This is a genomic window from Streptomyces lincolnensis (genome assembly GCF_021173675.1).
Taxonomy (GTDB): Bacteria; Actinomycetota; Actinomycetes; order Streptomycetales; family Streptomycetaceae; genus Streptomyces; species Streptomyces lincolnensis_B.
Genome location: NZ_JAIHON010000004.1, coordinates 283,889 through 338,926 on the forward strand (window position 1 = coordinate 283,889; position 55,038 = coordinate 338,926).

Annotated in this window: 67 protein-coding genes (2 of these 67 only partly in view); 22 read left to right on the forward strand and 45 right to left on the reverse strand. The window is 67.6% G+C overall.

The window, feature by feature from the left end; genetic code table 11:
- On the forward strand, positions 1 to 2,455 hold the 3' portion of the coding sequence (locus tag K4B79_RS12005; RefSeq protein ID WP_232026498.1) for a sensor histidine kinase. The gene continues 89 nt to the left of window position 1, outside the view; the window shows 2,455 of its 2,544 coding nt (coding positions 90-2,544); its start codon lies beyond the left edge, outside the window; it ends in the stop codon at positions 2,453 to 2,455.
- 6 nt (positions 2,456 to 2,461) lie between these two features.
- On the opposite strand, the gene K4B79_RS12010 is transcribed toward K4B79_RS12005, so the two are convergent.
- On the reverse strand, positions 2,462 to 3,028 hold the full coding sequence (locus K4B79_RS12010) for a universal stress protein (protein ID WP_232026499.1): 567 nt from the start codon (positions 3,026 to 3,028) through the stop codon (positions 2,462 to 2,464).
- 274 nt (positions 3,029 to 3,302) lie between these two features.
- On the opposite strand from K4B79_RS12010, the gene K4B79_RS12015 reads away from it, so the two are divergent.
- From K4B79_RS12015 to K4B79_RS12035, 5 genes are all read left to right on the forward strand, one after another.
- Positions 3,303 to 3,638 carry an SAV_915 family protein gene (locus K4B79_RS12015; RefSeq protein WP_232026500.1) on the forward strand — a complete coding sequence of 112 codons (336 nt, stop codon included), beginning with the start codon at positions 3,303 to 3,305 and terminating at the stop codon, positions 3,636 to 3,638.
- Positions 3,639 to 3,652: 14 nt separating this feature from the next.
- Complete coding sequence (gene lysA / locus K4B79_RS12020) at positions 3,653 to 4,987, forward strand: diaminopimelate decarboxylase (RefSeq protein ID WP_232026501.1); 1,335 nt, start codon at positions 3,653 to 3,655, stop codon at positions 4,985 to 4,987.
- A gap of 281 nt (positions 4,988 to 5,268) precedes the next feature.
- Complete coding sequence (locus K4B79_RS12025) at positions 5,269 to 7,023, forward strand: ABC transporter permease (protein ID WP_232026502.1); 1,755 nt, start codon at positions 5,269 to 5,271, stop codon at positions 7,021 to 7,023.
- 34 nt (positions 7,024 to 7,057) lie between these two features.
- Positions 7,058 to 8,452 (forward strand): ABC transporter ATP-binding protein, encoded by a 1,395-nt coding sequence (locus K4B79_RS12030; RefSeq protein WP_232026503.1) that lies wholly within the window; start codon positions 7,058 to 7,060, stop codon positions 8,450 to 8,452.
- 4 nt (positions 8,453 to 8,456) lie between these two features.
- Positions 8,457 to 9,134, forward strand: a complete 678-nt coding sequence (locus K4B79_RS12035; protein ID WP_232026504.1) for an MgtC/SapB family protein — start codon at positions 8,457 to 8,459, stop codon at positions 9,132 to 9,134.
- Between the two features lie 11 nt (positions 9,135 to 9,145).
- On the opposite strand, the gene K4B79_RS12040 is transcribed toward K4B79_RS12035, so the two are convergent.
- Positions 9,146 to 9,562 carry an ArsR/SmtB family transcription factor gene (locus tag K4B79_RS12040; RefSeq protein ID WP_212671076.1) on the reverse strand — a complete coding sequence of 139 codons (417 nt, stop codon included), beginning with the start codon at positions 9,560 to 9,562 and terminating at the stop codon, positions 9,146 to 9,148.
- 56 nt (positions 9,563 to 9,618) lie between these two features.
- Between K4B79_RS12040 and K4B79_RS12045 the strand changes: the two genes are divergently transcribed.
- From K4B79_RS12045 to hemC, 6 genes are all read left to right on the forward strand, one after another.
- Positions 9,619 to 10,644: a magnesium and cobalt transport protein CorA gene (locus K4B79_RS12045; protein WP_232026505.1), complete on the forward strand. Its 1,026-nt coding sequence runs from the start codon at positions 9,619 to 9,621 to the stop codon at positions 10,642 to 10,644.
- A gap of 63 nt (positions 10,645 to 10,707) precedes the next feature.
- Complete coding sequence (locus tag K4B79_RS12050; protein WP_232026506.1) at positions 10,708 to 11,805, forward strand: magnesium and cobalt transport protein CorA; 1,098 nt, start codon at positions 10,708 to 10,710, stop codon at positions 11,803 to 11,805.
- Positions 11,806 to 11,871: 66 nt separating this feature from the next.
- The gene (locus tag K4B79_RS12055) at positions 11,872 to 12,210 is read left to right on the forward strand and encodes an ArsR/SmtB family transcription factor (RefSeq protein ID WP_232026507.1); all 339 of its coding nucleotides are present in this window, start codon (positions 11,872 to 11,874) and stop codon (positions 12,208 to 12,210) included.
- Positions 12,207 to 12,917, forward strand: a complete 711-nt coding sequence (locus tag K4B79_RS12060) for a cation transporter (RefSeq protein WP_232026508.1) — start codon at positions 12,207 to 12,209, stop codon at positions 12,915 to 12,917. The genes K4B79_RS12055 and K4B79_RS12060 overlap by 4 nt, the downstream gene beginning before the upstream one ends.
- A gap of 610 nt (positions 12,918 to 13,527) precedes the next feature.
- Positions 13,528 to 14,631 (forward strand): hypothetical protein, encoded by a 1,104-nt coding sequence (locus K4B79_RS12065; RefSeq protein WP_232026509.1) that lies wholly within the window; start codon positions 13,528 to 13,530, stop codon positions 14,629 to 14,631.
- Positions 14,632 to 14,750: 119 nt separating this feature from the next.
- Complete coding sequence (hemC, locus tag K4B79_RS12070; RefSeq protein WP_232026510.1) at positions 14,751 to 15,692, forward strand: hydroxymethylbilane synthase; 942 nt, start codon at positions 14,751 to 14,753, stop codon at positions 15,690 to 15,692.
- Here the strand turns inward: hemC and K4B79_RS12075 are convergent.
- The 4 genes from K4B79_RS12075 to K4B79_RS12090 form a co-directional block, all read right to left on the reverse strand.
- Entirely contained in the window at positions 15,682 to 16,545 is an 864-nt protein-coding gene (locus K4B79_RS12075) for a hypothetical protein (protein WP_232026511.1), read from the reverse strand. The two genes, hemC and K4B79_RS12075, sit on opposite strands and share 11 nt — an antisense overlap.
- A gap of 220 nt (positions 16,546 to 16,765) precedes the next feature.
- The gene (locus K4B79_RS12080) at positions 16,766 to 16,942 is read right to left on the reverse strand and encodes a hypothetical protein (protein ID WP_232026512.1); all 177 of its coding nucleotides are present in this window, start codon (positions 16,940 to 16,942) and stop codon (positions 16,766 to 16,768) included.
- Positions 16,943 to 17,046: 104 nt separating this feature from the next.
- The gene (locus K4B79_RS12085; protein WP_232026513.1) at positions 17,047 to 17,379 is read right to left on the reverse strand and encodes a hypothetical protein; all 333 of its coding nucleotides are present in this window, start codon (positions 17,377 to 17,379) and stop codon (positions 17,047 to 17,049) included.
- The gene (locus K4B79_RS12090; RefSeq protein WP_232026514.1) at positions 17,370 to 18,110 is read right to left on the reverse strand and encodes an ATP-binding protein; all 741 of its coding nucleotides are present in this window, start codon (positions 18,108 to 18,110) and stop codon (positions 17,370 to 17,372) included. Before K4B79_RS12090 ends, K4B79_RS12085 begins: the two co-directional genes overlap by 10 nt.
- A gap of 362 nt (positions 18,111 to 18,472) precedes the next feature.
- Here K4B79_RS12090 and K4B79_RS12095 point away from each other — a divergent pair, with 362 nt between their 5' ends.
- From K4B79_RS12095 to K4B79_RS12110, 4 genes are read left to right on the forward strand one after another with little or no spacing between them, the layout of a single operon-like run.
- The gene (locus tag K4B79_RS12095; protein ID WP_232026515.1) at positions 18,473 to 18,880 is read left to right on the forward strand and encodes a hypothetical protein; all 408 of its coding nucleotides are present in this window, start codon (positions 18,473 to 18,475) and stop codon (positions 18,878 to 18,880) included.
- Complete coding sequence (locus K4B79_RS12100; protein ID WP_232026516.1) at positions 18,852 to 19,376, forward strand: DUF6879 family protein; 525 nt, start codon at positions 18,852 to 18,854, stop codon at positions 19,374 to 19,376. The genes K4B79_RS12095 and K4B79_RS12100 overlap by 29 nt, the downstream gene beginning before the upstream one ends.
- 7 nt (positions 19,377 to 19,383) lie before the next feature.
- Complete coding sequence (locus K4B79_RS12105) at positions 19,384 to 20,238, forward strand: helix-turn-helix domain-containing protein (protein WP_232026517.1); 855 nt, start codon at positions 19,384 to 19,386, stop codon at positions 20,236 to 20,238.
- Positions 20,239 to 20,248: 10 nt separating this feature from the next.
- A complete protein-coding gene (locus tag K4B79_RS12110; RefSeq protein ID WP_232026518.1) occupies positions 20,249 to 20,443 on the forward strand; it encodes a DUF397 domain-containing protein in 195 nt (64 codons plus the stop codon).
- Here the strand turns inward: K4B79_RS12110 and K4B79_RS12115 are convergent.
- From K4B79_RS12115 to K4B79_RS12195, 18 genes are all read right to left on the reverse strand, one after another.
- Complete coding sequence (locus K4B79_RS12115; RefSeq protein ID WP_232026519.1) at positions 20,427 to 20,702, reverse strand: hypothetical protein; 276 nt, start codon at positions 20,700 to 20,702, stop codon at positions 20,427 to 20,429. The genes K4B79_RS12110 and K4B79_RS12115 overlap by 17 nt on opposite strands.
- 73 nt (positions 20,703 to 20,775) lie before the next feature.
- Positions 20,776 to 21,168, reverse strand: a complete 393-nt coding sequence (locus K4B79_RS12120; RefSeq protein WP_232026520.1) for a hypothetical protein — start codon at positions 21,166 to 21,168, stop codon at positions 20,776 to 20,778.
- A complete protein-coding gene (locus tag K4B79_RS12125; RefSeq protein ID WP_232026521.1) occupies positions 21,165 to 21,548 on the reverse strand; it encodes a hypothetical protein in 384 nt (127 codons plus the stop codon). The genes K4B79_RS12120 and K4B79_RS12125 overlap by 4 nt, the downstream gene beginning before the upstream one ends.
- Positions 21,545 to 21,868 (reverse strand): hypothetical protein, encoded by a 324-nt coding sequence (locus tag K4B79_RS12130; protein WP_232026522.1) that lies wholly within the window; start codon positions 21,866 to 21,868, stop codon positions 21,545 to 21,547. Before K4B79_RS12130 ends, K4B79_RS12125 begins: the two co-directional genes overlap by 4 nt.
- On the reverse strand, positions 21,865 to 23,064 hold the full coding sequence (locus K4B79_RS12135) for a hypothetical protein (protein WP_232026523.1): 1,200 nt from the start codon (positions 23,062 to 23,064) through the stop codon (positions 21,865 to 21,867). Before K4B79_RS12135 ends, K4B79_RS12130 begins: the two co-directional genes overlap by 4 nt.
- 3 nt (positions 23,065 to 23,067) lie before the next feature.
- Complete coding sequence (locus K4B79_RS12140) at positions 23,068 to 23,274, reverse strand: hypothetical protein (RefSeq protein WP_053196160.1); 207 nt, start codon at positions 23,272 to 23,274, stop codon at positions 23,068 to 23,070.
- On the reverse strand, positions 23,271 to 23,636 hold the full coding sequence (locus tag K4B79_RS12145) for a hypothetical protein (protein WP_232026524.1): 366 nt from the start codon (positions 23,634 to 23,636) through the stop codon (positions 23,271 to 23,273). The genes K4B79_RS12140 and K4B79_RS12145 overlap by 4 nt, the downstream gene beginning before the upstream one ends.
- Positions 23,633 to 24,238 (reverse strand): topoisomerase, encoded by a 606-nt coding sequence (locus tag K4B79_RS12150; protein WP_232026525.1) that lies wholly within the window; start codon positions 24,236 to 24,238, stop codon positions 23,633 to 23,635. Before K4B79_RS12150 ends, K4B79_RS12145 begins: the two co-directional genes overlap by 4 nt.
- Positions 24,132 to 24,500 carry a CHC2 zinc finger domain-containing protein gene (locus tag K4B79_RS12155; RefSeq protein WP_308280436.1) on the reverse strand — a complete coding sequence of 123 codons (369 nt, stop codon included), beginning with the start codon at positions 24,498 to 24,500 and terminating at the stop codon, positions 24,132 to 24,134. The genes K4B79_RS12150 and K4B79_RS12155 overlap by 107 nt, the downstream gene beginning before the upstream one ends.
- Before the next feature lie 62 nt (positions 24,501 to 24,562).
- Positions 24,563 to 24,715, reverse strand: a complete 153-nt coding sequence (locus K4B79_RS12160) for a hypothetical protein (RefSeq protein WP_232026526.1) — start codon at positions 24,713 to 24,715, stop codon at positions 24,563 to 24,565.
- A complete protein-coding gene (locus K4B79_RS12165) occupies positions 24,712 to 25,089 on the reverse strand; it encodes a hypothetical protein (protein ID WP_232026527.1) in 378 nt (125 codons plus the stop codon). The genes K4B79_RS12160 and K4B79_RS12165 overlap by 4 nt, the downstream gene beginning before the upstream one ends.
- A gap of 15 nt (positions 25,090 to 25,104) precedes the next feature.
- Positions 25,105 to 25,968, reverse strand: a complete 864-nt coding sequence (locus tag K4B79_RS12170) for an AAA family ATPase (protein WP_232026528.1) — start codon at positions 25,966 to 25,968, stop codon at positions 25,105 to 25,107.
- Positions 25,969 to 26,100: 132 nt separating this feature from the next.
- Positions 26,101 to 26,541, reverse strand: a complete 441-nt coding sequence (locus K4B79_RS12175; RefSeq protein ID WP_232026529.1) for a hypothetical protein — start codon at positions 26,539 to 26,541, stop codon at positions 26,101 to 26,103.
- Complete coding sequence (locus K4B79_RS47720; RefSeq protein ID WP_269463381.1) at positions 26,538 to 26,663, reverse strand: hypothetical protein; 126 nt, start codon at positions 26,661 to 26,663, stop codon at positions 26,538 to 26,540. The genes K4B79_RS12175 and K4B79_RS47720 overlap by 4 nt, the downstream gene beginning before the upstream one ends.
- Positions 26,664 to 26,667: 4 nt before the next feature.
- Positions 26,668 to 27,132: a hypothetical protein gene (locus tag K4B79_RS12180; protein WP_232026530.1), complete on the reverse strand. Its 465-nt coding sequence runs from the start codon at positions 27,130 to 27,132 to the stop codon at positions 26,668 to 26,670.
- A 69-nt stretch (positions 27,133 to 27,201) separates the two neighbouring features.
- Positions 27,202 to 28,134 carry a hypothetical protein gene (locus K4B79_RS12185; protein WP_232026531.1) on the reverse strand — a complete coding sequence of 311 codons (933 nt, stop codon included), beginning with the start codon at positions 28,132 to 28,134 and terminating at the stop codon, positions 27,202 to 27,204.
- Entirely contained in the window at positions 28,131 to 28,556 is a 426-nt protein-coding gene (locus K4B79_RS12190; RefSeq protein ID WP_232026532.1) for a hypothetical protein, read from the reverse strand. The genes K4B79_RS12185 and K4B79_RS12190 overlap by 4 nt, the downstream gene beginning before the upstream one ends.
- A gap of 239 nt (positions 28,557 to 28,795) precedes the next feature.
- Positions 28,796 to 29,245, reverse strand: coding sequence for a hypothetical protein (locus K4B79_RS12195; protein ID WP_232026533.1), 450 nt, complete (start codon positions 29,243 to 29,245; stop codon positions 28,796 to 28,798).
- Between the two features lie 205 nt (positions 29,246 to 29,450).
- Here K4B79_RS12195 and K4B79_RS12200 point away from each other — a divergent pair, with 205 nt between their 5' ends.
- From K4B79_RS12200 to K4B79_RS12210, 3 genes are all read left to right on the forward strand, one after another.
- On the forward strand, positions 29,451 to 30,416 hold the full coding sequence (locus tag K4B79_RS12200) for a helix-turn-helix domain-containing protein (RefSeq protein ID WP_232026534.1): 966 nt from the start codon (positions 29,451 to 29,453) through the stop codon (positions 30,414 to 30,416).
- Between the two features lie 44 nt (positions 30,417 to 30,460).
- A complete protein-coding gene (locus K4B79_RS12205) occupies positions 30,461 to 31,141 on the forward strand; it encodes a hypothetical protein (RefSeq protein ID WP_232026535.1) in 681 nt (226 codons plus the stop codon).
- Between the two features lie 172 nt (positions 31,142 to 31,313).
- Complete coding sequence (locus tag K4B79_RS12210; RefSeq protein WP_232026536.1) at positions 31,314 to 31,601, forward strand: hypothetical protein; 288 nt, start codon at positions 31,314 to 31,316, stop codon at positions 31,599 to 31,601.
- Positions 31,602 to 31,655: 54 nt separating this feature from the next.
- On the opposite strand, the gene K4B79_RS12215 is transcribed toward K4B79_RS12210, so the two are convergent.
- From K4B79_RS12215 to K4B79_RS12280, 14 genes are all read right to left on the reverse strand, one after another.
- Positions 31,656 to 31,865 (reverse strand): DUF7439 family protein, encoded by a 210-nt coding sequence (locus K4B79_RS12215; protein ID WP_232026537.1) that lies wholly within the window; start codon positions 31,863 to 31,865, stop codon positions 31,656 to 31,658.
- Positions 31,862 to 32,674 (reverse strand): peptidoglycan recognition protein family protein, encoded by an 813-nt coding sequence (locus K4B79_RS12220; protein ID WP_232026538.1) that lies wholly within the window; start codon positions 32,672 to 32,674, stop codon positions 31,862 to 31,864. The genes K4B79_RS12215 and K4B79_RS12220 overlap by 4 nt, the downstream gene beginning before the upstream one ends.
- Before the next feature lie 41 nt (positions 32,675 to 32,715).
- Positions 32,716 to 33,069: a DUF2746 domain-containing protein gene (locus tag K4B79_RS12225; protein ID WP_232026539.1), complete on the reverse strand. Its 354-nt coding sequence runs from the start codon at positions 33,067 to 33,069 to the stop codon at positions 32,716 to 32,718.
- A complete protein-coding gene (locus K4B79_RS12230; RefSeq protein ID WP_232026540.1) occupies positions 33,066 to 34,373 on the reverse strand; it encodes a tail fiber domain-containing protein in 1,308 nt (435 codons plus the stop codon). Before K4B79_RS12230 ends, K4B79_RS12225 begins: the two co-directional genes overlap by 4 nt.
- Before the next feature lie 12 nt (positions 34,374 to 34,385).
- The gene (locus tag K4B79_RS12235) at positions 34,386 to 36,857 is read right to left on the reverse strand and encodes a siphovirus ReqiPepy6 Gp37-like family protein (protein WP_445276258.1); all 2,472 of its coding nucleotides are present in this window, start codon (positions 36,855 to 36,857) and stop codon (positions 34,386 to 34,388) included.
- A complete protein-coding gene (locus tag K4B79_RS12240) occupies positions 36,842 to 37,690 on the reverse strand; it encodes a phage tail domain-containing protein (RefSeq protein WP_232026542.1) in 849 nt (282 codons plus the stop codon). Before K4B79_RS12240 ends, K4B79_RS12235 begins: the two co-directional genes overlap by 16 nt.
- Positions 37,687 to 42,462: a hypothetical protein gene (locus K4B79_RS12245; protein ID WP_232026543.1), complete on the reverse strand. Its 4,776-nt coding sequence runs from the start codon at positions 42,460 to 42,462 to the stop codon at positions 37,687 to 37,689. The genes K4B79_RS12240 and K4B79_RS12245 overlap by 4 nt, the downstream gene beginning before the upstream one ends.
- 4 nt (positions 42,463 to 42,466) lie before the next feature.
- Positions 42,467 to 42,775 carry a hypothetical protein gene (locus K4B79_RS12250; RefSeq protein WP_232026544.1) on the reverse strand — a complete coding sequence of 103 codons (309 nt, stop codon included), beginning with the start codon at positions 42,773 to 42,775 and terminating at the stop codon, positions 42,467 to 42,469.
- A gap of 65 nt (positions 42,776 to 42,840) precedes the next feature.
- Entirely contained in the window at positions 42,841 to 43,179 is a 339-nt protein-coding gene (locus K4B79_RS12255) for a phage tail assembly protein (protein WP_232026545.1), read from the reverse strand.
- 107 nt (positions 43,180 to 43,286) lie between these two features.
- Positions 43,287 to 44,027, reverse strand: coding sequence for a phage tail tube protein (locus K4B79_RS12260; RefSeq protein WP_232026546.1), 741 nt, complete (start codon positions 44,025 to 44,027; stop codon positions 43,287 to 43,289).
- 75 nt (positions 44,028 to 44,102) lie between these two features.
- On the reverse strand, positions 44,103 to 44,600 hold the full coding sequence (locus K4B79_RS12265) for a hypothetical protein (protein WP_232026547.1): 498 nt from the start codon (positions 44,598 to 44,600) through the stop codon (positions 44,103 to 44,105).
- Positions 44,600 to 44,983: a DUF5403 family protein gene (locus tag K4B79_RS12270; RefSeq protein WP_232026548.1), complete on the reverse strand. Its 384-nt coding sequence runs from the start codon at positions 44,981 to 44,983 to the stop codon at positions 44,600 to 44,602. Before K4B79_RS12270 ends, K4B79_RS12265 begins: the two co-directional genes overlap by 1 nt.
- Positions 44,983 to 45,318 carry a phage head completion protein gene (locus tag K4B79_RS12275; protein ID WP_053196111.1) on the reverse strand — a complete coding sequence of 112 codons (336 nt, stop codon included), beginning with the start codon at positions 45,316 to 45,318 and terminating at the stop codon, positions 44,983 to 44,985. The genes K4B79_RS12270 and K4B79_RS12275 overlap by 1 nt, the downstream gene beginning before the upstream one ends.
- On the reverse strand, positions 45,315 to 45,758 hold the full coding sequence (locus K4B79_RS12280; protein ID WP_232026549.1) for a hypothetical protein: 444 nt from the start codon (positions 45,756 to 45,758) through the stop codon (positions 45,315 to 45,317). Before K4B79_RS12280 ends, K4B79_RS12275 begins: the two co-directional genes overlap by 4 nt.
- A gap of 52 nt (positions 45,759 to 45,810) precedes the next feature.
- Here K4B79_RS12280 and K4B79_RS12285 point away from each other — a divergent pair, with 52 nt between their 5' ends.
- A complete protein-coding gene (locus tag K4B79_RS12285; protein WP_232026550.1) occupies positions 45,811 to 46,938 on the forward strand; it encodes an ATP-binding protein in 1,128 nt (375 codons plus the stop codon).
- Between the two features lie 21 nt (positions 46,939 to 46,959).
- Here the strand turns inward: K4B79_RS12285 and K4B79_RS12290 are convergent, their stop codons facing one another.
- The 6 genes from K4B79_RS12290 to K4B79_RS12315 form a co-directional block, all read right to left on the reverse strand.
- A complete protein-coding gene (locus K4B79_RS12290) occupies positions 46,960 to 48,021 on the reverse strand; it encodes a hypothetical protein (RefSeq protein WP_232026551.1) in 1,062 nt (353 codons plus the stop codon).
- 71 nt (positions 48,022 to 48,092) lie between these two features.
- Positions 48,093 to 48,695, reverse strand: a complete 603-nt coding sequence (locus K4B79_RS12295) for a hypothetical protein (protein ID WP_232026552.1) — start codon at positions 48,693 to 48,695, stop codon at positions 48,093 to 48,095.
- A gap of 35 nt (positions 48,696 to 48,730) precedes the next feature.
- Positions 48,731 to 49,258 (reverse strand): hypothetical protein, encoded by a 528-nt coding sequence (locus K4B79_RS12300; protein WP_232026553.1) that lies wholly within the window; start codon positions 49,256 to 49,258, stop codon positions 48,731 to 48,733.
- A gap of 1 nt (position 49,259) precedes the next feature.
- A complete protein-coding gene (locus tag K4B79_RS12305) occupies positions 49,260 to 50,414 on the reverse strand; it encodes a VG15 protein (protein ID WP_232026554.1) in 1,155 nt (384 codons plus the stop codon).
- A complete protein-coding gene (locus K4B79_RS12310; protein WP_232026555.1) occupies positions 50,411 to 51,838 on the reverse strand; it encodes a phage portal protein in 1,428 nt (475 codons plus the stop codon). Before K4B79_RS12310 ends, K4B79_RS12305 begins: the two co-directional genes overlap by 4 nt.
- A gap of 32 nt (positions 51,839 to 51,870) precedes the next feature.
- The gene (locus K4B79_RS12315; RefSeq protein ID WP_232026556.1) at positions 51,871 to 53,514 is read right to left on the reverse strand and encodes a terminase; all 1,644 of its coding nucleotides are present in this window, start codon (positions 53,512 to 53,514) and stop codon (positions 51,871 to 51,873) included.
- Between the two features lie 267 nt (positions 53,515 to 53,781).
- Here K4B79_RS12315 and K4B79_RS12320 point away from each other — a divergent pair, with 267 nt between their 5' ends.
- Complete coding sequence (locus K4B79_RS12320) at positions 53,782 to 53,991, forward strand: hypothetical protein (RefSeq protein WP_232026557.1); 210 nt, start codon at positions 53,782 to 53,784, stop codon at positions 53,989 to 53,991.
- Positions 53,992 to 54,032: 41 nt separating this feature from the next.
- Here the strand turns inward: K4B79_RS12320 and K4B79_RS12325 are convergent, their stop codons facing one another.
- Positions 54,033 to 54,449 carry a phage terminase small subunit gene (locus tag K4B79_RS12325; RefSeq protein ID WP_232026558.1) on the reverse strand — a complete coding sequence of 139 codons (417 nt, stop codon included), beginning with the start codon at positions 54,447 to 54,449 and terminating at the stop codon, positions 54,033 to 54,035.
- Positions 54,450 to 54,534: 85 nt separating this feature from the next.
- On the opposite strand from K4B79_RS12325, the gene K4B79_RS12330 reads away from it, so the two are divergent.
- Positions 54,535 to 55,038: the 5' portion of an HNH endonuclease gene (locus K4B79_RS12330; protein WP_232026559.1), read on the forward strand. 30 nt of this gene lie beyond the right edge of the window; only the first 504 of its 534 coding nucleotides appear in the window; it begins with the start codon at positions 54,535 to 54,537; its stop codon lies beyond the right edge, outside the window.

The window sequence follows — 55,038 nt, forward strand, 5'->3', positions numbered from 1 at the left end:
CGAGCGCGGTACGGACTGTGTGGTCGCCTTCGTGGAACACCACCACCGGCCGCGCACCGAGGTGATGCTGCACGGCCTGGAACAGGTTCCGCGCAAGGAACTCGCGTACCGCGACAGTGTCTTCACCGAGATGGACGTCGACGCCGTCCTGGCCCGCCGTCCCCAGGTCGCCCTGGTCGACGAACTGGCCCACACCAACATCCCCGGCTCCCGCAACACCAAGCGCTGGCAGGACGTCGAGGAACTGCTGGCCGCCGGGATCGACGTGATCTCGACCGTCAACATCCAGCACCTGGAGTCACTGGGCGACGTCGTCGAGTCGATCACCGGGGTGCGGCAGCGGGAGACCGTGCCGGACGAGGTGGTGCGCCGGGCCGACCAGATCGAGCTGGTCGACATGTCCCCGCAGGCCCTGCGCCGCCGTATGGCACACGGGAACATCTACAGGTCGGACAAGGTCGACGCGGCGCTGTCGAACTACTTCCGCCCCGGAAACCTCACCGCGCTGAGGGAGCTGGCACTGCTGTGGGTGGCCGACCGCGTCGACGCCTATCTCACCGAGTACCGCAGCGAGCACCAGGTCTCGACGATCTGGGGCTCGCGCGAGCGGATCGTGGTCGGACTGACCGGCGGACCCGAGGGCCGGACACTGATCCGGCGGGCCGCGCGCCTCGCCGAGAAGGGCGCCGGCGGCGAGGTCATGGCCGTCTACATCTCCCGCAGCGACGGCCTGACCTCGGCATCCCCGAAGGAACTCGCCGACCAGCGCACCCTGGTCGAGGATCTCGGCGGCACCTTCCACCAGGTCGTCGGCGACGACATCCCCGTGGCCCTGCTGGACTTCGCACGCGGGGTCAACGCCACCCAGATCGTCCTCGGCGTGTCCCGGCGCAGGAGCTGGCAGAGCATCTTCGGGCCGGGCGTCGGTGCCACGGTCGCCCGGGACTCGGGCCCCGACCTCGACGTCCACCTCATCACCCATGACGAGGTGGGCAAGGGCCGCGGACTGCCGGTGGCGCGCGGAGCACGCCTGGGACGCTCCCGGGTCATCCGGGGCTGGCTCGTCGGCGTACTCGGCCCGGTCCTGCTCACCTGGCTGCTCACCAGCGCCACCCCGGACGTCGGCCTCGCCAACGACATGCTGCTGTTCCTGACCCTGACGGTCGCGGCGGCCCTGCTGGGCGGGCTCTACCCGGCGCTGGGCTCCGCCGTGGTGGGCTCCCTCCTGCTCAACTGGTACTTCACCCCGCCCATCCACACCCTGACGATCGCCGACCCCAAGAACATCGTCGCCATCGCCATCTTCGTGGGCGTGGCCGTGTCCGTGGCCTCCGTCGTCGACCTCGCCGCCCGGCGCACGCACCAGGCGGCGCGGCTACGGGCCGAGTCGGAGATCCTCTCCTATCTCGCGGGCAGCGTCCTGCGCGGCGAGACCTCGCTGGAGGCGCTGCTGGAACGGGTCCGCGAGACCTTCGGCATGGAGTCGGTGGCCCTCCTGGAGCGGACCGGCGAGACGGAACCCTGGACCTGCGCCGGCAGCGTGGGACCCCGGCCCGCCGAGAACCCGGACGACGCGGACGTCGACGTACCCGTCAACGACGACATGGCCCTGTCCCTGCGCGGCCGCGTGCTGCCGGCCGCCGACCGCCGGGTGCTGGCCGCGTTCGCCGCCCAGGCCGCCGTCGTCCTGGACCGCCAGCGCCTGCGGCGCGAGGCCGACCGCGCCAAGGAACTGGCCGAGGGCAACCGCATCCGCACCGCGCTGCTCGCCGCCGTCAGCCACGACCTGCGCACCCCGCTCGCCGGCATCAAGGCATCCGTGACCTCGTTGCGCTCCGAGGACGTCGCCTGGTCCGAGGAGGACCAGGCAGAGTTGCTGAAGGCCATAGAGGAGGGCGCCGACCGGCTCGACCTCCTCGTCGGCAACCTGCTCGACATGTCCCGCCTCCAGACCGGGACCGTCACCCCCATCATCCGCGAGACCGATCTCGACGAGGTCGTGCCCATGGCGCTCGGCGGGGTGCCGGAGGACAGCGTGGAACTCGACATCCCGGAGACGCTGCCGATGGTGCACATCGACCGGGGACTGCTGGAGAGGGCGGTCGCCAACGTCGTCGAGAACGCCGTCAAGTACAGCCCCGCAGGGGAGAAGGTCCTGGTGTCGGCGAGTGCCATCGCCGACCGGGTCGAGGTACGCGTTGTCGACCGCGGCCCCGGAGTCCCGGACGAGGCCAAGGACCACATCTTCGAACCCTTCCAGCGGTACGGCGACTCACCTCGCGGCGCCGGCGTGGGCCTCGGACTCGCGGTCGCGCGCGGCTTCACCGAGGCGATCGGCGGCACGATCCACGCCGAGGACACGCCCGGGGGCGGCCTCACCATGGTGCTCGCCGTACCGACGGCCCCCGAGCGGCTGCCGGAGCGGCCGGACCTGCCGGCCGCGACCACGTCCTGACCGCGTTCAGGCGCCGGGCGGCGCGGTGTCGAACTCACGCTGAAGCCGCCCGGTGTCCAGCCGCAGCCGGAGCATGTTCCGGCGGTGCGCGGCCTCCAGCGCGGCCTGCAGCGGGGAGGGCGGCACCGCGAGAACGGGGCAGGCGGCGTGGGCGAGGCAGTAGCGGCTGACGGACGGCCAGAACGCGCGGCGCAGCCGGCTCTGCCGCCCGGTGCCGACCACGATCACATCGCGCTCCCGATCTGCGATCTGCACCAGCGCCCGCCCCGGGGCGCCCCGCGCCACCAAGGCATGCCCGGGCAGCCCGGAGCCCGTGGCGCCGAACACGTCACGCAGCGCCGTGAGCAGAGTCTCCCGCGCCATCCGCTCCCACTCCGGGACCAGGACGGCCGAGGCCGGGGATCTGCGGGCGGCGAGGTCTCCGCCGGGCGGCTCCCAGGCCAGCACGGGCCAGAGCTCGGCGCCACGGCTCCGGGCCTCGTCGGCGGCCCGGACAAGAGCGGTGAGACTGCCCGGCGAACCGCTCACGCCCACCACGAGGCGGGCGGTCGAGGACAGGGGGGACTCGGACATCTGATCCTCCTCGGAACGCTTCCATCTCACCTCCGTAACGAGGCTTCGGACCACCCCTCCGGCCAGTTCCTGACGCCCTTCTGACGGCCCTTCGGTGCCTTCTCACCAGCTGCGTCAGCGCTCCGTCAAGGTCGGTGGGATCACCGTCAGCGTCCCGTCAGGGCACGTCCGGAAGCCGGGGGCACCGGGCATAACGTCGAATGCGAGCCCCGGTCCGCCTCCCCGCGTCCGGGGCTCCAAGACCACTCGTTCCCCGCTCCTGTGGAGGCACTCCATGACAGAGCAGCTCTACGACGACGACCCCGAGCCCGCCGATCGATTCCCGGTCGGACCCCTGTACGTCCCGGTCCGGCCGGGCCCCTCCGGGTGTGCGGCCCGGCTCTTCCGCACCCCGCTCGGCGGCCGTACGGCCGTCGGCTTCACCTCCGCACGGCGACTGACCGCCACGCTCGGCCCCGGCCAGGCGTGGATCCGCCTCGCCGAGCCCGCCCTGCGCGCGCTGACCGCGCCGCTCGGCATCACCACCGTCACGGTGGACCCGCAGTTCTCGGCACCGGCTCCGGCACCGATCGAGGCCGCGACTCCCGTTCCCGCACTGCGGATCGCCTGAGAGGGGCACAATCGATGACCACAGTCCACGAACCCACCGCGACGGTCGCGTCCGCCGAACTGTCGGTGTGGCCCGCCTCCACCACCGAGCACCGGCACGGCGACCTCACCGTGGGCGGTGTATCGCTCGCGGAGATCGCCGACCGCTTCGGCACCCCCGTCTACGTCCTCGACGAGACCGAGGTCCGCGACCGCTGCCGCACCTACCGGGACGCCTTCCCCGACGCCGAAGTCCTCTACGCGGCCAAGGCGTTCCTGTGCCGGGCCATGGCCCACTGGGTCGAGGAGGAGGGCCTCGGCCTGGACGTCTGCTCGGCCGGAGAGCTCGAACTCGCCGTCACCACCGGCTTCCCGCCGGAGCGGATCACCCTGCACGGCAACGCCAAGTCCCCCCGAGACCTGGACACCGCGTTGCGCCTCGGTGTCGGCCGGATCGTCATCGACAGCCCCTCCGAGATCGCCCGGCTGGCCGCGGCGGTCGGGCCCGACGGCCACCAGAAGGTGATGGTGAGGGTCGTGCCCGGCATCAGCGCCGGCGGCCACGAGAAGATCCGCACCGGCACCGACGACCAGAAGTTCGGCCTGTCCATCGCCGACGGCTACGCCCAGCACGCCATCGCCCGCATACTCGACCAGCCACAGCTCCAACTCACCGGCCTGCACTGCCACCTGGGCTCGCAGATCACCAGCGTCAAGCCCTACCTCGCCGCCGTACGCCGCACGGTGGGCCTCATGGCGCGGCTGCACGAACAGCACGGCCTGGTGCTGCCCGAACTCGACCTCGGCGGCGGCCACGGCATCGCCTACCGCCCCGGCGAGGAGGCCCTGGACCTGACGTCACTGGCCCGCAGGGTCCGCACCGAGCTCTCCGACGCCTGCGCCGCGAACGGACTCCCCGTCCCGCGCCTGATCATCGAGCCCGGGCGGGCGATCGTGGGGCCTGCGGGTGTCGCGGTCTACCACGTGCTGGCCGTCAAGCGCACCGGCTCGCACACCTACGTCGCCGTGGACGGCGGCATGAGCGACAACCCGCGCCCGGCCCTGTACGGCGTCCGGTACGCCCCTCGCCTGGTGGGCAGGCACAGCACCGCGGCCCTTGCCCGGGTCACCGTGGTCGGGCGTCACTGCGAGGCGGGCGACGTCGTCGCCGCCGACGTGGAGCTCCCGGACGACATCCGCCCCGGCGACCTGCTCGCCGTCCCCGTCGCCGGCGCCTACCACCTGTCCATGGCCTCCGGCTACAACCTCGTCGGCCGCCCGCCGGTGGCCGCGGTGCACGACGGTCTGGCCCGCCTGCTGGTCCGCCGCGAGTCGCTGGAGGACATCCGCAGCCGGGACGTAGGGCTGTAGTCCCCACCTTATTTGCGTATTGACGCAACAAGAGGCACACTCTTGGAGTCGGGTCCCGTGCGCGCGTCGAGCGTACGCACGGGGCACAGTCACATCACGGATCGGAGGCAGCCATGGGTGCCGACCCTCCCAGTCCGCGCTGCCTCCCGGGCACTCGCTGACTCCCCTTCCCTGCCTTTCACTTTCCCGCGCTGCGTGGGTGAGCCCTGCCCTGCCGTCGGCGCGTCCGCCGCGGCCGGGCCGTGTGGGTGTGCCCAGAGTGCGGGCGGAGGTCCTCCGTGATGTCGTTCCGTACCGACACCCGATCCCCCGAGAAGGCGGCGCGCACGCCCCTGGCGGGTCGCCTGTCGCAGTTCTCCTGGGTGGACGCGGCCGTCGCCGCCGCCGTCCTCGTCCTTCTCTACGTCGTCCTGCGCGTCGGCCAGGGCACCACCGTCGCCTTCAGCACCCATCAGAACGTCGACGTGGACACCGATCCCGCTCAGCTGCCGTACGACGCGGCCCGCTCGCTGCTGCGGATGTTCGCGGCGCTGGCCGCCTCGGTCGTGTTCACCTTCGGCTACGCCTACGCCGCCGCGAAGAGCAGAAGGCTGGAGCGGATCCTCGTCCCGGCCCTCGACATCCTCCAGTCGGTGCCGGTGCTCGGCTTCCTCACCGTGGCCGTGACCGGGTTCATCGCCCTGTTCCCCGGTTCGATGCTGGGCCTGGAGTGCGCGGCGATCTTCGCGATCTTCACCTCACAGGCGTGGAACATGACGTTCGGCTTCTACTACTCCCTCACCTCTCTCCCGCGTGAACTCGACGAGCTGTCACGGTCGTTCGGCTTCACCCGCTGGATGCGGTTCTGGAAGGTGGAGGTCCCGGCCGGGATGATCGGCCTGGTCTGGAACGGCATGATGAGCTTTGGCGGCGGCTGGTTCTTCCTGGTCGCCTCGGAGGCCATCAGCGTCAACAACCAGCGGTACGCGCTGCCCGGCGTCGGTTCCTACGCCGGCGCCGCGATCGCCGACGGCGACCTGGGCAAGGTCGGCTGGGCGATCCTCACCATGGCGGTCATGGTGATCGGCGTGAACTTCCTGTTCTGGCGGCCGTTGACGGCGTGGGCGGAGAAGTTCAAGAACGAGCAGTCCGAGGCCAGTGAGGTCCAGCGGTCGTACGTCCTGGACTTCCTGCGCCGCTCGCACTGGCCGCGGCTGCTCGGCCGGGTGCTGCGTCCGGTGGGGCGTGGGCTGGGCCGGGCCGGGCGACTGCTGGGCACCGACGACCGGCCGCTGTCCGTCGACCCGGTGCGGCGGCGCAGGGGAGACGTGGCCTTCACGCTCGTCGCGGGCGGGCTGATCGTGTGGGGTCTGGCCGACCTCGGCCACTACCTCTACGACCGCACCGGCTTCGGTGTCTTCGGCGAACCGCTGCTGCTGGGTCTGGCCACCCTGGTCCGGGTCGTCGTCCTGGTCGCGCTGGCGACCGTGATCTGGGTGCCGATCGGCGTGAAGATCGGCTTCTCGCCCCGGCTCACCCGCATCGCCCAGCCCGTCGTCCAGGTCCTGGCGTCCTTCCCCGCCAACTTCATGTTCCCGCTGGCGGTCTGGTTCTTCCTGAAGACGGGCCTGTCGATCAATATCGGCGGCACGCTGCTGATGGCGCTGGGCGCCCAGTGGTACATCCTCTTCAACACCATCGCCGGCGCCATGGCCATCCCGACGGATCTGCGCGAGGCCATGGACGACCTCGGCATCACCGGATGGCAGCGGTGGCGGCGGCTGATCATCCCGGGGATCTTCCCGTCGTACGTCACCGGCGGCATCACCGCGTCCGGCGGTGCCTGGAACGCCTCGATCGTCTCCGAGGTCGTCACCTTCGGCGGGACCACGCTCACCGCGACCGGCCTGGGCGCCTACATCGCCAAGGCCACCGAGAGCGGCGACTACCCGCACCTGATCGCGGGGGTGGCGGTGATGAGCCTGTACGTCGTCGCACTGAACCGGCTGCTGTGGCGCCGCCTGTACCGGCTGGCCGAGACCCGCTACTCCCTCTGAACTGCCCCCTTTTACGAAAGATGTGGAGCACGTCATGGTGCTGAACACTCTGCGCGGCCGACGCGCCACCCCGGCCATCGGCCACACCCGCCCCGCCGACGGCGACGTCCTGCTGGAGACCGTCGGCCTGACCAAGTCCTACGCCGGCGCAGACGGCGAACTGCCCGTCCTGTCCGGCATCGACCTCCAGGTCCGCGCCGGTGAGGTCGTCGCCCTGCTGGGCAAGTCCGGCTCGGGCAAGTCGACGCTGTTGCGCTGCCTGGCCGGACTCGTCCCCACCAGCTCAGGCACCGTCACCTACAAGGGCACCCCGCTGACCGGCGCCAACCCGGGCACGGCGATGGTGTTCCAGACCTTCGCCCTGCTGCCCTGGCTGACCGTGCAGCAGAACGTCGAACTCGGTCTGGAGGCAAAGGGAGTCGGCGCCGCCGAGCGCGCCGAGGCCGCCCGCCAGGCCATCGACCTGATCGGTCTGGACGGCTTCGAGTCGGCGTACCCCAAGGAGCTGTCCGGCGGCATGCGCCAGCGCGTCGGCTTCGCACGGGCGTTGGTCGTCGAGCCGGACGTCCTGATGATGGACGAGCCGTTCTCCGCCCTCGACGTGCTCACGGCCGAGAACCTGCGCGGCGAGCTGATGGAGCTGTGGGAGTCGGGCCAGTTCCCGACCCGGGCGATCGTGCTGGTCACCCACAACATCGAGGAGGCCGTGCTGATGGCCGACCGGATCGTCGTCCTCGGCGCCCGGCCCTACGGCACGATCCGCGAGGTCTTCGAGGTCGGCCTGGACCGCCCCCGCGACCGCAACGCGCCCGCCTTCGAGGACCTCATCGACCGCGTCTACCGCACCATGACCGGACGGCACAAGGAGGGGCGCACCCCCGGCCGGGCGGAGGCCGTGGAGACCGTCGAGCTGGAGAGGCGCACCCCCTCCAACACCCCCCTGCCCACCGCGAGTGTGGACGGACTGTCCGGCCTGGCCGAGATGATCGCTCACCGCGACGGCCGCGCCGACCTCGCCGACCTGGTCGACGACCTCGGCCTGGAGGTCGACGACGTCCTGCCCCTCGTCGACGCCCTCGACCTGCTCGGCTTCGCCGTCGTGCACGGCGACGACCTGCTGCTCACCGACACCGGCGGCGAGTTCGCCGGGGCCGACGTGCAGAAGTCCAAGACCATCTTCGCCGAGGCCGCCCTGCGCGCCCCGCTGGTCAGACTGATCACCAGCAGCCTGCGCCAGAACCCCGACGGCGCCCTGCGCGCCGGGTTCTTCCGGGACGTGCTGGCCCACCACTTCACCAGCGAACAGGTCGCCCGCCAGCTGGAGACGGCCACCGACTGGGGCCGCTACGCCGAGCTGTACTCCTACGACGCCGAGCCGCAGGAGTACCGCCTCGACGACGGCGACACCGACGCCGTACGCAAGGGGTAGACCGGTGAACTCGCTCCACTTCGCCACCGGCCTCGGTGCGGGCCTGGGCGCCGGCGCGCTGATCGGCATCGAGCGGCAGTGGCGTCAGCGGATGGCCGGGCTGCGCACCAACACCCTGGTGGCCACCGGCTCGGCCCTGTTCGTGCTGCTGTCCAGTTCCTTCGGCTCGGGCGATCCCAGCCGGGTGGCCGCCCAGGTGGTCTCCGGCATCGGCTTCCTCGGCGCCGGCGTCATCATGCGCGACGGCCTGAACGTCTCCGGCATCAACACCGCGGCCACGCTGTGGTGTTCGGCCGCTGTCGGTTCCCTCGCCGGAGCCGGCCTCACCGGCTACGCGCTCACCGGAGCGGCGGCGATCGTCGCCGTCAACACCGCCGTCCGCGGACTCGCCCAGCGCCTGGACCGCCAGCCCGGCTCGGGCGACGAGGTTCCGACCCCGTACCACGTGGAGGCCGTGGTCGCCGCCCGCGACGAGGCCCATGTCCGCACCCTGCTGGTGCAGTCCCTGTCCGGCTCCGACAGCCGCCTCCACGCGGTCACCTCCACCGGCCAGGGCGAGAGCCGGGTGCGGATACGCGCGGAGATCACGTCCGACGGCGCCGACAGCACACCGGTGGAGAGCGCGGTCGCCCGCATCAGCATGGAACCGGCCGTCGTCTCCGCCGCCTGGCGGACCGTATGACCGCCAACGCCTCAGTGATCGGTGACCGGGCGGCGCCGTGCTCGCGCGGCGGCCGGGCGCTCCCGCGGGACGGCGACGGCCGCCGCCGACGTCCCGCCCGCTTCGGCCGCGTCCTCGGGAGCGTCCGCCGCGTCACCCGCGAGCACCGCGCTCTCCAGCAACGCCCGCACCTGCCGCCCCGCGGCCCGGTAGTAGATCCGTGTCCCCTCCCGCCGGGAGGCGACCAGTCCCGCCGCCCGCAGTCTCGCCAGATGCTGGGAGGTGGCCGCGACATGCGCCCCGATCAGCTCCGCCAGCCCACTGACCGGCAGCTCCCGCTCACTGAGCGCCCACAGCAGCCGGTAGCGCGAGGGGTCGGCTACCGCCTTGAGCACCGCCACCGACCGTTCGGCCCGTTCCTCGTCCCATGACGCTACTTGCGCTTCCATGCAAATATGCTAACCGGTGGTCCGGACGACATCCGCGCCCCGCAAGGAGGTGAGCCATGACGGCCCACGACAACGCTTCCCGGCAGGTCCCCGTCGTCGACTGCGCCCTGTATGAGTACGGCCGCCGCCGACCGGGCCGTCTGCCACTGGACGCGGCCATGGAAGCCGCCCGCACCACCCCCGGCGCCTTCGTCTGGATCGGCCTGCACGCCCCCACCGCCGACCAGCTCCAGGCCGTCGCCCGCGCGTTCGCCCTCCACCCGCTGGCAGTAGAGGACGCCCTCAACGCCCACCAGCGCCCCAAACTGGAGCGGTACGACGACACCCTCTTCCTCGTCCTGCGCACCGCCGTCTACCTCGAACACGAGCAGCTGACCCCCACCACCGACATCGTCGGCACCGGCGAGATCATGGCCTTCGCAGGCCGCGACTTCATCGTCGTCGTCCGCCACGACCCCTCCGAGCCCCTCACCGGCGTCCGCAGCCGTCTGGAGGCCGACCCCGAGCGCCTCGCCCACGGCCCGGCCGCCGTCCTGCACGCCATCGCCGACTCCGTCGTCGACCAGTACCTCGACGTCGTCACCGCCCTGGAGGCCGACGCCGAAGTGATCGAGAACGACGCCTTCTCCCCGGACGCCGGCCATGACATCGGCCGCATCTACCAGCTCAAGCGCGAGCTCGTCGAACTCCGCCGCGTCATTGCACCGCTCGCCCAGCCGCTGCGCGACCTCGCCGAGCGCCGTGTCCCCGGAGTCGACAAGGAACTGGCCGCCTACTTCCGTGACGTCGCCGACCACCGCGCCCAGGCCGCCGACCGGGTCACCGCCCTGACCGAGCTCGTGGACAACGCCCTGTCCATGGCTCTGGCGCAGACGAGTGTCCAGCAGAACCACGACATGCGGCGCATCAGCGCCGCCGCCGCGCTGATCGCCATCCCCGTGGCCGTCGCGGGCGTCTACGGCATGAACTTCGAGCACATGCCCGAACTGCGCTGGCTCTTCGGCTACCCGGCGATGCTCATCGCCACGGTCACGCTGGTCACCGTCGTCTACCGGGTGTTCCGCAGGAAGCGGTGGCTCTGACATCCGCCTTGTCGCCTTTTGGCACACTGTCCGGACCCGAACGCCCGGTGAAGGAGAACCCGCATGTCGATGGTCGGCAACCTGCGCAAAGTCGCGGACCTGGCACGGCGCACCCGCCGTCGCGTGGACCTCAGCCACCCGGCCCGCTCGCCGCTCGGCTCGAGCGTGGTCAACTGTGTCGTCTACCACGACGGCGTCCGCCGCCCCGGAAGGGACTCCGTGGAGGAGGCGGTCCGCCTGGCCCGCAAGCGCCGGGGCGGCTTCGTCTGGCTGGGCCTGCACGAACCCGGCGAGGAGGAGTTCGCCGGAGTCGCGGAACTGTTCGGCCTGCACCCCCTCGCCGTCGAGGACGCCGTCCACGCCCACCAGCGCCCCAAGATCGAGCAGTACGGCGAGGTCCTGTTCTCCGTCTTCAAGACCGTCACCTACGTCGAGCACGCCGAACTGACCGCGAACAGCGAGGTCGTCGACACCGGCGAGATCATGGTGTTCACCGGCCCCGACTTCGTCGTCACCGTCCGCCACGGCCGCCACGGCTCCCTCGGCCCCCTGCGCGAGGACCTCGAAGCCCACCCGGACCTGCTGGCCAAGGGCCCCTCCGCCGTACTGCACGCCATCGCCGACCACGTCGTCGACGACTACGTCACGGTCGCCGACGCCGTCCAGAACGACCTCGACCAGGTCGAGACCGACGTCTTCTCCCCGCACAGCCCACGGAACGCCGACGCCGGCCGCATTTACCAGCTCAAGCGTGAACTGCTGGAGCTGAGGCGGGCCGTGGCCCCGCTCGCCGGCCCCCTCGACCGGATCGCCACCGAGCCCCGCGCCTGCGTGGACAAGGAGATACAGACGTACTTCCGGGACGTCTTCGACCACCTCACCCGTGTCACCGAGCAGATCAACGCCTTCGACGCCTTGCTCGACTCCATCCTCCAGGCCCACCTCGCGCAGGTCACCGTCGCCCAGAACGAGGACATGCGCAAGATCACCGCGTGGGCGGCGATCATCGCCGTACCCACCATGATCTGCGGCGTGTACGGCATGAACTTCGACCACATGCCCGAACTCCGCTGGACCTTCGGCTATCCCATGGTCCTGACCGTCATCGCCACCGCCTGCCTCCTCCTCCACCGCAACTTCAAACGCAACGGCTGGTTGTGACGCCGACAACGGCACCACCGGAGTACACCTCTTCCTGAATTCAGGAGTTCATGTACTCTCGTGATTGTGCTGACTGCTGCCTCCGACATCGACGTCCTGGCCCGGTTCGGTCGCGCTCTCGCCGACCCCATCCGCTGCCGCGTCCTGCTTGCCCTGCGCGAGGCCCCGGCCTACCCCGCCGACCTCGCCGACGCGCTCGGCGTCTCCCGTACCCGGCTGTCGAACCACCTCGCCTGCCTGCGTGACTGCGGCCTCGTCGTCACCGTCCCCGACGGCCGCCGCACCCGCTACGAACTGGCCGACCCGCGCCTGGGTCGCGCGCTGGACGACCTGCGCGGCGTAGTCCTGGCCGTCGAGGCCGACCGGACCTGCGCGGACGCCGACGAGCAGGGGTGCTGCGGATGACCGCGATATCCCTCGGGCCGAGCCCGGCCCGCCACGACGCGCTCGCCCGCCGGATACGCCTGCTCGTCACGGCGACCATCACCTACAACGTGATCGAGGCGATCGTCGCCCTCACCGCCGGCACCCTCGCCTCCTCCACGGCCCTGGTCGGCTTCGGCCTGGACTCGGTCATCGAGGTGTCCTCGGCCGCCGCGGTCGCCTGGCAGTTCTCCGCCCGGGAGCATGCCGTACGCGAGGCGAGGGAGAAGACCACTCTGCGGATCATCGCGCTGTCGTTCTTCGTGCTCGCCGCCTACGTGACGGTTGACGCCGTACGCGCCCTGACCGGCACCGGCGAGGCCGAACGCTCCCTGCCCGGGATCGTGCTCGCGGGCCTCTCCCTCGCGGTGATGCCGTTCCTGTCCGCCGCCCAGCGCCGCGCGGGTCGTGAACTGGGCTCCGCCAGTGCGGTCGCCGACTCGAAGCAGACTCTGCTGTGCACCTACCTCTCGGCCGTACTCCTGGTCGGGCTGGTCCTCAACGCCACCCTCGGCTGGTCCTGGGCCGACCCCGTCGCCGCGCTCGCCATCGCCGCCGTCGCCGTCAAGGAGGGCCGCGACGCCTGGCAGGGCAAGGGCTGTTGCGTGGCCCCTGCGCAGGCCCCGGTCGCCGGCGCCGGGGGAGGCGATGCGTGCGGCTGCCGCAGCGGCTGCGACTGCTGCGGCTGATCATCGGTCGAGCACGGGCGTCGATCGCGGTGCACGGCGAAGCCCCAGAACGCCGGACACCCGCGGCCGCTGCCGGGTAGCGTCGGAAACCTTGGCTCCTCTTGTACTTCCTCGCGTTGCCCGTGCTGGGACGGTGCTGGGATGACGTCGCGTTTTCGCAGGTCACAGGCTTGTGGCAGAGTTCCGGTTCAATGTGTAGCGGGTGGCATAGCACGGCGACCTTGATCTAGCAAACATGCAGGTCAGAGGGGGTCCGATCCTTCGGGATTGGGCCCCCTTTTCGTTCCCGTGCTGACTTGGTGCTGACCTGTGGGCACCCCTGATCACCCCTCGGAACCTGCTCCGTGCTGACTTGGTGCTGACTCTCCGGTGCGCGGTTCTGACGCACGAGGCGCTGCCAAGGTTGCCCGCTACCCGCCAGTGCAAAGTGTGAGCCTCGCGGGTGTGGAATGCGCTTGCTTTCGAACGCGCGTCCGTTTTGGATAACTGGAAGCACTTGTTCCGAACCGGGGGGTTCTCTGTGGCTGCACGTCGTCTGTCCGTTTCCCGTGTCCTCGCGCTGCCGGCGAAGGGGGAACCGCAGAGAAGAACGGCCCTCGCGAGCTGGGGCATGCTCGCAACCGCTCTCGTCTATGGCGGGTCGCTCGCGGTGGTGCAGTCAGGCGGCGACACAGGGGCCGCGCAGCGCACGGAGGCGGGCCGCAGCGCCCCCGACGCGGGGGCCGGGGAGAGCGAGGCGAGCCCGGCTGAAACGGCTCCGGACGACTATGTGCCGACCTTCTTCGACGGCAGGGGCGGCATCGCCGGGGTGGAGTTCACCGCCGCGCAGCGTGAGGCCATCATCCGCGAGGCACTGAGTCGAGGGCTGACCCTCAAAGAGGCCCGTGAACTCGCCTACGGCGAGGAGCAAGGTGAGGACGACGCGCGGACGTACGTAGTTGCGGGTGGGGACGTGTACCGGCAGGTCGCGCCAGCGGAGGAGGTTTCGTACGACGAAGCTTCCAGCAAGAGCGGCAAGGCGGATGCCCCGGAGGCTGGTAGCCGAGAAGCTCCGAGCGACAACGGCAAGGCCAACAAGGAGAGGGGCAACAAGCCCGGTGCGAAGGAGGGCAAGGGGGACGGCAAGGCTACGGGGAAGGCCGACAACGAGGAGGACAAGGGGCTTGTCGACGTGCTCGGCGACACCGTCAAGGACGTTGTGCCGGACCCGATCGAGGATGTGGTCGAGTCCCTCCCTGACGAGCTGACCCCGTTCCGCACCTTCATGGCCGACATCAGCCAGCCGGGCACGGCTCCCGTCTTTGAGGTGCAGGAGATCGACACGGACGGAGAGAAGGGCGCCGATGCGTTCTACGTCGAGGCGACCGCCCAGGTGTCGGAGTCTGTGTCCGTCACGGCGCAGGTCGTGACGCCTATTGAGGGGGCGCCCGATGCCCACCCGTGCGTCGTCGCCATCACGCTGACCGATCCGGCGACAAGCGAAGTCCTCGCCGCCCCAGAACCGGTGGTCGTGGACGACCCGCAGGCAGTCTCTCAGGCCGCGATCGGGGCCGTGGTCGACACGGTGATCGAGACAGTCGCAAGCGACAGCTCCTCAGCCGAGAATGATGCAGCGGCGGACGAGGTGGCCGACAGCGCAGAGGAGATTCTCGAAACGCTGCCGAGCGCCGAGGAGCCCCAAAGGACCGAAGAGGAATTCGCCTTGGCGCGCTAAGCTGAATTCGCAGGCCATGACGGGTGGATGAGCCTTTCCCGACAATGGGTCGGGAAAAGCTCAACTCAGTCGAGAGTACGATGACTTGACAGTCTATCGCCTGTCGGGAGTTGATCGCCGTGACAACGTACCTGGTCGGTTCGCGAGCAAGTAATCTGGCAAAAGCCCAGGTTCGGGAATACCTTGCTCCGCTGCGCGAGCGATTTCCGGGAGTCACGTTTACACATCGAGTGATTCTTGAAGGTGGCGATAAGGACCGCAAGTCTCGGCTCTCCGCCGTCTCGGCAGTCAGCGGGGGCAGCGCATTCAGCTCCGAACAGGAAGCGTCGCTGAGCAGGGGGGACGTGGATGTCGTGATCCACTCCTTGAAAGACCTGCCAACCGCGAACCCGCCCGGCCTGACCCTTCTCCCACCGCCCGGCCGTGAGGATGTGAGGGACGCGCTATGCGGGTCCACGCTCTCCGGCCTGCGAAAGGGTGCTCGTGTTGGAACCGGTGCCGCTCGGCGAATTGCTCAGCTTCTTGCGGTCCGCCCAGACCTCGAAATTGTTCCGATCCGAGGGAATGTGCCGCCCCGACTCAAGAAGATCGAGACGATGGGCCTCGACGCCGTGGTCCTGGCCGCCGCAGGGCTTCGCCGCCTAGGGCTCGACCACGCGATCGGTGAACTTCTGCCCCTCGACCTCTTCCCGCCTTCGCCCGGACAGGGCGCCCTCGGTATTCAGGTGCGGGAAGGTAGCGGCGAACTGGCCGAGATTCTCTCCAGGGTGGGGGACACGGCTGTCGCCGCGCAGGTGAGGGCAGAACGGGCTTTGCTCGCCGAACTGCACGGCGGGTGCAGTGTGCCTGTGGGCGCGTACGGAGAGACCGGCCCGGACGGGTCCCTGTCGCTCTTTGCTCAGGTCACGTCGCTCGACGGGGCCCGGCGGGTAGCGGGCTCCCTCTCGGGATCGGCGGATGAACCAGAGAAGCTCGGCGCAGCCCTGGCCGAGGAACTGATCGACCAGGGCGCGCACACCATCCTCGACGAGATTCGGGAGCGAACTGCGGTCAGTCGTTGAGGTAGCGGGCGATGTCCAGTGCCGCGTACGTGATGCTGGCTTCCGCCCCGGCCCGTTTCAGCATGGTGAAGAGTTCCACCAGGCGGCGCACGTCCCGCTTGCCCGTCTCGGAGTCCACGTGCGAGAGCGTCGTGTACTCGCCCGAGACCGAGAACGGGAAGAGGGGTGCCAACGTCCGCTGCTTCAGTCCCGTGAGCACGTCGGCACTGAACAGAGCGGGCTCCAGAAGGAGCATGTCGGCGCCGTCTCCGACGAGTTGAAGCGATGTGTCGATGAACTGCTCGGGCTTGCCGGGGCTGATCTGGAACTCCCGGTCGACGCCCGCCTTGGGGGTGGCGCCCATGGTGAGCCTGAAGCCGTCGTAGAGGCTGCTCCAGAAGATGACGTGCGGCATGATCGAGACACTCTCGTGCCCCGTCTCGTTCAGCGCCCTACGGGCGCCCTTCGTCGTGCCGAGCACCATGGAGGCTGGACCCACGATGTCGGCTCCCGCCGCCGCGTGCGTGACGGCCTGCCGGGAGGTCACGTCGATCGTGGCGTCGATGTCCGGGCGCCCGTTCCGGTCGGTCACGTAGCAGTGCCCGGTGTCGGTGTAGGAGCACAGACAGGTCTCCGTCATGACGGCGATCTCCGGCTCGGCCTCCTTGGCTGCCCGGACTGCGCGGGCCATGAGTGCGTCCGGGACGGTGGAGAACTCCCCGGCGTTGTCGCGCTCGGTGGACTCGGCGAAGACCTTCACCGATCGGATACCGAGCTTCCGGGCCTGGCGCATCACGCTTGGGATCTGGCCGACTGTGAGGGTCGGCATGGGGCGGTCCGCCTCTTCCTCGGTGACCAGTAAGACCATGGACACGTCGGCCGGGGTGAGCGCCTGGCCTTCGAGGAAGTTGCGAACAGCTCGACGGCTGCGGAGCGGGCTTGTGGCCCCATGGCTCCGAGCCGGTCGTGCGGTGGTGACGCTCATCAGTCCCTCGTTTCGTCGGTTGGGTGGCGCAATGGGCCCGCCGGCAGGCACGGGGAGTATGCGGATTGGTGCCTGCCGACGGGGTCTGTGCAGGGCGAGGTGCTCGGCGCTACACCAGCCCCTGGCGCTTGAGGTCCGCGAGCTTGGCTGCGGCCTCCTCCGCTACGTCCGTGCCGACCTGGCGCGCGGCCGGGGGGAGGCCCACGTCCTGGGCGAGCCCAACCCCGGCGCCCACCGCGCCGATCAGGTCGAACAGCTCGTCGTCTTCTTCATCTTGGGTCGGCAAGGCGTGCCTCTTCTGGTGGTTGGACACAACCCCGCCCCTGCCGCGACCTTGAGGTCTTGGGGGAGCCTCCAGTTCGGACGGCAGGGACGGGGGCTGAAGGCCGCTCAGGACGCGGCTGCTCTCTGATCGGGCTGTTGGCCCAGCGCACGAATCTGTCGCACGGACAGCAGGGCGCCGGGGATGCGGTGTCGCACGGCGGGCTCCTGCTCGGGGGGAGCCGACAGTTCGTTCTGCCGGCGGACGGCTCGCTCTCGCATGGCCCAGTGGAGTTGTTCGAGCCTGAAGACGCACTGGTGGCAGGCGAGAAGGCGGAAGACGTAGTCAGCGGACTGGATTTCGCCGATCTCGGCCACTGGGAGGTCGGTCCCGTCGCACTTGAAGCAGTTCCCGCGCTGCCACTCGAACCGGCTCCACAGCTCTCTTGGCTTCAGTCCCATTCCGGTTCCTCCTCCGCTTCCGGCTCCTCCGTGAGGTGGGGCAGGGGGCTTCCGCCAACGAGGGGCACGAAGCGCACCGGACGGGCGTGCCAGACGAAGGCGTACGGCCCGGCAGTCAGGGGGAGCGTGAACTCTTCGCCGTCCTTCAGGGCCCTGGTGGGTTCGCGCCATCCGTCAGACAGCCAGTCCCAGACGTGGCCGACCAACGGCGCCTCGATGGCCGAGGCAATGACGCGCATCTGGATGCGAGCCCAGCGGATCGCACGGTCCGGCGTGGGCATGGGGGCGACCGCGAGCGTCTTGCCGTCCCTCTGGCGCCATTCGCACCAGAACCCCGCCACCGGGACTACAGGCTCCGGTACGGCGATGGTGCACCACGTGCGGGTGCCATCCGGACTCGTACCCCAGTCCTCGGCGAGGGCCTCGACGATCAGCATGCCCCGGCCGCTCTCCTCGTCGGCGCTCGGCTTTCTGACCTCCGGGCGACCGGGGGCTCCGTCGCCCACCTCGATACGAACCTCGCCCTTCCAGTACGAAACGGAGAAGCAGATGTCCTCTGCCTCGCCGTAACGGACGGCGTTGGTCACCAACTCGCTGACGAGCAACTTCGCCGTGTCGGCACAGGAGCTGACGCTCCACAGCCGGAGATGGGCCGCCGTGATCCGGCGCAACTGCCGTACTCGTTGCGGTGCCCGGTCACATGAGACGACGAAGCGAACGGGTTGGTCCATGTCACTCCCCGGACCGCGTACTTGCGGAACCCTTCCCTGCGGCGGAACAGCTCTGGCTATGCCATCGGAAGGGCTCCGTAACTTCCCGCACACTGCCTCGGGAGCTGCTGCACTCTGCAAGGCAAGAGTCATCGCTGTCCTCCGCAGGTCACGGGCAGGAAGGTTGCTCTCGGCGGCACACTGGAATGAGTCCGCCGGCTCCCCTTGGTTGCTCGGGTTCGCTCATGAACGTAGAGCAGGCGTAGCCCAAGTCCCAAGCAGATTGCGCCAGTTTGCAGCAAGTCATTTGACGGGGTCGAACGCCCTCGCGACCATCAATGTGTCGCGCAAACCGGCGCAAGCAAGCGGACGGGAGAGCAACCATGCAGCTAACGTTCCTGGGGAAGAACTCCACCCCTGGTGACAGCCCTACCCTGTACGCCAGTGACCAGGACAGCTACGTCATCCAAGGCTGGAAGGTGTACGCGAACGAACTGCTCATGAAGCTCGACGTGCCGGAGGGCCAGACCATCATCGAGGTGCCGACCGAGCTGTTCGAGCACCTGACGAAGGACGGCCAACAGACCGGCGAGATCAAGAAGTTCAGCGAACCGATCATGCTCGTCACCGAACAGGGAACGGTCGTCCTGCAAGGCCCGGAGATGCACGACGAGGAAGCCCTGGGTCAGATGCGCATGCCCGACTATGAGACCTGCATCGAGGTTCCCAAGTCCTCGATCACGGCCCTGCTGGAGGAAGACAGTGGACCTGATCACCCCCGCTCAACGTGACGAGCTGTTCAACGAGTTCGAACGGGACGCCTTCCACCTGGAGTTGAGGGACGACTACGGATCGCCCATCGAAGACACTCCGTATGTCCGCTGGAAGCGGGGCGAGCCTGACGACTACGCCTGGCTCGACGACTGGAAGACGTTGATCAAGCAGGTCACGGGCGAAGGCAAGACCGTACGTCGTGTTCGTGTCATCACCGAGCCGCACAGCGAGTACGTCACTTGGGAGCACTCGCTCACGCACCTCAACATCGAGATCGGCGAGGACATCCGCTGGCTGCCGCGTCACCTGTTGCCCGACGACATCACCTTCCCCTTGCAGGGGAATGACTGGTGGCTGTACGACGATCGACTCCTCGCCGTAGGCCACTTCGACCCCGAGGGCAGGGTGCTCGGGTCCGAGATCGTCGAGACCCCCGACGCGGTGGCCGAGTGCATCCGCCTGCGCGACTTCCTTTGGTCCGTCGCCATCCCACACGCCGAGTACAAGCCCTGACCCAACAGTGAGCAGCCAAGCACAAGAGGCACGAGAGGCGCTGGGTGCCCGGCTCCGCGGATTCCGCAAGGACGCGGGATTCGCGAGCGGTCGGGCATTCGCGCGCGTCACCGGGTGGCAGGAGTCCAAGGTCTCCCGGATCGAGAACGGCAAGCAGAATCCCAGCGAAGACGACATCCGCGTCTGGTGCCGGAAGACCGACAAGCTGAGTCAGCTACCGGACTTGATCGCCACCGTGCGCCACATCGACGAGCTGTGGCTTGAGTGGCGCCGGCACTTCAAGGACGGGGCGGAACAACGGCAGCGCAAGGCCCTGCCGGTCTACGAGAAGACCAGGGTCTTCCGGATCTGGCACCCGACGCTGGTGTGGGGAACGCTCCAGACGGCGGCGTATGCGGCGGAGACCTTCAGGCAGGTTGTTGACTTCTTCGAGATCCCTGACGACGCGGAGGCAGCCACGGCCAAGCGGCTGGAGCGCCAGCAGTACCTATACCAAGGCGACCGGCTCTTTGACGTAGTGCTTGGCGAGCAGGCGCTCTACACCAATTTCGGAGGTCCGGAGGTGATGAGGGGGCAACTCGACCGTCTGTTGGCGGTGATGCGGAACCCCCGGTTGGTACTGGGCATAGTCCCCAGATCCGCCAACATCGCGATCTGGCCCGGCAATTCGTTCTCGATGTTCGATGACAGGCTCGTCCTCGTCGAGACCTACTCTGCGGAGTTCTCGGTCACGCAGCCGCGCGAGATCGAGCTGTACGCCAAGGCGTTCGCCCTCTTGCGGCAGTCCGCTGTTCACGGCACCGCAGTGCGCGACCTCATCTTCGAGGCGATTCACCACTTCGATCAGCTACCGAGCGACTAGGAGAAACAGCATGAAACCCGCGGAACCCAAGTGGCGTACCAGCTCTTACACGGGCACTGAGAACTGTGTCGAAGTGGCCGACAACGACCCGAGGAGGATCATGGTCCGGGACACGAAGGACCGCGACGGCGGAACACTGGCCTTCCCGCCGTCGTCCTGGACGCCCTTCGTAGGATTCGCGGCCGGGGTCAGGCTGCCGGAGTAAGGGCGACGAGCAGGGGCCCCGCAGCGTTTGTCCAGTCCCGCCCGGCTTCAACAGCGTCTCTGCCGGCGGAAGTGATGCTGTCGTGGACCGGGGCGAGGAAGGCCGCGCGGAAGTGCGCCTGAGCGTCCCGGTCCATGGGGCTCGCGGAGACGGCCTCGACGACCTTCTCGTTCAGGACCGCAGCCGCCTCGCCGAAGTCACTGCCAGTCCACTCGTCCGCATGCTCGGCGACCAGCGCCCACGTCATCTTGAACGTCATGGTCTCAGCTTAACGCCCGAACATGCGTAAGGACCCCTCCGAAAAGGGGTCCAACTTTACACGCGCGCCGAGGTCACACCGGCTTGTTCACCAGGACGGACAGGACTTTGATCACCCGCTTCAGGGTTCCGGCACTGTACGCCGCGAGGTCGGACAGAACCTTGATCTGTGCCGCCGTCTCCTCGTCGGTCGGCGCGGGCAGCGCCAGGTAAGCGAGGCTCAGGTCGATTCGCTGGTCGAGGTAGCTGATCGCGAGCGTGGCCTCAGCGTGCAGGCTGTCGAGCGCCAACTCGTCCTGATGTTGGGCAACTTCAGCTTCGGTGAACGGGCGGGCGGTGACCGCCCCGTCCGCTTGGCGTTCGTAGAAGGTCAGGGTTGCGTCGTCCCAGAACTCGAAGTCCTCGGGGCCCATGCCAGCGGGGGCCTCCACGGTGGGGACGGGCTCCTCGGGCAGGGGTTCGCTCACGCTGCGGTCTCCAATTCGTCGTAACTGTCGATGTAGTCAGTGCCGTTGAGGTGGGCGGCAAGCTTGCCGACCGCGCGTTCAAGGCGGTAGCGGATGGCCCGGTCGGTGACCGCTTCGCGGGCCGCGATCCGCTGGTCCTCCCAGTCGAGCGCGAAGTGCATGAACAGGGTTCGCCGTTCGGCCAGGGAGAGCGGAGCCGTCTTCCAGCCCCGCCGGATGTCGGCGAGGTGGGCGAACAAGGTCCCCGCGGCCTTTTTGTCGACGGTCCCCTTCGGCATGTCCGCGTCCGGGGCCGTGGGGTTGCGGATGCCGTAGGCGGCTTCCACGTCCCACACGGCCGGAAGCAGGTGCTCGACGAGGCGCCGGTCGTACCCGCTCACACACGCCCCTTCTCGGCCGCGTCGCAGGCCGCCTCGTAGGACGTGTGACGGATGCGGTGCTTGGCCTCGGTCTTCACCCGGTCGATCAGGTCGAGGACGAGGCGGTGATAGAGGACGCCGAGCCCGAGGTTCGGGTCGGCCAGGCACTCGTTCACCATCGCGGGCTTCGTCGCCAGGATGATCAACGCCTCTTGCCGGGCGTCCTCGTACTCCATCGTGAGCGTGTCCTCGTACCCGTCCGCGATGCGGCGGGCAGCGCGGCCCGCGAGGGCCACCACCTCGGGCAGGCCGAGGACCCGCCAGTCGGCGTGGGTTGTCACCGGACCACTTCCTTGACCGGTACTTCGCCGCCCTTCGTGACCATGACCATCAGGCCGGGCGCCCCGCGCGTGCCCTTCAGATGGCGCCACCACGTCGACTCGGACTCCATCGCCGGCACCTGTATGAAGGTGCGCGGGCCGTCCGTGTCGATGAACTCGTGGTGCAGGTGACCGGCGAGAAGCAGGTCCGCCGTGTGCATGGCGCTCGTCTTGTCGAACGCCTGGCCCCGCCACCATTCGAAGTGCCTGCCCGGCCGCCACTGGTGCCCGTGGGCATGCGCGACGACCGTTCCGGAACACTCGACGACGACCGTCAGTTCGTCCGTGTCGGGGACGTACACCTCGACGTGCTCGTACTCCTCGCCCGCCAGGGTCAGGGCCTCGCCGACCGAGATCAGGGCGTCCGTGTCGTGGCTGTCGTCGTAGCGGGTCACGCCCTTGCCGTTCACGCGGACGGCCTCGCCGTGGTTGCCGGGTACGGCCACGACCGTCAGCCGGGCCACCAGCGGGGCCAGGCGGAGGATCGCGTACGCCATCAGGCGCCGGGTCAAACGGATCTGCTCGGTAAGCGTGAGCTGGGTCCGGGCCACGTTCGAACCGCCCTGCGAGACGTAGCCTTCGATGTGATCGCCGAGCCACGCGAGGTGGACGTGCTCGATCTTGTACCGCCACCGGTACTGGGACAGCAGCTCGGCGGACTTGTCGATGCAGGCCATCGCCCGCCGCAGAGTGCCTTCGTAGCCGTCGCCATCGACCTTGCCGAACTGCATGTCGCCCAGGGCGATTACGTACGTCCACTCGCCGTCAGCGGGCTCGGCCTGGCGGGGCGCGGGGGTGTGCTCGTCGAAGACCCGGAGCAGCTCGTCGACACTCGGCCGCTCGAAATCCGCCGGCACCTTGCGGCGGCCGAAGGAGAAGCGGGCCGAGACGCCCGGCTCGCCGTTCGGCATGGTCCACTCGGAGGACCGGAAGCCGGTCACCTCCCACTCGGCGGGGTCGAGCTGGTGGGCGCGGAGTACGTCGGCCGCAGACGACTCGGGGTCGATGCTCTCGGGGCCGCGCACGGTCACCTCGGCCGCGTCGCCCGAGACCTCGATCTGGCGGGTGAAGTCCCGCTCGGGGTCGGCCTGGCGGCCGGGAACGGCCGGGGCGGTCGGCGTCTGGAGAAGGTCGTTCAGCAATTCAGACTGGGTCAAACTTTACACTCCATCACGAAGAGATCGGCGGTACGTACGGATCGTGGAGGCGGACACGCTGTGTCCGTGCTTGCGGAGGACGAGGGCCAGGCGCTCGGCCGAGGAGCCGTCGAGGAGACGCAGGACGACCGTCTCCCGTACGTCTGGCTCCAGCTCCTCGTAGATGCGCTTCAGGGTCGGGCCAGGGCTGCCCGGCAGAGCCTCGCTCACGGCCGCCTCCGGTCGATCTGCTCGACGGCCGCGACCGTGAGCGACGCTAGGCGGACGAGGCCCTCGCGGATGTCCTCGACCGTGCGCCCGCCGAAGGCGGAGAAGGCGACCTGCACGGCCAGGCCGTCAACGCCGAACGTTCCGGCGTCCTGGCGGGCTTCGTTGATCGAGTCCCAGTCCTCGGCCCGCCTGCGGTAGGTCTCCGCCCCGCGCGAGGGGAGGTGGCCGCCGACCAAGGCAGAGGGAAGGTCGCCGACCTCGCGGGCCTCCGCGCCCACCTCGGCGAGGACGGCCGAAAAGGGGTCGGTCTTCCGTGCCGGCGCCTTTCGCGGGGCAGTCCTCTTGGCGGTCGTCTCGGTCACTGGCTGTCCTCCTTGATCAGGTTGAGAAGCGGCTGAGCGCCTCCCTGCATGTAGGTGTCCGTCACGTCTCCGTCGCGCAGGCGCACGCCCTTGGCCGACCGAAGGGCCCGGCAGATTCGGGCAGTGAACTCTGCGCCCGCGTCGTCCGGGTCACCCCAGACGCGCACTCGGTTGAACCCGGCGAGCATCCGCCTGTGTCTGCCCTGCCAGAGGGCGGCGCCGGGGATGGCGACTGCGTGAAGGCCGAGCTTCCGCAGGATGATCCGGTCGAGTTCGCCCTCGGTCACGTCGATCGTGTCCCCGGCCTGGTGCACGTCGCCCACGCCGTACATGCGGGGCGGGTCGTCCTTGATCGTGTTGTACTTGCCGTGGAAGTGGGCCCTGTGGTCGTGGTCTTCGAGGCAGCGGAAGCGGACCGTCAGGGGCGCGTCAGCGCGGTCGAGGTACGGGATTGCGAGCATTCCACGGAAGCGCTCATGGCCGGGGAACGGGTGGTCACCGACGACGCCAAGCCGGTGTGTAGCCGCCTCCTCGCGACCGATTCCCCGGTCGAGCAGGTACCGAGCGACGCCCGGCGTAAGAGCTGCCTGGTACGCGCTCACCGCCTCCTCCAGCATCTCGCGTTGCGAAGGCGAGAGAGGCTGCAAGGGCTCGTGCTCCGACAAAATCGATCTCTTTCTCGTTGACGGTCTTCTCGTAGTTGATGATCAGTTCGTAGCTGTCCCCCGCCTTCTGGCAGGAGTGGCACTTCCAGACCTGCCGGTCGAGGTTGTAGGAGAAGGAGGGGTCGTTGTCCTCGTGCAGCGGACAGCGGGCCATCCCGATGGACCGATGCGCGTTGTACTCGACGCCGTAGTGATCCATGGCCGCTTCGAGCGTGGGCTTCTCGTCCTGGTCCCGGTGGTCGTTGTCGATCCGGCGGAACCTCACGGCACCCGCCTACCGAGAAACCACCCCTTGTGGTCGTCGTAGCCGAGGGACTCCAGCCCGGCGGAACCGGCCGTCTCGTGATCGAAGCGGCCCAACTCCTCGACCAGGCGCTCGTACTCGGCGGCCTCTTCGTAGGTGAGGGCGCTCACTCGGCCGTCTCCAGCCCGAAGTACGCCTCGACCGTGGTCAGGACGAACGCCTTCCGCCAGTTCTTCCCCCGGCGCTTCACGATGGCGATCGACTCCACGCGGTCCGGGGCGATGCCGCGATGCTTGGCGAAGTTGATCCGCTCGCGCTCGGCCTCGTCGAGGAACGGGCCCGGCTCGAACTTCGCGTTCTTCGCCTCGATGATGGTGAAGAGGCCGCCGTCCTCGCGCACCGCGAGATCGCCCTCGTCCTCTGGGCCGGTCAGCCGCAGCCGCTCGACATCCTCACCAGCAGAGCGGAGCCCTGCCATGAGTTCGATCTCCCAGTCGGCGCCTCGGCGCTTGTTGGCCTTGTTGCGCTTGGCGATCGGGTCCAAACTTTACACCTACCTCTACTTCATCAGGGCGTCGGTCGGGGACCAGGGCCTTGCGGGCGTGGCCGCCGGCACCGGGCGTTCGAGCTTCGAGAAGCGCGTCACCTCGGGATGGCAGCGCATCGACGCGTACCGCCTGGCCGTGGGGTCGCAGGGGCCCATGCGCTGTTTGATCACGGCGACCCGGTACTCGTGCGAAGTCGGATCGAGTGCGACCGACAGTGACAGCTCCGGCTTCTCTGACAAGCCGCCCTTTACCTGGTCGCGGGACGGCGGCGCCCACGGGTCCGACTTCGCCTCCCAGCTCTTGTCGCTCGCGTGGTGAAGAACGATCACGGTCGCGCCGGTCGCGCGGGCAAGCTCCGTGAGGCCACTCATCACCGCCATTTGCTCGGTGTAGTCGGACTCGGCGCCCTCGAAGTCCATGAGGTTGTCGAACACCATCACGGCCGGATAGGCGTCCCACAGTTCGACGTACGCCTCCAACTCCTCGTCAACGGTCTTCCAGTTGATCGGCGAACCGAAGGAGAAGGTGACGTTCAAAGGGGTCAGGGCGGCGAGGTACTCCTCGCGGTGCCGTCCGCCGGCACCCATGCCAGCCTCGACCATCTCGGTCGTGTCGCCGGTCTGCATGGATGCGAGCCGGGACGACGCGGTGAAGGCCGACATGTCCGCCGAGAAGTACAGGGTCGGCAGATTCATGGAGGCCACCCAGAACAACGCGAAGCCCGACTTCTGCGTCCCACTTCTGCCCGCGATCATGATGACCTCGCCGTGACGCGGTCGGCACCCCATGCCGTACAGGGCGTCGAACGCCTCGATCCTCGGCAGCTCCTTGCCGGACTCGGCGTGAAGCGCGAGAGACCTAGCGGGGGTCAGCACGTACGGGCTCCTCTCTGTAGATGGCACCGCGGATTCCCGCAGCGCGGATCGGGGTTGTGCAGGGGCACGGGTCCTCCAGACCCGCGAGGCGGGGGCCAGCCGAGCGACCGGCCCCCAGCTCCTCGCGTACGGTCACTCGTCGAAGGACGGGGCGTCGGCGACGGCGGCCTGAACGGCGGCCTCGCGGGCCTGCGCGTACTCGATGACGGCCTGGCGGACACTGGCGTCGTTCACCGGACGCCAGACCCAGGCGGGGTGGGCCCCCGGCCGCTTCGGCGGAACCTGGTCCAGCTTGACGATCGTGGCGTTGCCGACGACCTTCTCCAGGTCGCGGGCGAGAAGGGTCTGTTCGATCCGCATCCCCCTGTTGATCTCGGGGGAGTGGGCGGCCAGGGCCTCGGCGCTCTTGAAGACCGTCACGTCGCAGAGCGCGGAGTCCTTCGGGCCGTTCGGGGTGGGGCGCTGCGCCTCGTAGGAGTTGACCTCGATCAGGAACGCCACCGCGTCCTTTACATCAGCGGGCTTGAACCAGCCGCCGCCAGCGGTGGGGATCTCGACGAAGTTCAGGGTCACTCGGTTTCTCCTTCGGTTTGGGTGTCATTGCGGTAGTAGGGGGTCGGCTCGGAGAGGCGCGGGGTGATGACGGAGCCCAGCGCGGAGACGACCAGGACAAGGGCGAGGATCACGGCGGGCACGGCGTCACCCGTTCTTCAGGGCCCGACCGCGAGCCTTGTAGGCCGTCATCACGGCGGGGTCGGAGAACATCGCCTGGTTCGCCGCCCACAGCTTTTGCAGGTCGGCGATGCTGGCCTGCTTCTCGATCTCGCCGAGAATCCAGGCAGACGCGTTGCCGCTGGGCTGCTCGGGCTTCGCGGCCGAGGCGGTCGCCCATGGGTCATCCGCCGGAGCCTGGGTGGGAGTCTCCGAGATGATCCGGGCGTCGAGGATCGAGGCGACGTTGCCCTTGCCGTGTGCGAGGTTCGTCGCGTTCACAACGAGGTCACTCACTGAAAGGCCGGTCTCATCTTTACACTCGAACCCGAAGTAGTCGCAGATCAGTTCGCGGACCTGCCGAACAGAGCCACGGAAGACCGCCCAGGTGTCCTCGTAGCCCTTGCCGTACTTGATGGTGACGCCGATCGAGCCGTCCGCGTAGGACGTCACGAGTTCCGCCTGATCTGCTTTCACTCTCTCTCCCTCTCTCTTGGTCCAAACTTAACACCTGTACCGGGGTTATGCAGCATTCGTTTGCGTGACGCCGCTCACCCACGGGAGCATCGCCCCCTTGAGGGCGCGAGTCGCACGGATCTCCAGCGCCAGGCGCGCGGCGGCCCAACCGATCTCCAGGTCGACCCAGTGAAGCGTGCACTGGCCCGAGCCCGCAGGCAGGTTGATGATGATGCCCCACTTCTGGGACACCCCAGGTAGAGGTGCATACGCCACCGCGGCCTCTTCCGCCGGCACCTCGCGCTTCTTCCATGCCGCGAACGCCTTCTTGTCGGCCACGTCCACGGGGAAGCGGGTGTAGTCGTAGACCTCGCCGCGCGAGTACACGGCAAGCTGCATCGCCATCTTCAGGCGCCCGTACTTCGTCGCGCCCGTCTTCAGGTCCCCGATGAACAGGCCCTCGATGTGATTCCCGTCCGGGTCGGGCCCGGAGTATTCGAGGGTGCGGTCGAACGTGCCACCTGTGCGCAGCTCAGGTACGACGACGAACCTCTCCACCGCACGGACAGTGAAGGCGCTGGTCTCCGTCAGGTACGCGGCCATGTCGAGCTGGTCGCGCACGGATGTTCCTGCGGGAAGCGGTTCACCACGGTCGACGTACTCCGACAGCGTGTGCAGGTGGGTGCCCTTCTCCCGCTTTACGTTGGCTCCGGCGATGTCCTGCGCCTGGTCGGCAAGTTGGTTCAGCCTGCGTTTGTCGGCCGGGTCCTCCGGGTCGAGCTGTCGCACCACGTCGAGGAGGCCGGGGCGCCTGGCGGCGCCGATGAGGGTGTTACGCGACTTCCAGTCGGACAGCGCGCTTTTGTCCTCGATGCAGTCGATGAAGGTCGTCGTACGGGTCAGGGGGACGGGCTTGCCTCCCTCCTTCGGTACGACGAGGGGGCGGTCCCATCCGTCGCGGGGGACGGTCGGTTCGGGCGTCAGGTCGACAATGTTCAAGCGATGGTCTCCGTGTCGTTGTCAGTCTCGAAGGGGTCTTCAGGGTCGATCGGCACCAGCCAGAAGCGGACCGAATCGTCGTCGAGAAGCTCGGGTTCGGCTTCGTCCTCGTCCAGCGGCTCCAGTCCGAAGAGTCGGAGCAAGGTCAGGGCCCTTCGCATGCAGGCAGGCGGAGTGTCAGGCCGGACGATCAGGGCGCAGTCCCAGTCGGCGGGGTCTCCCGCGAGGGACATACCAGTTGGTAGGGCAATCTTGCTACCTGCCAGTACGTGTTCGTCGGTGCCGCACTTGCTGAGTGCGTACAGGTCAGGCAGTCCAGGTTCATGCGGTACGTCCTCCTTGTCGCGGACGTACAGGCACTTCGTGCCGCAGCCAGGCAGCGACTTCACACCCTCAGCCCGCATCATCCCCATCATCGGCATAGTGGGCCCCCCTGGTGTAAACATTGCACTTACGGGGACCTTTTTACGTGGGCCCCTCACACGTGTCAACCGATTGTGTCCGCGTGCTCACCCGTCGGACACCCAAGTGGAAGCGCTCTCTCCACCGGACGTTCACACTATCCAGCCGCAGGTCAGGGGCCTATGCGACTTCAGGATGAGAAAACCCCCCGTCAAGTCAGACGGGGGGCGGATTCGAACGGGAATCGAACAAGGGCAAGCTAGTCACGGGCCTGGTTGCCGGTCTTGGTCTCGGGCTCGCGGATCAGGTCGGCGTCCTTCTCCTCGCGCGGGACATAGAAGAAGCCGTCCGGGGTCTCCTCGTCGTAGTGCACGACGAGGTTGTCCTCTTTGAGGAAGGCCTTCCAGTTCGTCAGCTTCCTCGCGTCGTCGGGGCTGAGTGTGCGCCCGGCTCGTAGTCGAGCCTCGGCGCGAAGCATCATCACCGGGTATAGGTGTCGATGCTCCTCGTTCACCTTCCAGGGGATCAGGGCATCGTCGCGGAGATTGCGCCGGTCAAGGCCCTTCCGCCGGCGGAACGCGGCCCACATCGGGATCGTGGTCTCGATGTTGTAGTGCTCCAGGTAGTACGCCTGCATCCACTCGTAGGTCCGGCCTTCTTCGAACCAGCGCTTAACTTCTTCTTCGTCCTGGATCTTCCGGGCACCCATGTGTCCCTCATCTGTGACGGTCGCCTCAATTAGGTAGACGAGTACAACCCTGTAGCTGACGACGTAAAGGTTGACCCACAGTGCACCAACATGTCAAGCTGTGACCGGACGGCGGCGCCGTCCTCTCAAGTAAACACAAATGAACAGGTGACCCCGGCGGTGCTACCAACACCCCGGGGTCTGGCACCAGGAGCTAGCACTCCCAATGCAGATTCATCGTATCCCGACGCATGAGCGGGACTTCGTGATCATCGCCAATAAGGCGATCCAGGACCCGCGCATCTCTCACACGGCGCGCGGCATCCTCGCCCTTGTCCTGTCCCTGCCCAGCGGGGTCAAGGAGAACGTTCGCACACTCTCGGACAACTACCCGCAGGGCCGATCCGCGGTGGCTAAGGCCGTCAAGGAACTGCGCGAGTTCGGGTACTGGGTGACCAAGACCGCCCGCGACGAGGAGACGGCTCAGATCGTCTCGACCGTGGACGTGTACGAGCAGCCGAACTTGGCCTCCGCTCCGGTTCCCACCCGTCCGGTCACCGGCCGTGCGGCTACTCGCAAGGCGGGAACGTCCCCTTACGGGGAAAAGGGTCCTTCAAAGGACGGGGAAAAGAACCCTCCCTCCCCTCCGGCTGAGCCCGGCCGGGACGAGTCCGCGCCGAGTGGGGCCGACGAGAGGGAGGGCTCCAGCGAGAAGCAGGACCAGGACAACAGGCAGGCCGCCGAGGCTGCCCGCATCCTGCGCCGCTTCGCTGCGATCGACACCCGCCTGAAGCTGTCCGATCGGCAGGCGAACAAGCTTGTCCCGCAGGTCGCCGACTGGCTCGACCGTGGAGCCACCATCGCGGAGATCACCGATGCCGTGACCCAGGGCCTCCCGCCGAAGGTCTACTCCGCCGGACGCTTGATCGCCGACCGCCTCGACCGCAAGCGCCCGGACCGCAAGCGCAAGTGGAAGACGTACGCGGACTGCTCCGGCCGCTGCGGAGGACTCCTCCCCGCAGGCCAGGAGACGGGCATCTGCGCCGACTGCGCCCTCGGCACCACCACGTACTTCGAGATCGACTGCGCCTCTGGCGAGATCACCGAGGCCCCGGCCGTCCCTGCGGCAGAGCCACTGATCGGCGGCCCCAACGCCGACTGGCGTGCCGCCCGCGCCGCCCTGCGCGCCTGACGGCCCCCTCAACCTCACCCCGCACACCCTTGAAAGGCACAGCTATGCCCGCGCACTCCCGCCTGCCCTGGTACGCCTACGTCGTCGGCGGCCTGGTCCTCGTCGTCGCCTTGGCCATGTCTGCCCCCGGCGAGTACCAGCTCGCCCGCGCCGCCGGATGGGGTGACTGGGTCGCTGCCGGCATGCCGGTCTGTATGTCGGTCTACACCGCCTTCGCGGTCTGGTTCGTCGAGACTCGGCGCAAGGGAGAGAAGGGCCGGGGGACGGCTGTAGTCGGCGCCGTCCTGGCCCTGGCCATGACCCTTTCCGGGCAGGTCGTCGCCCACTGGATCTCGGCCGGGTACATGCAGTCGTCCATGGCGCTGACCGCCGCCGTCTCCTCGGTCCCCTCGATCGTCGTCGGACACGTCGCACACATGATCATCCGCGCTGCCCGCCGCGACGTGATCGAGGCCGCGCAGGTCGTCGAGCACCAGGACCAGGACGCCGAGCCGGTTCAGCCAACCCTCGACGGCACCGAGCCGCCGGTCGACGAGGTGGCCAAGCGCCGCGCCCGTCGCCGCCCTGGCCGCCCGACCCCCACCCTCGACGAGATCAAGGAGGCCGCGAAGACCCTGACCGCGCAGGGCCGCGAGGTCAACGGGCCCGCCCTGGCCCAAGTCATGGGCCGCTCCCGCCGCACCGGCACCCGCTACCTCGACAGGCTCAACGAGACCACCGCCTGACAACGACAACCCGCGCGCCCGCTCATGGGGGACAATCTCAACAGCGAGAGTCCCCCATGTGCGAGGTAGCGGAGGAATGGACGTAACGATCACCGTGCGCGTGTGCGACAGATGCAAGGACCGAGGCAAGCCCGCTACCCGCTACAGCCTCAAGCCCGATGGGGGCGAGTCCGTGACCCGCGACCTGTGCGACGAGGACGCGGCCCCAGTGCTCGCCGTCTTCGACCTGGCCGTCAGCGAAGACAGCGAGCCCGAGCCTGTTGTGACCGAGGCGAGGCCCCCGGCACAGAGGACGGCGTCAGCCAAGAAGACGACCGCCAAGAAGACGACTGCGAAGAAGACCACCACCGGGACGGCTGCCGAGGAGGTCGCGGCCAAACCCCGCAGGCGAGGCCGGACCCCGGTCAAGACCATCGCGGAGATCGAAGCATCGAAGAGGGCCGCCGCCGAGCAGTCCTGACACGCAGAAAGCGCCCCCCTGCGAGCCGGTGAAGGCCAACAGGGGGGCGCTTTGCTATCCGGCCTCGCCAGAGTCCGGGCGGTCGACGAGGCCAAGTGAGGTGGCTATCTGGACGATCAGCGCGACCTCGGGCTTGTCCGCGTATACGACGGCCGCGACGCTCACGATCACGCCCACGGCCGAGAGAACGGCCGCGACGCGCGAGCGGTAGCGAACGGGCAGGACGGACACGAGAAGAGACGCGGGGCGACGGTGCTTGCTCATCGGCGGCCCGCCTGCTTCTGGAGAGCGATGAAGCCCTGCGGCCCGATCTTCGGGTCGTGCAGGACGCTGCGGTACTTCGGGTTGCGGTCGTGGAAGCGGGCCACAGCGCGCTGAGTCTCCGGTCCGTACAGGTTGGTGTACGCCCCCTTGATCGGGCCGTAACCGGCCTTCACGAGAAGCTGCTGAAGCTCCTTGACCTGAGCGTGCCGGGTGCCCGGCTTCACCTTCGGGGACAGGGCCACGATCTTCGAGGCGGGCTTGGGCTCCGCCGGCTTCGAGGTGGAGGGCTTCTCCGCACTCTTCGGGGCGGGCATTCCGGCCTGCACCCAGGCGTATAGGTGGACGCCGGGGCAGGCGGTCGCGAAGCCGTCCTTGTGGCCCCGCTTCGCCAGGGTCCGGCCGGTCCGCTTGCACGCCTCGTCGTACAGCGCGCGGACGCTCGCGAGGGACTTGTCGCTCGGCTTCTGGTCACCACCGATCGCGACGTACACGCCGAACCCAGAGACGTTGTGGTTGGGGCAGTGGGCGCCCTGAAGGTTCCAGCCCCGGCCCTCGTAGATGGTCCCGGCCTGGTCGACCATGAAGTTGTAGCCGGTGCCGGCCCAGCCCTGGCCGACGTGGATCTTCTCGACCTCGCGCGGGACAGCAACGCCGGTCGAGTGGGCGGGGACACCGCCGTGGTAGTGGACGAAGAACTCGGTTCGCCGGGACAGCGGGACGGAGTCCGGGACACCGTTCCACGGCTTCGCGCCCCAGCTCTTACGGGAGACGATCGAGACAGACAGGGGACATACCTCCGGGCATGGCAAAGGCCCCGCACTCGGCGGGGCCCAGGGGACAGAAAGGGGGGTCAGTTGTCCCGAGGGACAGAGACAGAGATGTGGGAGTCGAGGCGCTCGGCGACGGCCAGGCGCTCGATGCGTTCGTGGGACAGCTCGGCGCGCAACTCGCGGATGTCCCGGCTGTGTTCGGCCTGGCCTTCGAGGACCCGATCGAGTCCCGCGATGACCCGGTCAAGGTCGTCTCGCAGGTTCGTCGCGTGGGTGTTGGAGACTTGCTCGCGGGCCTCCTGCGCGTGTTCGCGCACTTCGGCAAGGGCCGTCCCCTGCCGCCTCACCAGCTCGACGAGGACGCCGACCAGGGCCACCGTGACCGCTCCGCCGGCGGTGACGACCGCGGCTTGAACAGAGGGGTCAATATTCAACGGGACAGCTCCTCGACGAGGCGCTCCAGACGCTCGATCCGGTCGGCCTGGTCCTGCACAACGGGCAGGAGGGCGACCCCGAGAAGGTCGTAGCGCAGGGCGTCGATGCGTCCCTCTTCGTCGTAGGTGACGATCTCGGGAAGTGTCTCCGCGACCTCTTCGGCGATCAGGCCGAACTCGTCCCGCAGATAGTCGCCGCCCTCTTCCTTCGGGCGCCGGTCGTAGATGCGGGGACGTAGGGACAGAACTGCATCGGGGTCGATGTCGATGTCCCTGATGTTCTGCTTGAAGCGGCGGGACGAGGTGTTCCGCGCGAAGGTCCCGTCGCCCTGCACCCACACCGCGTAGTACGTCCCGGAGCCGGAGACGCTGTCGTTGTGCACACGCTTCGTCCCGTTGGCCCACGAGATGGTGTCCCCGGCCTCCAAGTAGGACGAGTGGGAGTGGGACGCCGGGGTGAAGGTCGACGGCTTCGACGTGATGCTCGACCACGAGTGGGAGTGGGACGAGGGGGCGAATGTCGCCGGGACGCCGGTCAGATCCGACCAGGCGTGGCCGTGCGCGCTTGGGGCGAAACTCGTCGGCTTGCCGGTGACCTGCGACCAGTCGTGCGTGTGCGCGGAAGGCGGCAGGGAGGACGGCCGGTCGGTGATGTCCGCCCACAGGTGCGTGTGCGCGGACGGGGCGAACGTCGTGGGCTTGCCGGAGAGGGTGGACCAGCTCACGTTGGAAATGAGCGGGGTCCAGGCCGTGTCGTTCCAGAACTCGAAGGCGCTCGTGTCGGCGTTGTAGCCGATCTGGCCCAGGCGCGGAGAGGAGGGGCGCGTGGTGGTGTTCCACACCAGGATGCGGGACCCGACGAAGGGGCGAGTCCTGGTGATGTCGGCCGACGTGATCGAGGTGACGCTCGCGTTCACCGTGACCTGCGCCAGGGCCAGTTCGTAGATGCCCGTGTCAGTCTGGGTCAGGGCGGGAGGGGTCGTCGAGCCTGCGGTGCCCGCCTTCACCGCGAGGACGATGCTGTTCAGCGACGGGTCCAGGCGGAGGACCACGCGGTCGACCCGGACCGAAGTGCCGGCGGCCGATATCGTCACGACCTCGGTCGCGGTGGACTGCACCACGTGGCCACGCACGATCGCGAGTCCCGCCGACACGTTGAGGTTCATGCCGGACGACGCGGTGACCGCGAAGCCCGACCCGCCGAAGCTCGCGACGACGCCAGAGTCCTGGAACTCGCGGAACATCTGGCTGTACTGCGTCTCGGTGACGACCTGGGCGTCAAAGGGGTAGGACGTGATTGCCAAAGAGGGGACTCCTTAGAGGGCCGCGCCCGCATCCTCGACGACCAGCATCGACAGGGAGCCCGGCAGGTAGCGGACCATGCCGTATGTCGCTGCGGCCCGGCGGGTGTTGAGCGCGACGCCGACCGTGATCGGTCCGGCCGGGGGGTTGTTGATGTAGCAATTGATGTCGAGGCCGGTCGCCGTGTTCGAGTCGTCGTCGAAGGTCGTGCTGAAGGCGTCGCCGACGAGCGTGTTCGAGGTGGTGACTGTCGTTCCGGCCGCCCACCGGACGGTGGTGTACGCGCCTTGCTTGGCGTAGCGGAGGGTGGTGCTGTCGCCTGTGCCGTCCGTGTCGACGGCCGCGATTCGAAGAACGACCTTGTAGCAGCGGCCTGCCTCGGCCGTGAACTGCTGCGTGTAGACCATGGTGGCCGTGTCGCCGATGTACGACGTGGTGGAGAGGGTCTGCATGGCGACGACGCCCTTGGCAGCCTTCTCGTTGTGCGCCGAGGTGCGCCAAGCGGTCCAGCCCGCCGCGTCGTTGCCCGTGCGCGTCCACTCTTCGACCGTGGTTGGGCTCAGCCGTAGCCACGTCTGGTGGGCGAAGGTGCTGCCGACAGGGTGGACGGTTCGCAGCGTGCCGTACTTGCCCCCGGTACCGAAGGCCCATCCGCCGGCAGCGGCCTCCGTCTCGTTCATCGTCAGCGTGGACACGCCGAAGGGGTACGTGCTGGGCAGAGAGCCTTGCGTGTAGTTCGCGGGAATGAGCTGGTTGTCGAAGCCGGTCTGCCGCCAGGGGGACCAGCCTGCCCCGCTGCCCGCGCGCATCCACGTCTCGGGCGTGGTTGCGCCGGAAACGCGGTGCCAAGTCTGGGTGGCGTCGCCGCGCAGCCTCCGTGTGACGAGGATTCCCCACTTGCCCCCGAAGTCCCAGCCGCCGGACGTGGCTTCCGCGTCGGTCAGGTAGAGGGTCGAGGTCCCCTCCGGGTAGGAGGCCACCGCGGTCGATTGGGTGACGGCTGTGGCAGTCAGCTGGTGGTCGAAGCCGACCTGCCGCCAGGGGGACCAGCCGCTCGCGTTTCCGCCTCGAACCCACATCTCCTGGGCGGTGGTGTTCTGGTGTACCCGGCGCCACGTTTGCGTGGCATCGCCGCCAGACCACGTGCGGGTGGTGACGTACCCCCACTTGCCGCCGAAGTCCCAGCCGCCCGACGTGGCGGCGCTGGCACTCAGGTAGAACTCGACCGCCTCGTTCTCCGGATAGCCGGTGGGCGGTGTCGCCTGCGTGATGCCGCCAGGGTCGATGACTCGGGCACCGGGAGGGGTGGCCTCCGAGTTGCGCTCCAGTGAAGAGACCCGCGACTCCAAGTCCTTCTGCGCGAAGGCGGCAGCCGCTTCGGAAGAGAGGGGGGCCGGGTCGCCCAGGGTGGCGCCGAGCCGGTAACCGTCCGAGTCGACCTTGAGGACCATGCCCGTGACGACGGCCGCCATCTCTGCGCCGCCTACGATCACGGACACCCGGTCGCCGAGGAACCAGTCCCGCCCGAAGTCAAGCGCACTGTCTTCCATCGGTACGGCCTGCGCCGCCTTGATGGTCGCGCCGCCATCGGCAAGGGCTTCGGTGCCCTTCTGCGTCAGCTCGGCCGTGTCTGTCGAAGATCGCTCGTCGATGAACTCCTCAATCCGGCGGCCCCAGTCCGTCTCGGCCGCGATCGAGTCCGCGCTGTCGACGCCGACGAACAGACGGTTCGACCCGTCTCCGTCGCCGCCCACGATTACCCGCGTCTTGGCTGGTGTCGAGACCGACACCCGCTGTCCTGCGAGGGTGTTGTTCACGACGCCGAGGCGGGCTTCTGCCGTGCGGTCGGCGACCGCGTACGTCTCGAAGACGAGGTTCGAGCCCCGCTGGACGATGCGGAAGCCGAGGCCCGCAGGCTCGGCCAGTTCCTTGCACAGCTCGCCGAGCTGCTGGAAGCGGGCGGACTTGCTGAGGATTGAGCCCCTCGCGCCGTTCGTGCCCATGGTGAGTCCGGTCCGGCGCCGGGTGGCCGGGGCTCCCGGACCGCAGTTCGCGTTGACGTAGTAGTGCATGAGCGACTCGGCCGTGTCGGTCCGGTCGTCGTAGGCGCGACTCTGTGTGGCAGCGTCCCCGTTGGCCGGTTCGGGCCAGGCGAGCATGTCCGCCAGGATGATTGTGTCGTCAACGCCTTCGACGGTCAGCGTGCCGAGAGGGTCCGTTGCGGTGACGGCGTTCTCCGTCTTCGTCACCGGCCCTGAGAAGAGAACGTCTGTAGGGCCAGTCACGATGATGCCGGCGCCGGGCGTGGACAGGACGGCGGCGAGCGGATGCTCGGCGTTCAGCGACAGCTTCCAAGTGCCGACGTTGTTGTGTACGTCCTCCGCGTCCATCGTCAGGAGATCCGCGGGGATGGCACCGACGCGGGTCAGTGTCTTGTCGCGCACCTCGACGAGGAGATCCTCTTGCCGCACTAGATCACCACCCACTTACGAGGCCGCCACGAGCACACGATCTTCGATGCGGACGTGGTGTTGAGAAGCGAGGCCGTCGCCGTCGAGACACCGGGCAGGACTGACCAGAACTGAGGGGCGGCAGCCAGGGACGCGTACCGGTTCGCTCCGGTGCTGTCCTTGACCGTGCCCGCCCCCATGTCGACGATCAGCTTCTGTCCGGCCGTGAGCGTCCCCGTCCAGTGCAGGGTCTTGCCGGCGGGGCTGACGGCCTTGAAGTTGTCGCCCGGCCCAGTCACCTCCCACACGGGGAAGGCGCTTACGTCGCCCTCGTTCGAGAGCTGCACGGAACCCATCGCCTGTGACGAGGCGAGCGGTATGGACGACATGGACGACAGGAACGCGCCTGCCGTCGCCCCGCCGATCGCGACCGTCTGCGGGGACTCGGCGAGGAAGTACGGGCTCGGCGCCCGCAGGGTGATGACCGTCTGAACGTCACGTGCGCCCGCGCCCGCGTCCATCTCGCCGCCCCCGATCCACGCAACCGACGTGGACCAGCGCGCCCCCTTGTTGTCGACGTACGTCAGGGTGAGGCCGCTCTCGTCCGCGAGGACCCGCGCGAGGCGGGTCACCAGTTCGGACAGGTGCTCCCGGTCCCGCCCCACGATGTCGAGGGGGATGTCGATGTCGCGGGGGAGGACGCGCCGCCCACGGTAGGCGGCGCCGTCCCCTGCACCTTCGAGCCACTGAACGGAGAGCTGGGGCAGGCCCAGGCCGGTTGCCCCTGCGAGTGCCTGAAACCCCAGTCCCCCCGCTTCGAACCCGTCCAGGCTGAGCCTGTCCGAGGACGAACTCAGTTCCAGCTTCACCAGCCGACCATCCTTGCCCGCGAGGCAGCCGCGAACAGCTCCTCCTCGGACGAGAGGGAGCTTCCGGAACCTGCGTAGTAGTTGAGAACCTTCGTCACGGCCTGGCCCGAGCCAGCCACCGAGAGGCCGCCGGAGACAGCGGCTGTGACCTCGCGCGACGCCCCTGAAGTGGCGCTCTCAGCAAGGGCGTTGGTCGCCCGTTCGACTCGCCCGCGCTCGTCCATGACGCCGAGGCCGAAGCCCTTGCCGACGAAGTTGCCGAGCTTGCGGAAGAGGCGGCTCGGGCTGTGGATGTCCAGCGCCTTCTTGATCGCGTCGACCATGGCGTCCGCGATCTTGAGCATCTGCTTCTCGATCGCGTCTTGCTGGGCTTCCAGACCCCGGACGAGGCCCTCGGCCGCCTGAATCCCCGCGTCGTACATGTAGTGCGAGGCGGTGGACCCGGCCTTCGTGGCGTACTTCTCCAGCTCCGATTGGAGAGCGTTGATCTCGGACACACCAGATGCGCCCGCGTTGGCGATGGCCTCGGCTGCGGCGAGTCCGGCTTCCGGTCCGGCCATGGCGATCTGGTCGAACGTCGTCTGATTCAGCCCGAGCGACTTGAGCTTCTTGAGCACGGCCGCGAACCGCTTGGCTTCCTCGACCGCGTTCTTCAGCGAGTTCGAGATCCCGGTGAAGGTGGCGTCATCGACCTTCGTCACGTCGCCCGTGTCGATGACCCGGTCCGCAACCTGCTTCGCGTAATCGGCCATCTGCTCGCGGAGCTTGTCGAGCTTGTCCCGCGCCGCTTCGAGCTTCTTGGCCCCGGTCTCCCACTGGGCGGCCAGCTTGAGAAGCTGAGTCCGGTCCTTGTTGATCCGGTCCTTGAGGCCCTTCGAGGCGTTCTTCGGGATCTTCGCCGTCAGCTCGTTGAGCGACTTCTTGACGCTGTCGTACTGCGACTCAAGGCCCTTGATCAGGCCCTTGATGATGAGCTGACCCGCGTTGTAGAGGAGCTTGGCGTCCTTGGGCGCCGGGCCCTTCCAGTCCGTGAGCTTGCTCGTCAGGTCGCCCAAGGTTGACTTGACCGAGCTGAACATCGACTTCAGACCGTCGATCAGGCCGGTGATGATCTTCTTACCGGCGTCGACAAGCAGGGACTTCGCATCGGAGAAGATCTGCTTGATGTTCTGCGGGAGATCCTTGACGAACTTCACGCAGTCGGCGACCTTCTCAGAGAAGATCTTCTTGACTGCTTCCCAGGCGGTACCCGCCTCGGACTTGATCTTTGCCCAGGTTTCGCCGAAGAACTTGATGATCGCCTGCAATGCCGCGCCCGGAGCGTTCTTCAGGGCCGTCATGAAATTGGCGAAGTTGGTCTTCGTCGCATTCCAGGCGTTGACTGCGGCCGTCTTCACGGCGGTCCAGGAGTTGTCCCAAAGGCTCTTGATCGCGGTCAGGAGCTTCTTTCCGGCGCCGAGAATTCCGACACTCAGGAAGATTTGGAACAGGCCCTTGATGGTGTCCCAGAGGCCGGAGAGGAACGTCTTGACGCCGCTCCACATCTGCTTCAGACCGTCGAGGGCCATTCCCCAGTCGCCCGTTATCAGGCCGACGAAGATGCCTACGATCGTCGTGAAGTAGCCGACGATGTAGTCCCAGACGCCGACGAAGATGTCCTTCAGTCCGGTAAGGACATTGGCCACCCCGTCGATCGCCATGACGAGCGTGTCGAGGAACAGGCCCGCGACGAACTCGATCGCTGGTGCCAGGATCGGCATCAGGAAATTGACGAGCGCGAGCAGTCCTTCGAGGAGAGGCTGAACGGCCTCCATGACCCTGCCGAACGCTTCCGCGATCAGCGGCAGGAACTCGGCGGCGAGCGACTGAACCACTGGGATCAGCGGAAGGATCGCGGCCGTGAGGATCTGCAACAGGATCTCGATGACCGGCTGAAGCGCGGCCGACATCGCGGCCAGCGTCTCGACGATGATCGGGATGATCGGAGCGAGACCCGCAACGAGCGCGTCGACCAGAGGGACGACGGCCTCGACCACGGTCATGATGAGCGGGGCCAGCGCGGCGACGACGCCGCCCAGGGCCTCGCCCAGGAGACCGATCAGGGGCTCGATCGCCGGGGCCAGCATCGTGAACGCCTCGGAGAGAGGCGTCAGGACTGCCGCGACCAGCGGGCCGAGCATCGTCAGGAACGCGCCGACCAGGGAGAGAGCCGCGCCGAGGGCCTGGCCGAGCGGGGCCAGCGCCGGGGCGAGGGCTTCCACCGCGGCCTGGACGCCATCGAAGAGGGCGTAGAGCCCGACGAACACCTCGGGCTGGTTTAGCGCGGCAGCGATGCCGCCCAGAGCGGTGCCGAGGATCGTGCCGACCTGTGGCAGAAGCACGGTCAGCTGGGTGGCGAACTCGCTGAAGAACGCCTTCACTTCAGCCCCGCCGACCGAGGCCATGTTCGACATCGCCTCGTGGGCTGCGGAGAAGAGGCCGACGAGCTTGGCCTGTACGCCACTGCTGTCGACGGCCTCGTGGACCCCGGCGAGGGTCTGGCGGACCATTCCGAGCGTGGAGCCGCCAGCCTCATTGGCTGCGCGGGAGATGCCGGCGAAGATGCCGCCCACCTCGTACAAGATCCCGCCGAGATCCTTCAGGGCCTGAATGCCCTGGTCGATCTCCTCGCGAAGACCCGACTCGCCCTTCTTGTTGAGCCAGGCGTTCGCCTTTTCGGAGACGTTGACGAACCACTGCGCGAGCTGGGGGAGATAGCCTGCGCCGACCTCTCCCAGAATCTTGATCATGTTCGCCCAGGTGGCAGTGCCACCCGTGGCGATGTCGATCGACTTCGAGAGGTCGTCGAACATGCCGCCCAAAGCAGGGGCGACAGTGGAATGAATCGCGGTGGCGAATCCGCCGAAGAACTGGCCGAGTTGCGTCGAGGTCTTCCCGAACCCGGCTTCAAGCTCGGGTATGAGGGTGTCGATCAGCTCCCGGATCGGCGCCTTGGCCTTGGCCCAGAAGTTCTCGCTGATCAGATTCTGAAGCTCGGAGAACTTGCCCTTTACTTCGGGTAGAACCTTGTTGAAGTCCTTGAAGGCGGCAACCGTAACGCCAAGGCCGATTGCCATTCCGCCGAGAATTCCCGGCAGGGCGAGGGAAGTTGCCCCGATCTGCGCCAGTGATGCGGACAGCGTGAAGAGGTTCGAGGCAGCGCTGATACCCCACCCCGACAGGCCCGCTATCGCGGTCGCCAGGGTGCCGATGATCGGCGCCGACCGGTCGAGGTTCTTGATCGAGTTGCCGAGGCGCTCGAACATGTCGCCCAGGACCCGGGAGCCCGACAGGGCTTGCAGCATGGCCGTAGCCGATGCGGCGGCCGAGAGCTTCACGCGCGGGACCAGCTCGACGATCCGGTCCCGCGAGAGGGTCGCCATGTGCGCGATCGTCGCGAGGATGCCCGCGCGGGAGACCTCGGGCTCGATCTTCGCCTTGAGGCCGTCGATCTTCTCCTGAAGGTCTTCGACGTCCCGCTCGACCTTGCGCTTCTCCATCGCGTCCAGCTCGGGCGTGATCTTCGCCTTCAGCTCCCGCATCTGCTCGAAGGAGGCTTCGAGCTGCCGCTTCGTCTGCGCGACCATCTGCTTGTCGAGCTTCGGCCGGACCCTGATCGCGTCCATCTGAGCCTGAATCTCGTCGCGCGCGTTCTGCGCGGCTTCGCGATCCGCGGTGACCTTCGCCGTGATCTCGGCGTTGAGAATGGCCTTCAGGTCGGCTTGGGCGGTCAGGAGAGACCGCTTGTCCATCTTGACCTTGATCTCTTCCCGGCCCATTTCGGCGAGCTGGTTTTCGAGCTGCTTCAGCGCGCCCTCGACTGAGGACATCGACTTCTTGTCGACCTGAAGGTCAAGGGTCAGGTGCTTCTCAAGGCGGGCCCGCGCCTTCTGGAGAGACTTCTCGTCCATCTTGACCGAGAGGTCGATCTCCTTGAACTTCGCGAGTTCCGCGTCGATCCGCGCGATAGCGGCCTTTACCGAGTTCGAGGAGCGGGGGTCGAACTTCAGCTCCAGGCGGAGAAGCTGTTCCAGCTTCTTGCGTTCGGCTTCGAGGGATTCCTGATCGAGCTTGACCTTGATGTCGACGGCGCGAAGGTCGGAAAGCTCGCGGTCGATCTGGCTGATGGCCGCCTGAATGGAGGACTGCGAGTCCTTGTCGACCCGAAGCGTGATGCTCCGGATCTCGTCGAGGCGCTCCTCGAACATGTCGACGGCCGCGTTCAGGTCGTCGGTGTTGATGCCGATCTCGACATCGGTCTCGCCGAGGGCCTCGATCGCGGCGCGCACCTTGGCAACGGCCGCCATGACGGAGCCCTGCGAGTCGAGGTTCACGCCGACGTGCAGGTCCCCAAGCTCGGACTGTGCGTCCTGACCGGCCTGGCGAGCGGCCTGCACCAGCTGCCGGCCGCTCGCGTTGAACACGATCTTGTGGCTGTTCGCCCGCTGCTGGTATGCCTGCGCGGCCTTCCTGACCTCGGAGGCCATGCCGGTCAAGTCGAGCTTCGTGTAGAAGCGGATCTTGCGGGAATCGGTCTTCTTGTTGTCCGCGTTGATCGAGCGGACAATTTCGAGAACGTCCGCGCGGGCACCGGACGCGTCGGCCTTCGTGCGGATCGTAAGCGCGAGATCGTTCTCGATCTTTTCGAGCTTCTTCTTAAGGTCTTCCTTGAACTCGGAAGTATCCGGCATGACCTTGACCGCGATCCGGCCGACTATGTTCGCGTCCGACACCCAGTTACCTCCGCTGAAAGTGCTTGTAGATCTCAGCGACCGAGCGCGGCTTCTTGGCCTTCTTCTTCTCGGCCTTCTTCGCCTGCGGCCTCGGATAGGCGGGAATCTTCGGGGCTTTGCCCTTGCCCCACTGGCCGGTCGCGCGCGTGTTTTGGTTAATCGCGTCAAAGAGGTCAGCCGAAATATGCCGGTCCTGACCCCAGCCGAAATGCTCACGGCCGCCAGACGCGAGGGCGATCGTGAGGGAGGTGTCGGGGAGCCTCTGAATCAGGAGGAGGACGAGCGCAGGGGAAGGCCCCCGGCCCGCTATCACCTCGGCGAGGTCAACGCCGTAGTGAAAGAGCAGGTCCGGGTAAAGGCCCTCTGCGTATTCGTCGATCAGTCCTGCGAGGCCGAGGCTTCCCCCGCCTGAGTGCTCTCGCCGTAATGGGCGAAGATCTCGGCGAGGACCGCGAGGTCACCACCCACGGTGTCGAGGAGCTTCTCGGCGGCTTTCTCGGACTCGGCAATCGTCCGGATCGCGTCGGCCAGAAGCTCGGCCTGATCGGCGTCGTCGGCGCCCATCTTCTCTTGAACGGCCAGGAGCGCGGCACGCCGCGTCTTCGACAGGCGGAGCGGGTTGACGAGTCGCGCGGTGTCGTCGCCGAAGGTGATGTCGGTCGAGCCGTACTTGCGCTCGGCAGCGGCGCGGATGTCGTCGAGGGAGAAAGAAGCCATGGGGTTTGCGGACCTCCAGAGAGAAGAACAAGGGGAGAGCGGCGGACCTGAGAAGAGGGGGGAAGCCCGGCGCGGGCGGGTCCGCATCACACCCGCGCCGGGGGTCATCAGGCGGCCTGGCCAGCGACCCAGGCGGTTCCGTTCCAGTACGCCTTCGAGGCGTCGCCGAGAACGACGTGCTGCCCGGTGGTCCACGCGCTCGACGGGGTGGCGATGACACCAGCCAGACCGGCCAGGTTCGCCGGGGCCACAGAGCCGTCCGGGCTGAAGGAGCCGGGGGTGCCGGCGGAAGCGCCAGTCGCGAGGGTTCCGCCCAGAGGCGTGATCGCGTAGGTCCAGACGTTCGAGCCGAAGGCCATCGGCTTCACGCCGAGCGGCAGGCCCGCGAGCGACTCCGTGTCGGAGATCGCCATGTCGTCCGCGCGGTAGATCTCCGCGCGCGGGGCGTAGAAGGCGAAGTGGTTGTCTCCGTCGATGAAGACCGCCAGGAACGCCGCCTGGGTCGGCTCCGGGTCAGTCGGGACACCGACCGAACCATCAGGCAGAAGGGGCGCGTTGGCGCCGAAGTACAGCTTCAGCGCGGCCGTGTCGAACTGCTGGAGGGTGAAGGTCATGGTCTCGGTCCGCGCGCTGTACTTCGTGCGGAGCGACTTGTTCTGAAGCGACCCGATGGTGGTCGCCTCGCCACCCTCGGAGGTGATGCCGAAGATGTCTTCCAGGGAGGTGTGGCCGACGTTCTGCCACGGGCTGACCGGGGTCAGAAGGTCTGCCGGCATCGCCGTACCGACCGGGGCGGTCAGGTAGTTGCCGGACCCGACGACAAGGGTTGCGTTGTCGTTGATCGCCAAAGAGAAACGTTCCTTCGTTCGGGCATGAAAAAAGGCCCGCACCCCCGAAGGGGCCGGGCCTTGCCTCTGCTGCGCTTATTGGGGGATGTAAGGGCGAGTCCGCGGCTTGCGGATCTGCACGTCGTAGATCGACTCGTAGCGCCAGATCCCCGTGGGGAGGTCGGCGTACTGGACCGGGCCCGTCGCGGTCGCCCAGTCTGTTGCGCGTCTCGGCGCGGAGTTCAGGTCCACGCGGATGATGTGGCCGAGGCGGGGATAGACCTTCTGGTTCAGCCAGGCGTTCCGCATGACGACGCGGACGGCCTCGCCGAGGATCGCTGCGTCCTCGTCCCCGTTCGGGTCCGGCGCGAACGTGTTGATGACGATGCGGGCCGCGTCCGTGAAACGGGTATCGCCCTGCCATTCACCCCATGTCGGGTCGCGGCGGACCAGGACCAGCGGGAACGTCTCGTGGGCGTCGACAAGGGATTTCACCCGCACTCCGGGCAGCCCCTCGCGCAGTACCGCGAGAAGGAGATCCTCGACGGGGGACAGCTCCGCCATGGCCTTGATGTGGTCGGGGAGTCCTGCCATCAGTCGAGGTGCACCTTCCCCTTGCGCTTCTTCGGGAGGTTCGCGGCGCGGGCCAGGATGAACAGGCCGTCAGAGGCCGGGATGACGTCGAGGTACGTCGTGCCGTCCTTGCGCTTCTTGACGACGACCGACTCGGCGCGGCCGTACTCGATCGACAGGGCGGCCTTCTTGCCGCGCTCGTCGTCGAGGATCACGTACTTGTCGACCTCGCCGTCCTCCACGTCGATCGAGGCGTGGCCTTCCTGCCGGTGCTGGAGAAGCAGGGCCTCGGCTCGCGCGGCCACTTCGAAGCGAGCCTCGTCGAGGGCGTCCTGAACGACGGGCAGGAGCGCGACCAGCTTTTCGAGCTGCCGCTTCCCCTTGCGCTCGTAGATCTCTGCCATCAGGGCCGCTCCCGAATGTCGATCGACCAGTGCCGGGTGCGGCGCTCGCCGTGGTGGTAGGCGGGCGGCGTGACGATGTCCCACATGCGGCCCTGGTACTCGACGCGGGACCAGAGGGTGACGCCCTCGACATGGGCGTCCACGATCATCCGCGTCACGTTGATCTGCTGCTGACCGGGGACTTCGGCCTTGCCGCTTCGCTGCGGGATGAAGGCCGCCTTCACCGTGACGGGGTGGTCCTCGTCCACGGTGATCACCGTGTTGCCCCGGTTGTCGACGACTTCCTTCGTCCGCCACACGCGGGCCGTCTGGCCGCGCCTTCGCTGCACGCTCACCAGGGGCTCGCCGCGTCACCGAAGAGGGGGAAGCCGTCGCCGCCGTAGTCCACCGGTACGCATCCGCCGGCACCCTGCTTGGGCTTCGTGCCCCACGCGGAGACGACCACGCTGGAGATGCCGCGCTTGCGCCCGGCAAGGTCTTCCAGGAGCCGGATCTCCTCGCGCGTGAAGTAGACGGACCCAGCGTCACGGCCGTGCGCGTCGGACCACGCGAGGGTCTCGTCCCCGGCCCGGCTCTGCGTGTAGCCGTTCGGGTTGCGCAGGTACCTTGCGGCAGCCTTCAGGACCAGCGTGCGCACCAGGCGCGGAACGGTCTCCTCGGGCCAGTCGCGGCCGTAGGTGGCCGCCAGGTCGGAAGCGTCGTCCAGTGCGCCGGCTGCGATGCGCAGTTCGTCTTCGTCCAACTCCCAGTCGAGGCGGCCCTTCAGTTCATCCAAATTTGCGTACGGAACTGGGAACCTCCGTTATCGTTTTCCGTGAGGGGGTGCGATGAGAACCGTAAAAATGGAGCGCGGAGGCGAGTCGCTCATCACGAGCAAAAGAGACTGGCCGATGAGGGACACGGGAGAGGGGTTTATCGCCCACGAAAGCGACTTGGGTGACGTAACAGCCACCGACTTGCAGGCGGCCCTCCGGTCCTACTGCAAATACACGTGGGGCGATCCTTGCGGAGGCGAGGTAGATCTCGCGGTGGCAGATGTACCCGAGCAGTATTTGGATGATGAGGCGCCGCCGAGCGGGATCGCGTTTTCTCTGGCCGATGGGCAGCTTCGCCTGTCTTTGACGGTTTGGCTCGATGACTATCTTGATGAGGGTTATGACGACGGAGAGGCAGAGGCCTACAAAGAGTCTCTAACGCTCATACTGGAGCGGGTTGGATGCGAGCTGCTTCATTTGGGGGCTCATCCGAGTACCGGCTCTGCTCCACCGTATTTCACTGAGATCGACATCCGTACGCCGATTCGTGGCAAGAGCCTGGCCGACCTGCACGCGATCGGCCAAGACGTGCTCTCCTTCATTGATGCACTGCAAGGGGGTGTACTCACCAGGGAGACCGCCGTCAGCTTGCTCAGGGCGGAGAAGGGTGACCTGCTAATCGGTCAGCCCGAGGGGCCGTGGCTGGATGTAAAGGTTGACCACTACGATCTTTCCGCACGCACAGGAAAAATTTCCCTTGCTCAGGCGGTGGCTCGATTCGCGAACGCTGAGCACGGCGGTGTCATTGTGGTCGGGATGAAAGCGAAGAAGGTTCCGAGCGGCGAAATCATCAAGGCTGTGCAGCCAGTTCCTATGGACGCTCGGATGCAGAGGAAATATGAGATCGCGATTGAGCAACACCTGTACCCGCCCCCCGAATACTTGAATATCGAGCTGGTACCCCACGGTCAAGGCATGCTTGTCGTGCTGAGCCTGCCTCCGCAACCGGAAGAGCTGAAGCCGTTTCTTGTCCACGGAGCCATCGTCGACGGGTCGGTTGAGGGGGCATTCATCAGCATCGTCCGTAGGCGCGGAGAGGCATCAATCCCCATCACAGCCCCAGCGATCCACGCGACGATGGCCGCAGGGAGGGCGCTCCTGCGGCGCGGCGAGGTGCGCGGGCTAGACGAAGAGACGTAAGCCCGCGCCTCCCAGCATCCGTCAGGCGTTGGCCGGGTCGGTCTCAGCCTTGTAGCCGGTCGGGGTCCACACCTTCGCGTCGGAGATGCCAGTGATGGTGGCCAGCTCGGACGCGGCGGCCGGGTAGTTCGAGGAGCCGTCGAGGGCCAGCTTGATGCCGCGAACGAAGTGCTCCTGAGTGGAGACGATCTCCTTCTCATTGACCGCATCCCAACCGACCAGGACATCAGTCACGGAGCGGAAGCCCGCGTACGTGTTCACGACGGAACGATCCTGCATGTAGAGCGGGTCGTAGTCGCGGACCCATCGCAGAGCGATGTTCTCGAACGAGGTGGTCGCGCCGTACGGAACGGACTGCGGGACGCTCGGGGCGCCGGACAGGAAGATGAACGCGCTGGACGCGAAGGCGTACGCGGCGTCGGCCGGGATGGTCTGGTCGACCACGATGCGGAAGCCCATGCGGTCGCCGATGCTCGCGAGGCGAAGGGCGGACTCGGCCTCGGCGTCGCCGACGTTCTGCGCGAGGTTGAGCTTGTCGTCGTTCAGAAGCGCCGACTCGAACTCGGTGCCGACGAGGAGGTAACGGCCTTCCTTCGGCGCGTGGAACGCGTTCAGGATGCGCCGGGCCTCGATGATGGCACCGCGCAGGTTCGCAGCCGAGTTACCGATGACGGCGTTGTACGTCTGGCTGGTCAGGGTCTTGACCGCCCGGCGCTGAAGACCGCGCGCGACCGCCTTGGACTGCGGGCGCAGGAGCTTCGACCAGTTGTCGATGTCGAAGTCGTTCTGCTCGTCGGTGAGCTTGACGGCTGAGTACACGTTGCCGCCGAAGGTCACGGCGATGGTCCGCTCCGCGTACTCGTCGAAGACGATCGGGCTGGAGCGGTCGTTGCGCCACGCGTAGTCGTGGAACGGAAGGATGCCTTCAACCTTCATGGAGATGGTGTCGTTCTCGGCACCCTTGAACTGGTCGACACCCTGCTTCTGGAACAGGTTCGGGATGAGCAGCTCCTGCTCAAGCATCCCGACGGCGGTGTTCACGAGCTTCTGTGGCTTGACGACCTGGTGCTGTGCGGTGGGCAAGTGGTGCTACCTCCGGAGGCATAAGAAGGCCCCCGGCCGGTTGACTCGGGGGCTGGATTGCTGAGGCTCTGTCAGTGCGGCTCGGGCGGAGCACCGTGATCGTCCAGGATTTCGCGGGCCGCGTCGATGAACAATTCGGTAGGAATGTTCAGCATCTCATCAATGTCGTTGAATCTCTGATCCACTTGATCCACCACCTCTTCTGTGGGAGCGGATCGTGAGTGGTAACTCATTAGGTTAACCCGGAACGTGAAATCACGGGCATGGCGATATGCCGTGGTGGCAGGCGTGACAATGTCCTCGGGGCCCTCAACGCAGACTCGTGCGAATAGGGAGTTGAGCTCTGTGCGCCGCGCCGTCAAGGAGTTCTCGAACTCCCTGACCTTGTCATCCTCATCGGCAAGCAGAGCGTGAAGGGCAGCGTGCGCGTCAGTGCTCAGGTTCTGCATGAAAGCGATGAGAGCGGAGTAGGCGACGCTTCTTGGCTCTCTCCGATCCTTGAGGTGCTCGAACCGCACCTGTTCTCTCGCGATGGTCTGCTGTCCCTCGACTTGCCATCGTGCCTGGCGTCCCGCCCACCATCCCGTGGCGAAGGCCGCCCCTCCGGAGCCAATTGCCCCCACCGCCGCACCCAGTACGGCCGCCAATCCCGCATCCATCGCGCCATTCTGCACGATGAGGTTCTGCTGTGCGGGCCAGGTGTCGTTGGTTAGAAGCGCCTAGTTCGCCGCGCGAGCTTGCGCGGGTCCATCTCTCCGTCGTCCTCGTCGGACGGGTCGAGGCCGCCACCCAGGGAAGTCGGGGCCGCAGGAGCGAGAAGCGCCTGAAGGGCCTTGGCGTCGGTGTCGAGTTCCTCGGGCGTGCCGCCCTGAAGGCGCCCGGCCAGTTCGGCGGGCAGATCGTACTTCCGGGCCACGGTGGCGACCAGGAGCGAGCGCTCCAGCTCGGCGTTCTTCGCCTTCACGTCCGCGAGAGCGGTCTCGACCTCCTTGGGCGTCTTCGCCTCGGAGAGCTTCGTCTCGGCGTCACGCAGCCGCGTGCGGTATCCGGCCGCCTCGCCACGGACCTTCACCAGTTCCTTGCGCGCCCAGTCGGGCAACTCGTCCTCGGAACTGGTGGACGTCCCGCCGGCACCAGCCTTGTCCTCCGGCTTCTGCTCCTCGTCCGGCTTCTGGCCGGGCGGAGTCTCGCCGGGCTTCTCCTCGGTCGGCGTCTCGTCAGGCTTCTCTTCAGGCACTTCACGCCTCCGGGGCTGTGTCAGTGGACTGCCGCGCCTCCTGGGCTGCGGCTCGCTGCTTGCTGCGGATGAAGCGGCGCCAGACGGTCACCGCGGCCTTTCCGCTGTGGCCCTTCGTGACCTCCGGCCACAGGGCCTCGTACTGCCGCGACAAGGCGGTCAGCTCGCTCGACTGGTACTGATCCCGGCTCCAGACCGGCATCGCGTAGCAGTGGCAGTTGTCGTGGTAGCGGTCGCCGTCGTTGAACGTGGCGGACTCGCGGCTCTTGTAGACCGGGCCCCGGCTGATCAGCATGGCGCACCAGCCGCACGGGGTGCCCGTGCGGGACAGACGTACGTATCCGAGGGCCCGCCGGTCGCGCGACATGTGCGTCCAGTTCGCCGACCGGCCGCCGTTCATCGCGACGCGCGAGGCGGCTGCGGCCTGCTGTGCGCCCGCCTGGCGGTGGGCCTCGTCGGGGTCGGCGTCTTCGAGGGTCATACGCCGGTCGAGGTTCGCGGTGCCGAGGGCCTCCAGCGCGATCCGGAGTTCCTCTTCGGCCTGGCGCTCGACGCGCTCCTCTTCCTCGCGGAGCCCTTCCAGCTCCTCGACGAGAATGCGTTCCCAGTCCGGGTCGTCCTCGTCGTCCTGGTCCTCGGCGTCGGTGCCGGCGGCTTCGAGAGTCTCTCCGCCCTCGCTGTCGAGGGCCTGCCCCGAGGTGCTGCCGGGCGCCTGGCCCGGAGCGTCCTGCGGGGTGTCGTTCTCGGCTTGCCGGGCGGACGAGGCTTCCCCGTCAGCGACGGTCGCGGCCTCGTCCCCCTGTTCGGTGGGGGGTTGGTAGTTGCCCGCGAGTTCGGCGAACTCCCTGCGCAGGTCCGCCAGGGTCACGTACGACGGTTCGGGGTGATAGGGGTCAGCGACCGTGCGGCCGGTCTGGAGCGCTCGGGCGAGCCGGTAGTAGGCCCGCGCGAGATCCCGGGACTGGCGGCGACGGCTCATGACGAGCGTGATTGCCTTGCGCAGCCAGGCGCCAGCCGTGGCCGCTCGCCGTTCGACCGGGACATCCGCCCACAGGGCGAGGGCCTCGGCCGTGGTCTGTGCGCCGATCTGCGTCAGCGCGACGTGGAAGGCGGCCGAGACTTCGTCGGTCTCGGCCTGCCTCGTCGCCTTGCTCATGCAGCCACCGCGACAGAATCCGCGGTGACCGAGGCAGGTTCAGCGGTCGCCCGCGTCAGTGCGGAAGCGAGCTGCCCCACCGAGTCTTCGTCCTCGGCGAGTTCGTCCCACTCGTCCAGCTCGGTTTGAGTGACGTTCGGGACGCGCTTCCACAAGCCCTTGGCTGGGATGCCGAGCTGCTCACGCAACTTGCCCAGCGCGTCAGCGGCCTGCGCCAAGGAACGCTGCTCCATGTCGCGCCAGATGACCTCGCCCTTGAAGTCCTCGGAGCCGTCCGCGCCTTCCAGCTCGGCGGCCAATCTGAAGACCCGTTCCCACGCTTCACCGAATGCCGTACGGAACTCCTGAATCTTGCGGGAGAGCGCCGTCTCCGCAGCCTGAAGGGCTTCCGCCGACAGGTTGGCTATCTGCCCCAACAAATGGTGAGGCGGGACTTGGGCGACGGCACTCAGGTGCCGGATGCTCATGTCGATCGACTCGATGAACCCGCCGAGCGGAGTCTCGTCGAGCGATCCGAAGCGAACGTCCGGGTCCTCCGCAAAAAGGAACCGCTTGGCGTTGTGGTTGATCGGCAGGGGGATCGGGTTGCCCTGCTCGTCGTAGACGACCTCGCCCGTCTCCGGATCACGCTGGACCGGCGGGGCCATGCCCGTGACGGTCCGCACCTTCACCGAGGCGTACGTCTGCGCGACGAGGAGATCGAAGATCGTCTGATTGATGCGGTTCTGGAGCGGGATCATCGGCTCGATCACGCCGACCGTCCGGCCTTCGAGGTCGACCGACGCCGCGAAGCGGGTCACGGGACACTCGCTCGCGCCGTGCCGCTTGCCCTTCCCCACGCGAACGCCGTCCGCGTCGTCCAGCGACTTGAAGGACACCGCGTACTCGGAGCGGCCGTCCCACATACGGGCAGTGCCGGCGGTCTCGCCCGAGGGCCAGGCCGTCACGGTCAACGCGCAGTATGGGGTGTCGTCGTTCGCCGGGTCTTCGTACAGCGCGGCCGTCCGCAGCGCGGACAGGCCCTTCGTAAGGACCGAGCCCTTCACCCGCTCGGTAAGCGTGAACGAGTGGCCGTACGTCAACGCGCCCTTGTAGACAGCCGATTGGCGGGCATCAAGGCGGGAGCGCTGCCAGTGTTCCCACTGGGGGGAGGTCAGGTCCGTTGCCGAGCCCTTGTTGTTCTCGTCGCCCGCCCGGTAGCCGTCCACATAGAGGGCCTGCGCCGGGGTGTTGACGAGGAGAGGCGTCCAGTTCGAGACGGACCTCTTCGCGAGGAGCCGGTACTCGTCGTCTGCCATCGCGGGCATGTACGGGTCGTCGTGACGGCCGTGAAGGTAGTCGTCGATCCGGGTCAGTCGCTCTTTGTCCCGGCCGAGGATGGCGAGGAGCTGCACCGCCAGGGAAGCGGGCGTCGGGTCGGCCATGGTTCACCGCCCTCGGTTACATGTTTACACTGCTACAGGAAGAAGCCCCGGCCGGTCCGCTTACGGACCTTCCGGCCACGGGCGCGAAGGTCGACCAGGGCCTCGTGCGCGAGCATCAACGCGGCGTAGGCATCGACCTTCTTCGGGCTTTCTCGGCTTTCCTTGCCGAAGCTCACGCCGTAGTTGTTGGTGCGCCGCCGCGCGTTCAGGACGTGCCGGCGGAGCTTGCGGTCGCCGTCGTGGGCGACCTTGCGATCGAAGATCGAGCGCATCAGGCGCTCGTTCGCGAGGGTCGACGCCTTCAGGCTGGTGCGCATGTCCCAGCCGATCGCGTCCTTGCCGGGCGCCTTCACGGCCAGGCCCTCGCCGTACGTCTCCGACCACTCGGAGATGTAGGACTCCCAGAGCGCCACGTCGGCGTACATGCCTCGTACCTCGAAGGTGCCGAAGGCTTCGTGCACGGCCGAGTCGACCTGGGCGCGGGGAACTTCCCAGTCCTGGCCCTGCGGTCCGTCCGGCTTCTCCCACAGGCCGAGCACGAAGGCGCACATGTCCTTGACGCGCAGGGCCACCAAAGCCGTGCTGTCGTCTCGAAGGCCACCGTCGAACCCGAGCGTGATCTCGTCACCGGGTTGGAGCTGCTTGTCGTCGTCCCGAAGAACGTCCCACTCGGCCGGGCCGAAGAGAGCGTCCTCACTCGCAACGATCTGGTTCAGCCACATGCGCCGAGAGCGGCTCGGAGCGATCGTCGTGTCGAGGATCGACTGAAGGATCGTCTCGACCCGCAGCCAGACTGCGTCACCGCGGATCTTCGGCAGGACAATGCGAATCGCCTCGGGCGTCAGCGGCGTAGCCGGATGCGCCTCGATCGAGTCGTACATGAAGCCGATGTCCGCCGCTCGGCCTTCGAGGATCTTCTCGAAGGCTTCGCGCATTCGCTCGGCCACGCTGTCCTCACCGGGGAGGAACGCGTTCGTGATCGCCAGATATCGCGAGTCCTTCTTCGTCGCGTTGCCGTCGATCGTCTCGTACATGCGGTCGCCGTTGTTGCCGGTGACCCAGTGGTGCGTCTCGTTGAGCACAGTGAACGTCACTCGCCCGCCTTCGAGGGCGCGGAACGAGCTGGTGACCGCTTCGAGTCTCTGCCGGCCACCGTTCGCACGGATCAGCTCGGCCCCGGCCTTGATGCCGTACGTCTCGATGAGCTTGTCGCTCATGAGGCTCGGCATCAGGGTCATGGTGTTGCGCGTCTGGTCGCGCGAGACGGCCGCGATCTGCACCCACGCCTGCGGGTGGGGTACGCCGACCGGCTGTCCGTCCGAGCCCCAGCGCAAGAAGCGGCTCGGGCCGACGAACTCGACGAGCGAGATCACGGCCAGGAGAGGGTCTTTGCCCCAGCCCTTGAGCCTCTGCAAGACGCCCTTGCGGTACGTGAACCGACCGGCCTCGTCGACCGCGTACCACCACAGCACGAAGCGGAGTTGCTCGCGCGTGAAGCGCCAGGGGCCGCCGTCCTCCGCCTTCAGGTACTCGGCGCACCAACCGGCGATCTGCCAACCGAGCGTGTGCTTGGGGAGCTTCCAGGAACCGTCCGGTTCCTTCGCCCAGGTCGGGCCGAGGAAGCTCGGTTCGAGAGCGTCGATCTCCTCGGGAGCCAGCGTGGGGATGAAACACACCCCCTACGAGCATCTGGCATCAACCAGTGTGGATGCCAGATGAGTTGGCTATACTCGCCAAGGTTGAAGAGCCCTATGAAGGCGAGAGGCGTCGGTGCAGATGACCGAGCACTACAGCGCGGCGGCAGAGATTCTATAGGCGCGCCTGGCCGGCGCTCTCCTGTGGCGACGCCCTATGGGCGGCGACGTCGTATATCTGACCGGTGGTGGGTGAACCCTGCCCTGGCTCAGATCGCGACGCTCCGGCAAAGCATGGGAGGGCCTTCCTTGTCTGCAACCACTTCAACCTGCGACCACCGCGTGTACCACGTAGTTGTTGTCGCCCTGATCTCCGTAACCACCGGTCTCGCTATCGGGATCGGCTTCGCCGCTCTCGGGCAGGCGCCGTTCACCGCTGTTGCCTCTGGTGCCGCGGTGGCGGCGTTCGTCTTCACGGCTGGCATGGCTGCGGTCGCCTACGTGAAGCGGCAGGCGTAGAAGGCAATCGCGGGGCGGTCCTTACGGCCGCCCCGCGCCGCTCAGTCGGCAAGCCCAAGATCCTTCTTGTAGTCGGCGATGGCGAGGACAGCCGCGGACTGCTCCTCGGGCTCAGGCCCATGCAGTTCGATGCGTACGCGGCGCCGGTCGCCCTCGGCGACGAGGAGCCGCTCGAAGGCGCCGTAGATGGTCTGGAGCATCTGGCCCGACCGCTTCCCCGACTTCTTGTAGAAGGAGAGGTCTTCGCACAGCGAGTACGCGAGGGCCCAGTCGCTCGCCTGGTAGAAGTCGGCTTGGCCGGACTCCTTCAGGGCATCCCACAAGCGCTTCGCGATGGGGTGCCAGGTGCGGTCACCGTTCGGCACCTTCGTGGGCCGGGCGACGCCGCGCGTCACTGACTGGACGTCTCCGCCCTTGCGTTCGCGCGGCCGGGCGAGGTCGGCTTCACGGTTGGGCACGGGGCCGGGCATGAGCCTCACCCCCAAGCGTGCAAGCGGCCCTGGCTGGGGCCTGGTTGTCAGTGGTGCGCGTTAGCCTCACGGCATGGCACAAGTTCGGAAGGCTGTCCCCGCAGAAGTGAAGCGGGCCGTTCTCGTTGAGGCGGGGCACCGATGCGCGATTCCAACGTGCAAGACCAGCACGACGGAGATCGCGCACATCAAGCCGTGGCGCGTCGTGCGCGAGCATAAGTTCGAGAACCTCATCGCGCTTTGCCCGACGTGTCACACGCGCTTCGACAGCGGGGAGATCGACCGTAAGGCGATGCTCCAGTACAAGGCGAACCTCGGTGTGATCAACGGACGGTACGGAGAGATCGAGCGCCGCGTCCTGGCGCTGTTCGCCGAGAATCCAGAGATCAACTCGGTGCCCATGCCCGCTGCCTCCGACATCGCAATGATGCACCTGGTGAAGGACGGGCTTTTCGCGCGCGGGCTGAAGCCCAACTTGGGCATCATGATTGCCAACGGGGCCTGCGCAACGATCGACTTCACGGGGAAGACCCAGGAGTTTTACACCATCACCGAGAAGGGCCGAGACCTTGTGGCC

What these genes read in the sequence shown, in the direction of transcription:
- K4B79_RS12255 (WP_232026545.1), bottom strand. Translation starts at nt 43,179, where the DNA reads ATGGCTTCTTTCTCCCTCGACGACATCCGCGCCGCTGCCGAGCGCAAG.
- K4B79_RS12205 (WP_232026535.1), top strand. Translation starts at nt 30,461, where the DNA reads ATGCCCGCGCACTCCCGCCTGCCCTGGTACGCCTACGTCGTCGGCGGC.
- K4B79_RS12195 (WP_232026533.1), bottom strand. Translation starts at nt 29,245, where the DNA reads ATGGGTGCCCGGAAGATCCAGGACGAAGAAGAAGTTAAGCGCTGGTTC.
- K4B79_RS12115 (WP_232026519.1), bottom strand. Translation starts at nt 20,702, where the DNA reads ATGACGTTCAAGATGACGTGGGCGCTGGTCGCCGAGCATGCGGACGAG.
- K4B79_RS12050 (WP_232026506.1), top strand. Translation starts at nt 10,708, where the DNA reads ATGTCGATGGTCGGCAACCTGCGCAAAGTCGCGGACCTGGCACGGCGC.
- K4B79_RS12155 (WP_308280436.1), bottom strand. Translation starts at nt 24,500, where the DNA reads ATGGATCACTACGGCGTCGAGTACAACGCGCATCGGTCCATCGGGATG.
- K4B79_RS12215 (WP_232026537.1), bottom strand. Translation starts at nt 31,865, where the DNA reads ATGAGCAAGCACCGTCGCCCCGCGTCTCTTCTCGTGTCCGTCCTGCCC.
- K4B79_RS12010 (WP_232026499.1), bottom strand. Translation starts at nt 3,028, where the DNA reads ATGTCCGAGTCCCCCCTGTCCTCGACCGCCCGCCTCGTGGTGGGCGTG.
- K4B79_RS12200 (WP_232026534.1), top strand. Translation starts at nt 29,451, where the DNA reads ATGCAGATTCATCGTATCCCGACGCATGAGCGGGACTTCGTGATCATC.
- K4B79_RS12025 (WP_232026502.1), top strand. Translation starts at nt 5,269, where the DNA reads ATGTCGTTCCGTACCGACACCCGATCCCCCGAGAAGGCGGCGCGCACG.
- K4B79_RS12030 (WP_232026503.1), top strand. Translation starts at nt 7,058, where the DNA reads ATGGTGCTGAACACTCTGCGCGGCCGACGCGCCACCCCGGCCATCGGC.
- K4B79_RS12045 (WP_232026505.1), top strand. Translation starts at nt 9,619, where the DNA reads ATGACGGCCCACGACAACGCTTCCCGGCAGGTCCCCGTCGTCGACTGC.
- K4B79_RS12190 (WP_232026532.1), bottom strand. Translation starts at nt 28,556, where the DNA reads ATGCCGATGATGGGGATGATGCGGGCTGAGGGTGTGAAGTCGCTGCCT.
- K4B79_RS12015 (WP_232026500.1), top strand. Translation starts at nt 3,303, where the DNA reads ATGACAGAGCAGCTCTACGACGACGACCCCGAGCCCGCCGATCGATTC.
- K4B79_RS12040 (WP_212671076.1), bottom strand. Translation starts at nt 9,562, where the DNA reads ATGGAAGCGCAAGTAGCGTCATGGGACGAGGAACGGGCCGAACGGTCG.
- K4B79_RS12285 (WP_232026550.1), top strand. Translation starts at nt 45,811, where the DNA reads ATGAGAACCGTAAAAATGGAGCGCGGAGGCGAGTCGCTCATCACGAGC.
- K4B79_RS12110 (WP_232026518.1), top strand. Translation starts at nt 20,249, where the DNA reads ATGAAACCCGCGGAACCCAAGTGGCGTACCAGCTCTTACACGGGCACT.
- K4B79_RS12065 (WP_232026509.1), top strand. Translation starts at nt 13,528, where the DNA reads ATGCTCGCAACCGCTCTCGTCTATGGCGGGTCGCTCGCGGTGGTGCAG.
- K4B79_RS12310 (WP_232026555.1), bottom strand. Translation starts at nt 51,838, where the DNA reads ATGGCCGACCCGACGCCCGCTTCCCTGGCGGTGCAGCTCCTCGCCATC.
- K4B79_RS12305 (WP_232026554.1), bottom strand. Translation starts at nt 50,414, where the DNA reads ATGAGCAAGGCGACGAGGCAGGCCGAGACCGACGAAGTCTCGGCCGCC.
- K4B79_RS12085 (WP_232026513.1), bottom strand. Translation starts at nt 17,379, where the DNA reads ATGGGACTGAAGCCAAGAGAGCTGTGGAGCCGGTTCGAGTGGCAGCGC.
- K4B79_RS12265 (WP_232026547.1), bottom strand. Translation starts at nt 44,600, where the DNA reads ATGGCAGGACTCCCCGACCACATCAAGGCCATGGCGGAGCTGTCCCCC.
- K4B79_RS12095 (WP_232026515.1), top strand. Translation starts at nt 18,473, where the DNA reads ATGCAGCTAACGTTCCTGGGGAAGAACTCCACCCCTGGTGACAGCCCT.
- lysA (WP_232026501.1), top strand. Translation starts at nt 3,653, where the DNA reads ATGACCACAGTCCACGAACCCACCGCGACGGTCGCGTCCGCCGAACTG.
- K4B79_RS12090 (WP_232026514.1), bottom strand. Translation starts at nt 18,110, where the DNA reads ATGGACCAACCCGTTCGCTTCGTCGTCTCATGTGACCGGGCACCGCAA.
- K4B79_RS12270 (WP_232026548.1), bottom strand. Translation starts at nt 44,983, where the DNA reads ATGGCAGAGATCTACGAGCGCAAGGGGAAGCGGCAGCTCGAAAAGCTG.
- K4B79_RS12060 (WP_232026508.1), top strand. Translation starts at nt 12,207, where the DNA reads ATGACCGCGATATCCCTCGGGCCGAGCCCGGCCCGCCACGACGCGCTC.